Source organism: Nocardioides sp. (genome assembly GCF_029937575.1).
Classification (GTDB): Bacteria; Actinomycetota; Actinomycetes; order Propionibacteriales; family Nocardioidaceae; genus Nocardioides.
The window spans coordinates 87,725-141,605 of sequence record NZ_JAPYPS010000002.1 but is presented as its reverse complement, the minus strand read 5'-3'; the positions used below and the strand labels follow the sequence as shown (position 1 = coordinate 141,605).

Below are 53,881 nucleotides of genomic sequence, written 5' to 3'. Positions count from 1 at the left end.
GTCGAGGTGGCCGAGCCGCTGATCCGAGTCATCGCCAACAACACCGGCCGGCTCGGCGCCACTGTGGTGACCTCAAGCGACACCCCTGTCCCCGATGCTGTCTCGTTCCACTTAACCGGGGACGGCCGCCTGCACATCCAAGATCTCGGACTCGACCTCACCAGCGCCGGACTCACGACCGACGAGGCCGCCGCGACCGCAGCCATCGTCGCAGTCACCCGTGACGCTGCTCCAGTACCGCCGCCCAGCCAGCACTCTCAAGAGCCGGCATGGCGAGCAGCGACTGACCGCTCGGGGAACCTCGTGACAGCGTACGCCGACGCCCCGCCCGCAGCCCAGGAAGTCCTGCACACAGCTGACGACACCGCCGATGCCGCAGCTCAGCCCGACACCGTGGATGAGTCCTCCTACCCCGCGCAGCAGGAAGCGCCCGCGGTACTCGATGCGTTGCTCGACGAGGACGTCGCCACGTGGTTCGACGGTGACAGCCGGGTCCCCAAGCTGCACATACTCGGACCCGTGCGCGCCACTGCACACGGCAACCCAGCAGCAGTCGCTCGCCGCAAGCCTCACTACGTCGAGCTCCTCACCTACTTGGCCATGCACCCCGAAGGGGTCTCATCCCAGCAAGTCGCTGAGGCGTTCTCCATGAGCAAGGACCGGGTCCGCATCGACATCGGCGTGGTCCGCAAGTGGCTCGGCGACAACCCGCACACCGGCCGCCCCTACCTGCCGCCCGCAACACAAACACGAGCCGCCGGCGAAGCGGGAGTCTGGACCTATCAAGTCGACGACGTGCTCGTCGACGCTGACCTGTTCCGACGCCTTCGAGCTCGCGGCCAGGCCCGCGGAGACGAGGGCCAAGAAGACTTCGACACCGCTCTCCGGCTCGTCGACGGGCCACCGTTCTCCGACCTCCGCGAAACAGGTTGGAGCTGGTTACTCGACGCCGAGTCTCGCGATGACGAAATCTTGGCCTGCGCGATCGTCGACGTCTCGCACGATGTAGTAGCCGCCGCGGTTCAGGCGGGCGATCTGGACCGCGCAGCAAGGGTCGTGGAAGTCGCGACCAACGCCGCTCCCTTTGACGAGGTCGCCCGCGTCGATCATGCTGCCGTGCTCATGGCGCAAGGCCATGACACAGCAGCACGGAAGTACCTCGACGAGGCAGTCGTCGGCCGGTCTGACGACAAACTGGGCCCCATCGACCTGCCGGACCACACCGCAGAAGCGATCAAGCGGCTGAACCCAACTAGGAGGAACGGGGCCTGACGAAGTCTCAGGGACGCAATGCTCCGCTGAGAGCGGCGAGCGTGTCGCCGATGAGCCGGTAGTAAGCCCAGCGCCCACGTTGTTCTCGCTCGACAATGCCGGCATCGACCAGTTGCTTCATGTGATGCGAGACCGTCGGCTGCGAAAGCCCGACCGGCTCGACCAAGTCGCAAATGCAGGCCTCCTGACCAGGGGCCGCTGCAATCATCGACAGGAGCCGCACCCGCGTCGGGTCACCCAGCGCCTTGAACATCCGCGCCAAACGCTCAGCCTCCGCGACATCCAGAGCACCGCCAGTGACCGACGAGCAACACACGGTGGCCTCCTCGAGCAGCGGCAATGACTTAGGCATGAGCCCACTCTACTCAACGCATTGACAAACGTCGATGCATAGATCATTCTCGATGCATCGACGTTCATCAATGCGATTGGAGCGGTTCCATGTCGACCAGCAACGACGTACGAGAAGAGGTTCGCGCCCGCTATGCCCAAGCCGCGAACGCAGTGAACAGCGGCGTCTCCAACTCCGCACTCAACGACGGCCTGCAGGTCATCGAGGAGTCGTGTGGCGAGTCATCCTGTTGCTCCGGCACCACCGAAGTCGACGAGTCCTTCGGCGCGGCGCTCTACAGCAGCGGCGAGCAGTCCGAACTCCCCGCAGAAGCAGTGGCTGCAAGCTTGGGGTGCGGCAACCCGACCGCGGTGGCGGCACTCCAGCCCGGCGAATGTGTCCTGGACCTGGGATCCGGTGGTGGAATCGACGTACTCCTCTCCGCCCGTCGAGTCGGCGAGACCGGTTTCGCCTATGGCGTCGACATGACCGACGAAATGCTCGATCTGGCTCGCAGCAACGCCGCCAAGGCGAACGCGACCAACGTGGAGTTCCTCAAGGGCACCATCGAAGACATCCCCCTGCCCGATGCGACAGTCGACGTGGTGATCTCCAACTGCGTGATCAACCTGTCGACCGACAAAGCCAAGGTGATCGCCGAGATGCACCGTGTCCTGGCGCCCGGTGGTCGCATCGGGATCTCCGACGTCGTCGCCGAAGACCACCTCACTGCCACCGATCGGGCCGAACGCGGCTCGTACGTCGGGTGCATCGCCGGTGCGCTGTCCCGCGCCGAATACCTGACGGGGCTGGCCGAGGCCGGCTTCATCGACGCCGAAGTGGAGTTCACCCACGAAGCGGTCCCCGGCATGCACGGGGCCATCATCCGCGCCACCAAACCGGCCGCATGACCGCCAGCAACACCACACCGGCACCCGCGATCGGGAAACCGGCGCGGATGTCCACTCTCGACAAGTACCTCGCGGTGTGGATCGGGCTGGCCATGGTCACCGGCCTCCTGCTCGGCCGGTGGATACCCAGCATCGCCGACGCCCTCGACACCATCACCATCGGATCAGTGTCACTGCCGATCGCGATCGGGCTGCTGGTGATGATGTACCCGGTCCTGGCAAAAGTCCGCTACGACGAAGTCGGACACGTCGCCCGCGACACCCGCACCATGATCCTGTCGCTGGTGCTGAACTGGCTGATCGGCCCCGCACTCATGTTCACCCTGGCCTGGGTGTTCCTGGCCGACCTGCCGGAGTACCGCACCGGACTGATCATCGTCGGCCTCGCCCGGTGCATCGCCATGGTGATCATCTGGAACGACCTGGCCTGCGGCGACCGCGAAGCCGCCGCGGTCCTGGTCGCCATCAACTCCGTCTTCCAGGTCCTCGCCTTCGCGCTCCTCGGCTGGTTCTACCTCGACCTGCTCCCCGGCTGGCTCGGCCTGACCAGCACCGGACTCGACGTCTCCCCGTGGCAGATCGCCGGCAGCGTGCTGATCTTCCTCGGCATCCCCTTGGCAGCCGGCTACCTCACCCGCCGGCTCGGTGAAGCCCGACTGGGCCGCGAACGCTACGAAAGCCAGTTCCTCCCACGGATCGGACCGTGGGCGCTGTACGGGCTGCTGTTCACCGTCGTCATCCTGTTCGCCCTTCAGGGCGACGCCATCACCAACCAGCCCTTCGACGTCGCACGCATCGCCCTGCCCCTGGTCATCTACTTCACCCTGATGTGGGGCGGATCCATGCTGCTAGCGCACCGCGTCGGCCTGAGCTACGAACGCTCCACCAGCGTCGCGTTCACCGCCGCAGGCAACAACTTCGAGCTCGCCATCGCCGTGGCCATCGCCGTCTTCGGCGTCACCAGCGGCCAAGCACTCGCCGGCGTCGTCGGCCCCCTCATCGAGGTCCCCATCCTCGTCGGACTCGTCTACGTCAGCCTCTGGACCCGACGCTTCTTCCCGACATCCACCATCGACACATCGAGCACCGAGGCACGACCATGACCGAACCTCTCACCCCCCAGAGCCCGCGTCCCCAGGTCGTGTTCGCCTGCCGAGCCAACGGCGGTCGCTCGGTGGCCTCCCGGCTACTCGCCGAGCACTACGCCCAAGGCCGCATCGTCGCCCTGTCCGCCGGCACCGAACCCGGCGAAGACATCCACCCCGAAGTCGCCCGCGTCCTGGAGTCACTCGGTCTCGACACCAGCAACGAACACCCCACCCTCCTGACCGCCGACATGATCGCCGCCAGCGACCTGGCCATCACCCAGGGCTGCGGCGAGAACTGCCCCTACGTCCCCGGCGCCCACTACCGCGACTGGCCCCTCGACGACCCCAAAGGCCAAGACGACACCACCGTGCGCCGCATCATCACCGACATCGACACCCGAGTCCGCAACCTCATCCACGAACTCGTTCCCGACCACAACCTCCCACCCTCCCTGCTCGCCTGAGCGCCACCGCAAGCAACTTGGCCACTGGGCCGTTCAATTGGGGGTACGCCCGTTGACCTGCACAAACGCGTAGAGGTACGGGCGTACCCCCACCACTACCGGCGGGTAAGGGGTACGACGTCGGATACGGGTTCTGAGGATCGTCGAGCCCATGACCGACTCGACCCTCCACGCCACCAAGTCCCCACGCTGGTCTCCAGCGCTGGTGGCCGAACTGGAGCAGTCTGCGACACCCGCGGACGCTGCGACGGTGCTCGCCTGCGCGGGCATTCCGGTATTCCCGTGCGTTCCGCTTCAGAAGAACCCGCTCACCGAGCACGGGTTCCACGACGCCTCGACCGACACCTCCGTCGTGGCCGAATGGTGGCGCCGGTGGCCGGACGCGAACGTGGCCATGCCGACCGGATTCGCGTCAGGCGTCGATGTCGTGGACATCGACGTGCATGCCTCCGGCAGCGGCTTCGACGCGCTGCAGCAGGCTCGGTCAGCCGGCCTCCTTGGCGCGCCGGCGTGGGTCGTCTCGACCCCCTCGGGCGGCATGCACGCGTGCTTTCTACGGACGGGTTCGGTCGAGCAGCGGTCATGGCAAGTTCCCGGACGACACGTCGACTTCCGCGGCGACGGCGGGTACGTCGTACTGCCGCCATCCACCGTCATCCAGCCCGATGGCGAAGCTCGCACCTATCGAGTCGTCAACGTTGCCGCGCACCAACCCGATGCTGTCGACGCGAACACGCTCCGTCGATTCTTGGAACCGCCCCGCCCGACCTGTCCGCCAGCTGATCTGCCGACCCGCGGAGCTCGCCCGGATCGGCTCGCATCCTGGGTCGCCGCGCGGAGTGAGGGCGAAAGGAATCACGGCCTGTTCTGGGCATCGTGCCGCATGGCCGAGTCGGGCGAACGGTTCGACGTCACAGCCACTGTGCTGGGCGAGGCTGCCCAGTCGGCTGGTCTGACCGAGCGCGAGGCAATGACCACGATCCGCTCGGCCTACCGCATCGCCAACCGCCTGGGACCTCCGTCTGTGGCGGGTGAACGCCTGGGCCCTTCCCGAACGACTGAGGGGGTGCGCCTTTGACGCTCACCCCCGACCCGCCGACCCACCAAGACCTCACGAGGAACCTTCCATGAACGGACCTGACCCCTACGACCGACGACTCGACCGACTTCCTGATGAAGCCGCGCCTCACCCCAAGGCCACTCAGTCGGCTGAACCTCCATCGCTGGCGGTGCGGCGCGATCCCTCCCAACAGCCACTCATGCCGAGCCAGCAGAGCGCCCACGGCATCGCCTGGGTGCGCCCCACCGAACTCGCCATGCGTGTCGGCTCACCCGTTGCCGGTCGCGGCATCGACCTGCAAACAGCGTTGGCTACTCGAGCCCGGCGCGCCCCGTCCTCCGTGGCCAAGTCGGGGCACCGCACGAGTCGGTCGGCGATCGCCAGGCCAGCCACGCCCCCTGCACACGAAGGAGTGGAGCTGTGAAGACGCCATCGTTCACCACCGCGCAGGGCCTGCGGCTCCTGCTCGTGCGACTGCACTACTCACCGACCGGCACCTGGCAGCAAGACCCGGACGCGCACGAACTGATCCAGTTCGCGACCCAGAAGTACGCCGCCCTGGCACGCAAGTACGACCTGGCTCCCGAAGACGCTGCCTATGCCGCGTTCGAAGCGATGCGGACCCGCGCGGTCCGGACCGCCATCGACCCATGGGCGGTCGTCACCCGGGCCGTCCAAGTCACCTTGATCTACGAGGCCCGCGCCCAAGGACTGCTGTGCTCGAACCACCAGGCACGCCGTCCCGAAGTCGCGGCTCACCACGACGCGGAACGGATCGGTGAACGCGAGAACGACCTCACTGACTACCACCCGGCCTTCCACGTCACCGACGATCTCGGCGACGAGTACGACGACCACGCAGTTGAGGAACCAGACGCGGACGAGCCGACTAACGCGTGGGTCGCAGCCGAGCACGCCGCGTCGATCATGGTCGACAACGGATGGCCACAACCCACGGCCACGGGATGCGTCGAGTACGTCTGCAGCCAGTTGATCCGCTCGGGCAATCGCGCCACGGCGTACGCCCGCCTGACGCGTGATCACCACGCCGAGGCGTTGCTCGACCTGTCGCACGATCACTGGATCGCCGTTTTGCAGGCGCTTCTGGGCAACCAGCTCCCCACGCACGAACGCGCTCGCGAGGGCCGCGGGCTCCTGCAACTGCTGGCGCTCGGCTACCTGCCGGGCGAACTCAGCGGCGTGCCGTGTTTCGCCGACGTCTTCGAGACGACCGCACCCAGCCATGAGGGGGTCTCCCATGTCTGACGCGCACGGGCACATCGAGCTGGAGCGTCGTGTGGACTCCATCAAGGTCGGCGTACGGCACCGCTCCGACGCCGAGAGAGACCTCGCGCCCCTCATGAGGTCGATCGAACGCCTCGGACTCTTGCAGCCGGTCACCATCACTCCCGACGGCATGCTGGTGTGCGGACACCGCCGGCTAGCGGCCGTGAAGCAGCTGGGCTGGCCCACTCTGCGGGTCTGGGTCCGAACCGGGGTCTCGGACCACCTGACCCAACTGCTGGCCGAGCAGGACGAGAACACGATGCACCGGCCCCTCTCACCGCTGGATGCTGCACGGCTGTATCGGGAACTGAAAGAACTCCTAGCTGAGGATGCAGCCCGCCGTCAGCGGGCCACCCGGTTCGGTGCCGAAGACGGGGAGGAGGGCGCCGGTGGTCCCGATTCGGGACCACCGCAACTGGGTGCCGGCAAAGCTGCTCGCCAGGCAGCCCAGGCGATCACGAACTCTGCATCGCACACGCGACTCGAACAGATATGCACGATCGAAAGCATCGCCGCCGACGAGGCGACGCCCACCTCGGTGCGCAAGGTCGCCGAAGAAGAACTCGAGCGGATCCGCGAAGGAGGCGCAGTCGACCCCAGCTATCAGCGAGTCCGAGCCGCCATCGCCGCAGCCGAACAGGCACCAGACAACGATGAGTCGACCGAGGACCTGGAGGAACTGGCTGCTCGGGCGTTGGTCCAAGCCAAGGCAGATCGAGCACGGCGCATCCGGGAGAACCGGCTCAAGCGCGAGGCTGCCGCCGAGGCCGCCCGTCGTTCCGTGCACTCCTTCACACTGATGTGGGACGACCTGGCCGGGTGGGTCAATCGGTACGACCCGATCAAGGTCGGCCGTGAACTCACCGACGAACAGTGGGACTCCTTCCAGCAGACCCTCACCGAATCAGTGGCCTTCGCCGAAGCCGCGCGCGAGGCACGCGAGAACCAGCCGAGCGACGCGCTCGTGGACGCGTGAGGAGGAACCTGATCATGCTCCGCTCCCCCACCTACGATCCCGACCTTCGTCGGCGCCGTCTCATCGTCCTGGCGATCGTCACGACCCTTCTTCTCATCTCTGCAGTCACCTACGCGCTGCTGACCCGCGGGTCGACGAACACCGCTCAGCCCAGCACGCAGTCCATCTCCCACGCGCCTGACTCGGAGGCGGTTCCGTCCGGCACACCCGACGACGGCACCCTGCCGGAGTTGTTGCCCGTCACAGATCCGGAGCAGTTCGCCGAGTTAGTGGCTCACGCGATCTTCGATTGGGACACCTCATCGTTGGCACCGCGGGCGGCGTACCTGCAGCGCATCGCGACCGTGGCCGACCCGACCGGCGAGTCCTCACCCGGGCTGATCAGCGACGTCGACGCCTATCTACCGGCGGAGAAGATCTGGATCGACCTGCGTGAGTACGAGACGCGCCAGTGGATCGAGATCGAGACTGTCGAGATCCCTGCCAAGTGGGACACGGCCCTGGACCAGGCCGGTGGTGCCCTTGCGCCCGGGACGACCGCCTACACGATCACCGGAGTGCGACACCGCGACGGCCTGTGGGATGGCGAACCTGTCGCCAGCCAGCACGACGTGGCGTTCACCGTCTTTATGACCTGTGGGCCGACGTACGAACAATGCCGGCTGCTGCGACTCTCGCTGCTCGACGAGCCGCTGGAGTAGGTGGGGCCCATGCAGAAGGCCGTCATTGGCGGACTCGTCGCACTCATGGTGGGACCTGCAGCAATCCTGCTGTCACTCACCGCCATCCTCAATCCGGCAGCCGAAGCATCCTGCATGCCGCTGACATCGGTCAACTTCTTCGGCAAGAACGACAACGCGACGCCGGCGCCGGTCGGCGAGTCGTCACGGGTGGTGTTCCCGCTTCCGGCCGGCACCTGGGTCAAGACCAGCAACTATGGGATGCGTCTCCACCCCATCACCGGCATCTACAAGCTGCACTCGGGCGTTGATTTCGCCGCCCCATCGGGAACGCCGATCTTCGCTGCGGCAGACGGCCGGGTCGCCTCCGCAGGTCGGTCGGCGGGTTTCGGGAACCTGATCCTGATCGAGCACACCGCCGCCGGGCAGACCGTGGCCACCGGGTACGCGCATATGACCGAGGCCAGCATCATCGTCCGAGCTGGCGATCGCGTGACCGCCGGCCAACAGATCGCCTCCGTCGGCTCGACGGGATACGCCACCGGGCCACACCTGCATTTCGAACTGCGTCCGGGCGGCGCGAACGCCGCCAGCGCGGACCCAGTGCCCTGGCTCAACGCGCAAGGAGCCGTCGACCTGGCCGCCAGCACGCCGAGCGCCACCGGCGAATGCGGACCCGACGGAGACGCGACGACGTACAACGGAGTCAACCCCACCGGGATGGTCGATGACCCGACCACCACCGGCAAGATCACCCAACGGACCGCGCACATTCTGTCCCAAGTCCGTCAGCAGTTCCCCACCGCTGCCTGGTCGTGTTTCTCCCCTCGCCCGGGCCAACCCTCCGAGCACTCCCTGGGCCGCGCCTGCGACGGCACCTTCGGCAACTCCATCGGCGTGGCCGCCCAAGGACCGGCCCTCGACCTGGGCTGGAAAGTCACCAACTGGATGAAGGCCAACGCCGAAACGCTCGGCGTCCAGTACCTCATCTGGCAGGGGAAAATCTGGTCCGTCGCACGGTCAGCCGAAGGCTGGCGGCCCTACAACGGCGGAGGCATGCACGACCCCGCCAGCATCACCGGCGGCCACTACGATCACCTGCACTTCACTGCCATCCCCTGACTGCAAGGCAGCGATTGGGCCCGCTCGGCGCACCTGAGCAACATGGCCACCATCGAGATCATCCAGCGTGCTGTAGGACCCGACTTCGGTGCGGTTGGCGGGTCGGCGGACATGCGGTCTGTCATCGGCGCTCTGTTGACCTACGGGCTGATGTTCGCCTGTCTGATGCTCATCATCTCCGCCGCAGCTTGGGCGATCTCGTCGTCCAACGGCAGTTGGCAATCAGCTGCGAAGGCGAAGGCCGGCGTGTTCGTCGCCCTCGGCGGCGCCGCACTGACGGGTGGGGCGCTCGCGTGGGCGAACTGGCTACTCGACGTCGGCGCCGCTCTCTGACCGCGCCCGCTGACGCACCTGTGGGACAGACCGTCCTGCGACCTTCCTAGGAGGAATCATGCTTCAACTCGACCTGTTGCCCGCGATCGTTCAGCTCCTGCCGATGGACATCACCATCGACCCGAACTCCAACGGCCTGCCTGGGATCGGGCAGCTCCGCAAGATTGTCGGCGCATCCATGACCGTCGGTCTGATTCTGGCCGTCTTGGCCCTGATCATTTCGGCCGTCGTGTGGGCGATGGGCGCGAACTCGTCTAACCCGCACCTGGCTGGGCGCGGGAAATTCGGAGTCGTCATCGCGCTCGGTGCCGCGATCGTCACCGGCGCCTCGGTCGCGTTGGTCAACTTCTTCTGGAATGTCGGCCAAGCGGTCTGACTCGAACTCGAATCGAGAAGGAGCAGAACGATGGTCGACGTGTGCGACGTCCCCGTGATCTCCACGGTGTGCGACAAGGCTGGCGACGCCGCGGCCAGCTTGGTCACCGCCCCTTTCAACTGGCTCGCCGAGGGTATGGGCAACGCCGCGGAGTGGATGTTCAAGTCCGTGTGGAACGTCTTCGACTCCACCACGTCGGTCGACATCACCAGCGACGAGTACATGAAGGTCTACAACATCCTGTTCGGCGTCGCGGTCTTCGTGATGCTCGGCTTCTTCCTCCTCCAAGTCATCGGCGGCATGATCCGGCGAGAACCCGCAGCCCTGACCCGCGCACTCACCGGCCTTGCCAAATCAATCCTCGGGTCCTTCGTCGCGATCACCCTCCTCGCCCTCGCACTGGAAATCACCGACCAGCTCACCATCGGGATCGTCAACGCGGCCGGCACCAACATGAACGAGATGGGCGACCGCGTTGCCCTGCTCGCCGTCGGAATCGGCGGACTCAGCCTCAAAGCCCCCGGCGCGGCCGCAATCCTGACGATCTTCCTCGCCGGACTCGCCATCGGCGCCGCGGTCATCGTGTGGATCAGCCTCCTGGTCCGCAAGGCCCTGCTGCTCGTCGCGATCGTGTTCGCACCCATCGCCCTCGCCGGAGCTTCTTGGGACCAGACCCGCGGCTGGATCGGCAAGTGGGCGACCTTCGTGATCGCACTGATCTTGTCCAAGCTCGTGCTCGTGGTGATCTTTCTGCTCGCCACCGCCCAGGTCTCGGCTCCGATCGACGCCGACCTGCAGTCGGTCAGCGAACCGATCGCCGGCGTCGTGCTGATGCTGATGGCCGGGTTCGCGCCGTACATGACCTACAAGGCGATCAGCTTCATGGGCTTCGACATGTACCACGCGATGTCGGCTGAGCAGGAGACCAAGTCGTCGATGAACCGTCCCCTTCCGATCCGGACCGGCGGAGGATCGGGTGGCGTGGTCCCGAAGATCCTCGGTGGCGACGACGGAGGGTCTGGCAGTGGAGGGCGCGGCCCCGCGCCCGCTGCCGCCCCCAGCGGAGGCGGCGGAACCAGCGGCGCGGGCGGTGCTTCGTCGGGTGGGGCTGCGGCTGGCGGCGTCGGGGCCCCCGGTGCCGTGGCAGCCAAGGAGGCGGCAACCACCGGTCCGAAGATGGGCAACTACGTGGCCGCGCAGTCTTCTGGCCAGGCCGAGCAAGCAAGCGCACCCACCGGCGCCGCCGGGACAGTTCCGGCCCACACCGCCGATCCGACCCCTGCCATGACGGGCCGCCGCTCGGATGACTCGGGAGGCGGACGACGAGCGCCACGAACACCACCCGGTCGGGCGACTACGAGCTGCAGCCGGTGAAGTTCTCCCGACTGGCACGCCGCGGGGTCCTGTTCGGCCTGACCGCCTCCCAACTGGTGGTGGTCGGCATCGGAGTCGTGACGCTCGTGTTCTCCCTCTACGTCGGCGGTGGCACGAGCTTGGTCGTTGCCCTCCCGGTCATCGTCTGCTGCAGTGCCCTGGCCTGGGTCAGCGTCGGGGGCCGCAAACTCATCCAATGGCTGCCCATCGTCGGTGTCTGGCTGTGGCGCTCCACCGGAGGCCAACTGATCTACCGGCGTCGCGTCGTCGCCCCACGACCGGTCGGAACCCTCGCGCTTCCCGGGGATGCGGCCCGGTTGCGTCAGTGGCTCGACCCCGACACCGGCGCAGTCATGGTCCACGACCCGCACCGCTCGACGCTGACCGCCATCGTGGCGGTCTCCCATCCAGCGTTCATCCTGCTCGACCCGCTCGAACAAGAACGCCGCGTCACCGGCTGGGGCCGAGTCCTGGCCACCGCATGCCGATCGGGACGGCTCGCCTGCCTGCAGATCATGGAACGCACCCTGCCCGACTCCGGCAAAGGGCTGGCCGAATGGTGGCACCAGCACGGCTCCGGTGACGACAGCTTCACCGCCACAACGTACGGCGAACTCATCGACCGCGCCGGACCAGCCGGTGAACGCCACGCCTCGACCATCTCGTTGTCGCTGAACCTCAAGACCGCCAACCGAGCCATCCGCGCAGCCGGTGGAGGCAACCGCGGAGCCGCCGCCGTCCTACGCCACGAGATGTCGACCATCATCGCCGCGCTGCGCTCAGCCGACCTCGCCCCTTCTGACTGGCTCGACCCCGGCGAACTCGCCGTCATCCTGCGCGGTGCCTACGACCCCGATGTCGGCGCGGCGCTGGAGCGTCACGGAGATGTCGGCCGCGACCTCGCCACTGCTGGCCCAGTCGCCGTCACCGAGAGCTGGTCAATGCTGCGCTCGGACTCCGCACACCACTGCGTGCTGTGGATCAGCGAATGGCCACGATCCCTGGTCTTCCCCGGGTTCCTTGCACCCGTCCTGTTGTCCTCGGGCATCCGACGCACCTTCACGCTGCTCTACACGCCGCTGCGCACCGATCAAGCCGCCCGCGACATCCGCAAGAAGAAGACCGAGTACGTCTCCGACGCCGCCCAACGTCAACGCATCGGCCAGATCGAAGACGCCCAGCACAGCGCCGAATACCAGGACGTCCTCCAGCAGGAGGCTGACCTGACCGCCGGCCACGGCATCCTCCGCGTCACCGGCCTCATCGCCGTCAGCGCCAGCGACCCCGACGAACTCGAACGCGCCGTCGCTGACATCGAACAAGCCGCCATCCAAGCCTCGTGTGAGACCCGGCGTCTGTGGGGTCAGCAGGCCCAGGCGTTCACCGCCGCTGCACTGCCGCTGTGCCGCACAGTGTGACTCGTAGGCGCTTCAAAACGAGCGGTTCGACCTGCGAGATGGCGAAACGGAAGCTCATGCTTCCAACTCTCGTTCCTCGTCGAGGATCTCCGCTACATCCAGCACATCCGATTCCGACTCCGAATCCTCGTCGACCGCAGGACCTTCTCGAACCCAATCCTGCGGGTCAAGATCATATTTCTCGGAGAGGAATCGGACTCGGTACACATCCTCCGCCCTCTGATAGACGTGCCTCGTCATATTCGCGCTGAGCGCAGCGTTGATACCCACGCCGACGAACGGCACGGTCTGCGCAAGCTTTCGCTGAGTCAACTTGATACCCAGCACCTGATACACGCGCCCGATGACTCTGACAATGACCTGTTCATTGAGCTGCTTCCAGGTTGCCTGCCGCATCATCTGCTGCGTAAGTCGCGACAAGGCAGCGAGCGCCGTGTGCTTGGCTTCCAGCGTCCCCGCTATCCCCAAGGACAACACACCCATTGCGAAGAGCTCTTCGTCAGGAAGCCGGACGTCGTACCCGTATCTGACTGCGACTGATCCAACACTTCGACCCATCATCGCCAGCGACGCAACTGTGTCTGCAGCTACTGCTGCAACCACGGCGCCCGACGCAACGCCTCCGCTTACGGTCGTAGAAACCACGGTGCCAGTACGGCGAGGGATGTCGCGGTGCCCTGAACGGCGGACGTCGATACGTACAACCCTTTGCGACGCCTGAAGCGATCAAGGTCGCGAACGTCCAACTGCTTCAGATCGTCCAGACCAAGGAGTCCATCGTGCTTCTTCTGGTACCCACGGAGCGCCCCCTCGGCGCTCGCTGACCGAAGGGCGGGATTGAAGGTGAGCTCGAGAGTCCCATTCATGGTCTTCTCGACGATTCCCTTGACTGCGGCCGTCGGCAAGTGCGCATCAGCGAAATCGGAGGCCCGCTCCGTCGTGGTACTGGCGATCTCACGCACCTTCCTGGGCACGACTGCCTTGTGCGGCGGCTCGTGCAAGCGCGTCAGGCTCTTCTCCCACGCCCCACGCTCGTATGCGCTCATTCGATCCGCGCTTTGCTGCTCCGCCACCGACCCACCGTCCTCCGTTTGCTCTCCGCCTCCGGAGTCTATGACTGCCGTCCGACTGATTCCCTGGGCAAGAGCGCCTCACAGCCACTGGCTCATCAGCCGCGTGGCGAGCCCGTCGGCTCACCTGACTGGTGACGTTCGCCCTCCAGGAGGAATCAATGCCGACCTTCGACAACCCCGCTGCTGATGCTTCCGAGGCCGAGCAAGCCCTGCGTGGCCTCGCCCACGCCACCCGGCGGATCGACGATCCGACCCAGATCTACGGGGTGCTCGGATCGCTGTCCCGAGTGACCGCGTCGCTGAGTCAGGCGCTGCACCAGTTGGGGTCGTATCACGACAACCACGGGGCACGCGCTGAGGCGACGATCGTCGATCCGAAGCAGACGGGCGCTGCGTACCGAGTGTCTTGGGACCTGCACCGTGCCGGCGAGATGCTGGCCAGCATCCAGAAGTCGATCGACAGCGCACACCAGTCAGAAGCCACGATCGTCTACCCAGACCCGGTCTCCACATCCCGCCCTGCCGGTCGAAGTCACGACGGGTTGTCGCTGTGAACGACCACGACGCCTCCCGGCTGCACAGCGCCGTACTCGTATCACCGAAACGCGAACGACGGCGTGACCGCAAGGCCCGAAAACTCGCAGCACGGGACCTCCTCGCCCGCGACCGCGCCGAACAGAAGACCGTAGCCCGAGCCAAAGCCGACGCACTCACCGCCGAACGCAAGGCCACCGTGCTGCTGCCCAAGGCCGGCGAGCGCGGTACCGCGGCCTTGCGAACACCGGGCCGGCTACGACTCCCCCGCCACCAAGACACCTCCGCCACCCTGGCTGGTGCCTATCCGTTCCTCGCCGAAGGTGGGCTCGGTAGCGACGGCGTGTTCGTCGGCCAGGACCTCTACTCCGGCAGTTCCTTCGTCTACGACCCCTGGGTCCTCTATGCCCGCGGCCTGATCACTGCCCCGAACGTCGTACTCGCCGGGATCGTCGGCTCCGGGAAATCCTCTCTGGCCAAGAGCCTGTACACCCGCTCCATCCCGTTCGGGCGCCGCGTCTACATCCCCGGCGACCCGAAAGGTGAGCACACGGGAGTGGCTGAGGCGGTCGGCGGCAAGGCGATCGCTCTCGGCCACGGCATGTCTGCCCGGCTCAACCCTCTCGACGAGGGCCACCGCCCCAGCGGTCTCGACGACGTGCAGTGGGCGGCCCAGGTCAGCGCACGCCGTCGCGACCTGCTCGGCGCCTTGGCCGAGACCGTGCTCGACCGCCGACTCTCCCCGCTGGAACACACCGCTATCGACATCGCCCTGGCTGAGGTCGTCCGCACCGCCGAGGTACCGGTGCTTCCACTGGTGGTCGACCGGCTCCTAGAACCCGACCCGTCCGTCGATCCCACCGGTCGCCTGACCGAGGACGGCCGGCTGCCCGGCCACGCGCTGCGCCGCCTCGTCGCGGGTGACCTCGCCGGACTCTTCGACGGCCCCTCGACTGTCCGGTTCGATCCCACGCTGCCGATGATCTCCCTCGACCTGTCACGGGTCACCGAGAACGCCACCCTGGTCTCGGTGCTGATGACGTGCGCGTCGGCTTGGATGGAATCCGCGCTCCTCGACCCCAACGGCGGACAACGCTGGGTCGTGTACGACGAAGCGTGGCGACTGATGTCCCACCCAGCTCTGCTGCGGCGCATGGACGCCCACTGGCGCCTCGCCCGGCACTACGGAATCGCCAACATGCTGATCTTCCACAAACTCTCCGACCTCGACAACGTCGGCGACTCCGGCTCAGCCATGCGCGCACTCGCGGCATCGCTGCTGGCGAACGCAGAGACCCGCGTCGTCTACCGCCAAGAGTCCGACCAGCTCGGGAGCACCGCCACTGCCCTCGGGCTGACCGGCACCGAACAATCTCTGCTGCCGACGTTGGGAACCGGACAGGGCCTTTGGCGGATCAAGCACCGCTCGTTCGTTGTGCAACATCAGCTTCATCCCGCCGAGCTGGAGTTGTTCGACACCACGGGCCGCATGACAGCAGATTAGAACTTCGGGGTGAGATTGTTGGCAACTGGCACCGAGGTTGACCTTCGAGTGGGTTGAGGCCCGACGATGTTCAGGTGGCAAACACGGAGATGATGTCGATCGGCGCATTCGCCAAGCTCGCCGGACTGACTGCGAGCGCGTTGCGGTTCTATGACGACGCCTGCTTGCTTCGTCCCGATTGGGTGGACCCGGTGAGCGGGTATCGGTTCTACCGCGAGTCGCAACTGGTGCTTGCCTTGCAGTTACGTCAGTTGCGAGAGATCGGGATGTCTCTGCCGACGATCGGCGAGTTCTTCACCGCCACCGGCGAGGACGCCGCCCTGCTCATCGACGAGCAGGTGGCCAGGGTCGCTGCGGAGTCCGCCGGGATTCAGCAAACCGCAGCATCACTCAAGGCATCTCTCGGCGAGGGCGCACGCCTCACCCTGTGCGCTCTGCCGGGTCCAGTCCTCGCGGCAGCAGTCGACCAAGTCCTGTCCACCACAACTCAGGACCCCGAGGTCCCGGCCTTGGGAGGCGTACGTCTGGAAGCAGCTCCCGACGCAATCTCGCTAACTGCCACCGATCGCTACCGCCTCGCCACGCGGACGCTGGTCCCCAGCCGCCCTTACGCCGCTTCTTGGGCGGGAACGCTGGCCGGAGAGGACCTCCAGGCCGCCGCATCGCGGCTCCGGCGGAGCCCCACCGTGACGCTGGAAGCGGGCGAGCTGACGCTGGACCTCCGCATGGCCGACGATGCCGTGGCCCACTGTCGCGTGCTCAGCGAGGTCTTTCCCGACTACAGGCTCATGATGGCGTCACTCCCCGCGGTGACGCATCGAGTCACGGTCGAGACGCGGCAGATCCTCAAGGCGCTAGAACGAGCGCCCGCGACCGTCGAGCTGCGCGTCGCTGCCGGCAAGCCGAGTCTCCTGCTGCCCGACGCCGTGGTGGATCTGTGCGGCACCGCCACCGGGCCTGATCTAACGCTCTGGTTCGAGTTGACCACGTTGTATCCCGCGCTGAGCCACGCGCTAGGCACCGACTTGATGCTCGATCTTCGTGGACCTGACCAGCCAGCGACTGTCCGATCAGCCGACAACGGGGACCTGACCACGCTCGTAATGCCCTGCCGACCCCACCGGTCCTGACGAACGACCCCGCACTGAGCGATTGCTCGATGGCCCCTCCCATCCAAGACGACAAGGACTGACCCATCTCATGACTGAAGCCACCGCCACTCCCGATCCGATGATGGAGGCAATCGGCAACGCCGTGATCCTCGGACGCGCGGGCAACCCCGAAGCAGCTCGGCGAAACCTGCTCGCGATCTGGGAGCAGATCGGGAGTGCAGGCGACCCGTTCCACCGCTGTACGCTCGCTCACTACCTAGCCGATCTCCATGAGGAACCCGCCGAGGCTCTTGTCTGGGACGTCCGCGCTCTCGATGCCGCCGACGCCCTCACTGATGAACGGGTCGAACAACACCATGTCAACCTTCAAGTGGCCGGGTTCTACCCGAGTCTCCACCTCAACATCGCCGACAACCTCCGCCGCTTGGGAGCGTTCAAAGCCGCTCGCGAGCACATTGAACAGGCAAGGCTCCACAGCTCGGCCCTTTCCGATGACGCCTACGGCAACACCATCCGGACGGCCATTAGCGAGGTTCGCCGGGCCATCGTTAACCGCGACACAGCCCGCCGAACATCCGCGCCGGGTGCAACCCCGTGATCGACAAGAATCTGCCGCTGCCCGTCGAGCGCTTCTGACGGCGATAGCTCTCGTGTCGGAACCTCACGAAACGTCATGCTCGCAACGCCCTGTCGAGCTGGGCCACCAATTGCGCGATCTGATTCTTGCCGCCAACGGCCCCGGGGTAACGGCCGAGTACGTCGATAACAACCGGGGTGGCGCGTTGTCGTGCCTCGTTGATCGCCTGGTCACCGACTGCTAGATCGCCTCCAGACCGAAGTTCCGCGAGGAGCGCAGCGATCGCCGCGGCTCGGAGGATGTGCCCTACCTGGGTGGCTCTCGCAATCGGATGCAGGTGAGCCGCACCCGCAGCGTCACCGACGCAGCTGGCAGCCAGCCGGGCCTCATCTGTCGACGCTTCGCTCGCCGCCCGGTGCGCATCTAGCGCGGTGACCCGCTGGAGGCGGATTCGAGCCCCGCCATCCGCGACACCCAAGCCGCCTATATCGCCGAGCGTGGCCGTGCGCCGTCGGGATCGGCGCTCTCGAACAACGCCAAAACTCCTTGGGCCAACTCGGCCGCATCCCGCGCCACCGCTCGCAACTCCTCCATGCTCAACACGAAGTCGCCCGACGCAGCCACCATCCATCGATCGGCCCACGACCAGACGGCCGCTCCGATCGTGCAGTCCGTGTGTCCTGGATCAGGGCACTAACTCGACCTCGACTCCCACCTGCGACAGCAACGACGCACCTGATGGACGAAACGTCGTCCAGGAGGTGAGGTCGGGATGCGGCACCAGACACCCGAAGCGCAGCAGGCCCGCGAGGCCAAGCTCGACGCGCTGCACACCAAACTGACCGAGTCAGTCAGCACGCTGGTCAGCGGCGATGACTGGCGCCGCGCACTCGAGTTCTCCGCGAGGTTCCGCAGCCGATCAACTGGCAGGAGGGGCGTATTCGAAGTCCGTGAATGGTCAGCGCTTTGACCGGTCGCGGCACGTAGCGGCGCCCGGCGGGACGTCCGCTCCATTCCTCCATCCACCGCGACGAATGACCGTTCAGCCGCGGCTGTACTATTCAGTGCATGCTGACCAATGCCTCTCGTTTGGACGTGCTGAATCGTTTGGGTCGAGCTATGGCTGATCCGACTCGTTCACGACTTGTCATGATCTTGTTGGAGCGGCCTGCGTACCCGGCTGAACTTGCTCGCGAGCTGGGTCTGACGCGATCGAATGTGTCTAACCACTTGGCGTGTCTACGCGACTGCGGGATCGTCGCGCCCGAACCTGAAGGCCGGCAGACGCTTTATGCCATCGCTGACCCACACCTGACTCGGGCGCTCAATGCGCTGCTCGAGGTCGCTTTGGCGGTCGATGAACACGCTCCCTGCATCGATTCGGCCTGCACCGTGGCTGAGTGCAGCAGCGGAGTGCCGGCATGATCTTGACCTCTGCGTTGCAGGCGATCGGCCTGTTCATCGCCACCAACATCGACGACGTCATTGTGCTTTCGCTGTTTTTCGCGCGGGGGGCTGGAAAACGCGGGACGACGACGCGGATCTTGGCTGGCCAGTACGTCGGGTTTGCGGGCATCCTGGCCGCAGCCGTACTCGTGTCGCTGGGTGCTGGGGCCTTTCTGCCCGAGGACGCCATCCCCTACTTTGGTCTGATCCCGCTGCTGCTGGGCCTGTGGGCTGGATGGCAAGCCTGGCGTGCTGACGGCGATGATGATGAAGGCAAGGTCGGCGGCAAGGCGGTGGCCGTTTGGACGGTTGCTGCGGTTACCTTCGCGAACGGCGGCGACAACATCGGGGTCTACGTTCCGGTCTTCCTCAGCGTCGGTACCGCTGCCACCGTGGCCTATTGCGTAGTCTTCTTGCTGCTGGTCGGAGCACTGGTCATGCTGGCCAAGTTCGTCGCCACCCGTCCCGGCATCGACGAGATCCTCGAACGCTGGGAACACGTACTCTTCCCACTCGTCCTGATCGGGCTCGGCCTCGTCATCCTCTATACCGGGGGAGCTTTTGGTCTCTGATCGAGCGACGCGACGCGCCCGTCGGTGGTGAGCTGGACCGAGCGAGGACGCTCGAGCACACCTGAGCGTTATGAACACGTTGTCGCACGTCGTTCGATCAGCCTTGGCGGTCGGCGGCGTAGGTCGCCCATTGGCCTTTCGCGGTGGTGGTGTGGCGGTTGATGGACCCGATTGTGAGACCGAGAACGCCAGCGAGCATGGCTGGCGGGATCTCTCGGACGAGTTGCTCGGCCGCTGCAATGCGGTGGCGGCGGGGCTGGATGCCGATGGCACGCATTCGAACAGCAAGCGCGTTGACCGAGAGTGGCTTGTCAGCATGGCCTCCGGTGAACAGCCAGCGAGTGGGCAGCTGCTCGACGGTACTGGCGCGTCTTCGGTGGGGCAGTTGCTGAATGGTCGCGGCGAACGGTTCGGGCAGTTCGAGGGCGTCATCGCCGAGTTTGAGACGCGTGCCGGCTGGGGTAACAATCACGTCCTCGGTCGTCAGCGTGACGATGCGCGCGAGTGGTTGGGCGTAGAGCACGATCAGTGCGCCGGCGATGCGATCGACGGGGTCGAGTTCATCGTCGCGGACCAGACGTTGGGCGATCTGCCAGCGCTCGTCGGCTTCGGCCGGTGCTTCGGGAGTTCCCTTGTAGGCCGGAGGCAGGCTGATGCTTCGAGGCAGATGCCCGCGGCGGCGAGCCCAGGTCAGGAACGGTCCGACCGACCAGCGAGCGGCGCCGGGGCCTGCGAACCACATGTCGATGTCGTGCTGAGTGCAGTCGGGCAAGACGCGGCCATCATCCTCAAGGCCAGCGAGGAAATTGGCGGTTTGTCCGATCTTGCGGCGCGAGTTGATCACCGCTGTAGCGAGTCGTCTGTCGTCATTCAGCGCTCGCAAGCGCGGCAATACGGCCCAAGTTGCCCACCTGCTGGCCAGTCTGCGGTGCTCAGGCGCGAGTGGGGCGAGCAGGTCGGGGATCGCGTTCTCCAAGTGCCGCAGCGCACGCCCCGGGTCGGGCCCGAGGATGTCCGCGGCGATCAACAAGGAGCGCAGGTGCTCGATGGCCTTGCGTTGGGGCAGGTCGTCGAGGCTCTCGTGAGTCAGCGGTATGCGTCCGGTGTCGAGGTCGCGCAGCAGTTCTTCGGACCGGTTCAGCCACCGCCTCGCCGTCAATGGTTCGGCACGCACGATGACGTCCCGCAACAGATGCAACGGCCCGAATCGATCGGCAGGCAAGATGTGGTCGAGGCGGCGTCGCAGCGCACAACGATCACAGACCCGGACACCATTGATGCTGACCAGCGCGGTCCCGGTGGCTTCACAATCCGGGCAGCGGCTACGGGCCTTGTCACGACACCAACGGCAACGACGGTGAGCATCGAGCAGCCGATCGGTTTTGCCGCATTCACGGCAGTGGCCGCGTTCACGGCCGACGCCTTTGCTGCAACGCGAGCAGAGTCCGCGCCCCGACATCGGCGGGCGCTCACACAGCTCGCACGAAGGGGGCGTCACTTCTTGGGAGTAATCTCGGCGCGCCGCGGGGTGCGCGCCTTTGACGTCGCTGAGACCTTCGCCGGCTTGGCCCCGTTCGTGCCGGTCGCACGGGTCGCGGCGGTCTCGGCGACGGGCTCGATCAGGTCGTTGGGAGTAACGGCGAGGATGTCACACAACGCCACCAACATGCGTAGGCTCAACCGCTCCGGGGTGCCGGTCACCATCCGGTATATCTGGGCCTCTGATAGCTCGATGCCACGTTCGGTCAGCAGCGGACGCAGCTCAGTGGTGGCGTACATTCCTCGCTCGGCCATCAGCCTTCGCAGATGCCACGCGTATCCCAGTCGTGGTCTTGACGTTCGGGGCATCGTGATCCTCCTGGCGATCTCAGTCGACGTCTGGCTGAAAAGCTCGGTCCAGGGCGCGGCGCAGCGCCTTGTTCTTGTAGTCCGTACCGACGCTGGTGTAGATCGCGGTCGTCGACCCCCACGAGTGACCGAGCTGTTGCTGAACGAACAGGTGGTCGAAGCCATCTTCCAACAAATGCGAGGCATAGGAATGCCGCAGACAATGCGGACCCAGACTCCGGTCCAGGCCGATCGCATCGCGATATTCAGCGAACCGGTGCGAAAGCGCGTCCACGCTGACCCGAGCGCGCCGCTCGGTCGGCCACATAGCGGTGCCCGTGGCCGCGTAGAGCGGCCGGAGCTCCTCGACCCATTCGGCCACGGACTCAGCGGCCCAACCCATCGTGGTCAGCACCGTCCGACGCCGAGGTGGTCCGCCCTTGAGCGCTTTGCCGTAGCGGACCGACAGTGCCCCATAGCGGCCGAACTCGCCGGCAGCGGCGTTGGCCGACCAGTCCACGACCTCCAACATCGACGCCTCCCGGCGGCGCAGCCCCCATGCGTAAATGACCTTGAATACCGTCGCGTCGCGGAACGCCGCCAACCAGCCTTTACGCCCCGAGGCGCCTACTTGACTGACGCGAGCGTCGCAATAGTCGAAGAACGCCTGCAACTCGTCTCGCGACAACGGACGATTGCCCGGTCGACCCTCATACTCACCTCGGTGAACAACGGTGTTCCACTCGTGGAAGACCTGCACCGGATATTCACCAAAGTACCGGTCGCAGACCTCGTGCCACCGGTACCGGGCATCAGCGAGATACCCACAGAACAGCGAGGTCGCCATTTGATAGTTCCGGATCGTCGAATGCGCGATCCCCGTGCCCACCAAGCTCGCGGTCCACTCCTCGACATCAGCCGGTCCCCATCGCCACGGATAGTCGTTCGTGAACTCCACGAACCGTCGCACGATCTGCGACCGACGCTCGATCGTTCGGCCTGCGAGCATTCTGGAGCGCTGCTGCGTCTCCCAACCCGACAGCATCGCTTCCATCACCGTCTCCTCCGGAGCCAGCAACACCACGCCAGCGCCCAGCAGCCGCTCTGCCGAACCCCCAACCGCGGGCCCCGACGGCCACTTCTGCCCGACTTCCCCGAACCGACTCGACGACACCAGAAGACGATATCATTCATCAGATGCAAGACGCGTGCGGCGGTGCCGGTCTGTCTGTGCGTCAGAGCGCCAGGGAACTGCGCTCAAGCGCCGATCGCAGTGGTTCCGCGATGCCAAGGGGCGGGCTGGTTACGAGCCCCTGAATCGTGCATCGGATGCCATTCAGCATCCTTGTTCAACAACACGATGCTGATCTACCTGCAGCACTACGCAGCCTTCCAGTCCGGACGCGTCCCATCGTCGACCCCGACGTACGTCGCCGGGTTCAAGCAGTGGCAGACCTTGGGCCGACAGGTGATGAAGGGACAGTCCGGCTACGGGATCCTCGCTCCCGTCACCGCTCGGTTCGCCTCCCGCACCCCCAACAGTGCCGAGTCATGGCGGCGCCTGGGCCGCGGCGAACGACCCCAACCCGGCGAGACAACCCGCACCAAGCTGGTCGGGCTGCGGCCGGCGTACGTGTGGGACGTGACCCAGACCGACGGTGACCCGGTCCCCGAACCACCGGCACCCACCTTGCTGTCCGGGCAAGCACCATTGGGGCTCTGGGAGGGACTCGCCGCCCAAGTCGAAGCCCACGGGTTCACCCTCAAGCAGGTTCCCGACGCCGACGCGATCGGTGGCGCGAACGGCATCACCGACTTCTCCACCCACGAGGTCTGCGTCCGCAGCGACATGGACGAAGCAGCCCAGGTCAAGACACTCGCCCACGAACTCGGCCACGTCATGCTCCACTCCCCCGAAGCTCGCAGCGGCGACGAAACCGCCACTCGAGACGCGGTGCTGCACCGCGGCATCGCCGAAGTCGAAGCCGAGTCCGTAGCCCTGATGATCGGTGCTGCCCACGGCCTCGACACCAGCGCCTACACAATCCCGTATGTGTCGAGCTGGGCCAGCAGCGTTCCCGGCAGCGAACCGGTCGAGGTCATCCAGTCCACCGCCGAACGGGTCCGCACCACCGCCGTCCGCGTCCTCGACCAACTCGACACCGCACAGGTCGGCAATGGCGATCCCCCGGGGCTCGACCGCACCGCTACCGCTAGCCGAGCTGCGCCCGAGCGCCACCAGCAGCAGGTTGCCGAACCGCAGGTGGTCGGACTATGAGTCTCCTGAACCCGGCCACCGCCTACCGCCGCTCCACGTCGCGGCCACGGATCCCCGTCGTCCTGCCGCTGGTCCGTGTCACTGTTGACGACACCGGATCCTTGAGCGTCACCATCGATGACGAACCGCTCTCCGATGAAACCTCGGCGTTCACGCGCGGCGAACTCCGGCCACTCCTGGACCGCATCGCCAACGAACGCGGATCAGCGCTACGCGTCGAAATCCACGAACCCGACGGCAAGGTCTTCACCGACTTCCACACCCCGTCGCCGACCGCTGCGCCGAAGCCCACGTCGGAGCCGGTCAGCCACAAACGCAGTGCCCGCGACGAAAGGCCGATAGTGAGCGTGCGGGCAGGCGCTCTGACCGGAGGAGGCTTCCAACCCGGCGAGGAAGTCGTGGTCGCGATCGTGGTTCACCGTGCCACCAGCAACTCCGACGGCACGCTCGACCTGCACCTTCCAGTGGCGCTACTCGACCGGACCGCCGGAGACGTCGTGCTCGTCGGCGAACAGTCCGGGGCCACCAGACCGAACCAGGACGATGCCCAGACATCGGGACGTGAGGCCTCGTGAACACCGCTGGACGTCCGGTCGACGACACCCTCGTCAACCTCGCACTCATCGCCATCGGAGTCGCCAGCGCGGTTGCAGCGCTCCTGCGCGGCGCCGCAGCACTCACCGCTTGGGCGAGCCGAACTGAACAGCCCACCGCCGGCTGGGCTGCAGGTTTCCGAGTGCTCGGCGACCCCGCCGACCCAGGCAGCGTTCTCGGAGCCAACATCTCACCCTGGGTCTACTGGCCCGTCCTCTCCGTACTCGTCGCCGCTCTGCTCACGACCGGGTTCGTGGTCTGGCGAAAGGTCGACTCGCTACACCACAAGACCCAGCACGACCCGCGTCGACTGGTAGGTGTCGCGACCCGCACAGACGTCGCCACCGTGGCATCCAAGAAGGCGCTACTCGCACGGAGCAAGACCCTGCGACCCAGCCTCACCAACGCCCGAGCCAGCGACGTCGGCTACCTGCTCGGACGATCCCGCGGCATGGAGGTCTGGGCCTCGGTCGAGGACTCGATCCTGCTCCTCGGACCACCGCGCTCAGGCAAGGGCCTGCACGTCGTCATCAACGCCATCCTCGACGCCCCTGGCGCAGTCGTGACCACCGCAACCCGACCCGACAACATCGCCGCAACCATCACCGCCCGCCAGAAGGTCGGGCCCGTCGCAGTGTTCGACCCGCAACGGCTCGCCGCAGGACTTCCCTCCGGGCTGCGCTGGTCCCCCGTACGGGGATGCGAAGACCCACTAACCGCGATGATCCGCGCCACCGGCCTCGCCTCCGCCACCGGGCTGTCGGCCGGTGGCGTCGAATCCGGCGGCTTCTGGGAAGGCAAGACCCGCACTGCCCTGCAATCTCTGCTCCATGCTGCGGCGCTCGACCACCGCACCCCGGCCGAACTATTCGCCTGGACCCTGTCCCCATCATCGGCCAGCGACGCCGTCGCGATCCTCGCCTCCCACCCAAGCGCGGCGGCCGGCTGGGGCGAATCACTCGAATCGATGATCCACTCAGACGCCCGAACGCGGGACTCCATCTGGATGGGTGTCTCCCTCGCCCTGTCCTGCCTCGCCGATCCCCGCGTCCTCGACGCGGTCACCCCACGCCTCGGCGAGCATTTCGACCCCGTCGAGTTCCTCACCGGCAACGGCACCCTCTACCTACTCGCAACCGGAGCTGGCGCTGGCGCCTCCTGGTCCCTGGTTGTGGCATTCATCGAAGACCTCGTCGAAACCGCCCGCCGTCTCGCAGCCGCATCTGCCGGAGCCCGCCTCGACCCGCCCCTGCTGCTGGCGCTCGATGAGATCGGCAACCTGTCCCCGCTTCCGTCTCTGCCTGTTCTCATGGCCGAAGGTGGTGGCACCGGCATCACCACCATGCCCGTCCTCCAGTCCCTCTCCCAAGCACGCGACAAGTGGGGCGACCACGCAGCCGGAGCCATCTGGGACGCCTCCATCGCCAAGATCATTCTCGGCGGCACCTCCTCCGCCCGCGACCTTCAAGACCTCTCCGCCCTCATCGGCGAACGCGACGAGAAGACCGACACCATCTCCGTCGGCGACTATGGCTCCCGCTCCCTGCAACGCTCCACCCGCCGCGTAGCGGTTCTGCCACCCGAAGCGATCAGGACACTCCCGTTTGGTACTGCGCTGGTCCTCCTGAGAAGCTCGTCACCACTGGTGACCGATCTCCGGCCCTGGACCGATCGCAGTGATGCTTCACAGATGCGAGCGGATCGTGCGGCGACTGAGAGCGCGCTTGGTCAATGAATCGAGCGGGACGACAAGAACAATCCGACGGAGATCCCTCCAAAAGGCGCGAACCTCAATGGCGTTAGAACAGGACCAGTCGAGGCCGGAACTGGCAACCCCAGCGTGCTGGTGATTCCCTGCCGCGGAACGTTCACACAAAGAAGGTTGGCATCGAATCCTCGATGGTCGTAGTCAGGGCATCGACGACTGTCGTGGGCCAGCCGAAGTAGGACGTCGTGTAGGTCAGGGCGTTGTAAAACGCAGCGAGTGCTGCCCTCGCTTCGTTTTCGGCGGAGCCCAGATCGACCCGAAGATGGGCCACAGGGTGACCAGTCGCTGGGTCTGAAGTCCACTCCCGTCGCTGCCGTGCGGGGTAGAGAGTCGGATGAGTCATGTTGGACAGATACCCGTAGATGCCAGTCGCCGTTCGGCCGTCGATCGTTCCGCCGTAGATCTTGGTCAGTTCATACATCCACTCCACGGCAGCCTCCAGGTTGGGTAGGGACTGCCCGATCAACGTCCGAGGTGAGCCACCCAGGCTCGCAGGCGTCGTGCCGGGAAAGCGTTCGAGAATCTCCGCCTTGAGGGCTTTGTAGTACCTGTTGGCTGAGACGTAACTCGGGTGTGCCTTGTCGCGCATCCGGCCGGCATTCTTCTTCGCTTCTTCCGCGCTCACTAGTTCTTCCAGATAGGCGCGGGCAAGGCGGTTCTCGGGCGAGTCGTCAGTGTCTTCGCCCAGGACCCACACCGCATGTGCGCAGTTCTCAATCGTTGAGCGGATGAGCGCTGGTGCTGAGAAGATGACCTCCCCACTCCCGTAGAGGCTCGCGAGTCCCCCGAGATGACCGCTTGCAGTAAGAAGGTAGGTCTGAACGACCTCAGCGACAAGCCGGTGCCCAGTCTCTCCTCGTGGCGTGGAGACTGCGAGGTCAGGTGATGGGAGCTCGGCCGCCGACTGTGCTGCTGGGGACTCCGGGGCAGGGTTCCAGTGAAAGCGGTCTGCCGAATCAAAGAAGGCATTGCGGCTGGCGACGAACAGGTCCGCGATCTCGCCCAGCCGATCGGCGAGGCCTTCGGGAGTGTGTTGCCAGTACGCCATGCAGGTCAGGTTAAGGGGCAGGGCTGGACGAAACAGGCGAGAGCTCCTCATGGTGAGGTCACCGGCTATGACGGTGGCCCGGACATCGCCTCCTACTGGTATGTGGGGGCCTTGTCGACTAGGAACCACTTTTCCTGCTTCGCCACCGCGAGCAGGGCATTCGATCGCGGCGCGCTCGCAGGAGCGGACGGACCGCGAGCAGGCCGACCTCCCGGCGCCGGCCAGCGTGCCGATCGGCGCGGTGATTGCGGGTCATCGGGATCCGGGGCTCCAACCGTGCCATCACGGGCATCGAGCAGCGCGCGCGCATCCTCGGACCTGGGCGTCGTCCGAACCCTCCGCGGCGCGAGGAACCCCCACGTGCCGAGTCGGAGCGCAGCCGACTGAACGACGGATCGGCGGACGGGAGGTAACGCATCCAGCATGGCTTCCCATTCGGTGAAGATGTTGCTGAGTACCTCGCCCGATGCCATCGCCCACAGGGCGAGCGTCCACTCCGCCTTCGAGAGGTCATCGGTGGTCTGGTTGAGTTGCTGTCGCCACCACTCAGTTGACTTCGCGTTGGCGCGACCTTGCGCAAGCATCGTTGCGGGGTGGCTGTTCGTGCCGAAGGCAGTCGGGCCGGATGTAGTGGTGTGGCCGGATCGGTGTGGTGCCGCGCCGCCGATGATCGCGATCTCCGAGGCTAGCCAGCAGCGTCCGGCCTCGTTGAACAGGAGCGTCGCGGCATTGGCCCAGGGGTAGGTGGTGCCCCGTTCGCCCGCCTTGAAGCGGCGTGCTGCAGCTGCTTTCGCGAACGGCGATCCGCTTCTGCGGAGTGCGGCGATGGCATCCGTCCGTCGACGGTTAGCTGTCTCCTCCTGGCCTGCAAAGCCGACGTGAGAGGTTGTCCTAAAGGCAGAGGGGGAGAAAGCCGCGGCGATCTGTGCTGGCTGCGACCGGATCGAGGTGACGCACGGGCACTCGCCGTCGAGAACTGCTTGCAGAAGAGCCTTCTCTAGAGCGCTGCCTTCCGGTGGGGCGACGCCGGTGTTGAGTAGCAGTTCAGCGCCGCCGTGGGTGAGATCGATGCTCGGGAAATCAAGAGTCAGGCCGGCCGCCACCTCGCATGCCGCACCGAGTTCGAGCCAGGAGCGTTCCGTCGCCGTCCCGACAGCCGTGGTGAGCTGCCCGGCCCACCACTTCCCGAAGGGAGTGCGCAGGGACATCAACTCGCGCAGCACACGCACCCGCTGGCGGTTCTCGGGGTCACCCGGCCTCGCCGCGATCGCCGCGGTCAGCCTCGCCCAGGTCGGGTTGCGATCGAACGACGAAGGTAGGTCTGGCAGTGGACGAATCTCCTTGCGCTCCAGAGCGCTGAGAAGGTGGTCGATGCCCGGATCGCTCAGCAGCAGGTCGATGATCGCGGTGGCTTCGCTCGGGCGACTTGTGAAGACTCCGTCAGTGAGCAGCGTCCAGATGGCGACATGGACATGCTTGCTGGGGTTCTCAGCGAGTTCCTCACGGATACCCGCGGTCAGGGCGTAAATCTCCTTACCGTGGGCGTTGCCGCTGTAAAACCGGGCGGTGTTCAGCCAGTACGGGCGACGCAACAGTTCGCGAAACACGATCGCACTATCGAAGTCGCGGTCGCCCTCTCCAGCGAACTTGTATAGGAACCGAGCGGCGAAGTACTCCCGAAGCGAGACCACTTCGAACTCGTAGACCCCTTCTTCCTTACTTGTGAGCGCCCAAAGGCGGTCGGTGGTTGCCTCAAAGAGCTCGTCGACAACAGACTCTGGCTTCTCGTAGGTTCGCTGGAAGTGGCGCATCGCCGCGTCCAGTTCCTGGCTCGTCATCCGACCGCCGAGCCCCCGCTCTTCGCTGCGAGACTGTAGGTACCAGCCGAGGAAGGGGATGATTTCCATCAAGTCGGTGCGATGCTTCTTCACCGACTGGGGATGCTTGTTGGCCTCACGAGCCAGCAACAGACTCATGTACGAGTCATAGAGTTCAGTGCGCTGCGTCGGCGTCGCCATACCCTGCTGGTGCAGCAGTTCGAGCAGGATCGTCAACTGCATCGGATTGCTGGACAACTCCCCGATGTACGGCTCGGCGCTCTTCTGCTTGAACGTCTTCCGGAGGGTTCGGCCATCTGCGGCCCGGATGCCATGCACCAGACACCACTTGTTGAGGTACTCGTTCCGCTGGCCGGTATCGAGAGGGGCCAGCATCAGCACCTCGAACCGGTCGGGCGACGGTTCCGGGAGCTCACCGGCGCTTGGCCGGGTGGTCACCACGATCTTTGGCGGCACGTGATACGACCGAGCTCGGCTCGTAAAGCTGTCGATGGCCCGAACCACCTTGGCCCGGATCGTCGGGCTGCCGACCTCATCGAGACCGTCGAGCACGATGAGGGAGGGCACGCGCTGAAGCAACGTCTGGACGTCCTCCGCAGTAACAGGCAAGCCACCGCTCGCGTGGCTCAACAGGTCCGCCAAGAAGCACTCGATCGTGCTTTGGGCGGCTGATCGGCTCTTGGTCCGTCTCGGGGTGGTCTCTGACGTCTCGAAGACATCGACACCTCTCGTCCAGACCGCGTAGTCGCTGAGATCGAAACGGATGGGGAATCGAGGTGTCTTGACGCGCGGGAGCGCCTCCTTCCGGTCAGTGCCCTGGACGAACGCAGCCCGATGGGCCTGGCACACGTACTGGCTCAACGTCGACTTTCCTTGCCCCGGTGCTCCCCGGATCAAGGTGAACGGTGTCTTGTCGCGCAGAAGGTAGGCGGCCGCGCCGCCGACGAACGGCTCAACCTGGTGATCGTTCTTGCTGGCAAGCGGGCCGCGGATACGCTCAGCGGTCACGTCAACGAACAGATCCGCGACGCGCTCCCTCTCAATGTCGACTTGGCTAAATTTGACGGTGTCGTCTTCATCCCACTGAGTAGCAGCGACCTTATGTAACAGCTCGCGGAGCCCACTGTCCCGATCGGCCTTGAACCGGCGGTCGATGAGGTAGCTGATCAGATCCCAACCGGCCAGCATGTCAGCGTGCGACCACTTGACCGCGTCGTCGGCATTGTCGACGAGCGAGTCAACTGTCTCCCTCCACATGCACTGCATCTCAACGCCATAGGTTTTGCTCAGGGCCTGAAGCTCCCGATCGAGCGCATCGAACGAGCCTCGTTTGCCGCCCGTGCTTGCAACATTGGTGACCAGGACGTACTGCTTCGCCCCTTCGGCGACGAGCGCCTTGATGTTCTTGTCTTCTGTCTTGATGGCGTTCGTTAACCATGAGACGGACTTTTTCTCGCTGCCGCTGACCGACCACTTGACTTGGTAGATCAAGCTTTCGTCATCCGACCTACGTATGCCGTCGCGTCCTCGGTCCGACTGGCGAACAGGTAGTGGTCGGTAGTCAGGAAATTGCGCGATAAGAAGTGCGTTGACCAAGAGCTGGAAGCCCTGGTCGCCCAGGCGCTCATAGAGATACTTGTGGCGACTCTCGGGCACCGAACTCCTCCTTGTCTGGGCGTCGACCGGGGGTCGCGCCGACCAGAACGCGCTGCGACTCCAAGAAGAGCATGCCTGAGAGTGCCGACAGTTCTGTCCAGCAGGCTCGTGTTTCCTTCTGGCCCGGAAGACATCCGAGCGCATCTGCTGGAACCGTTGAGCGCGTTTCTCGCGTGGGGACTGCACGCGCACCTGACTCCTGAGAGCGATCGCCGATCACGGCGTCGCGTGAGGTCAGGAGTCGATGATGACGATCCCCACCCAGGTGAGCCTGCACGGCTTCATCGCCACCGCACCGGAGCTGACGTACGGCAAGAGCGACGTCGCCAGGTTCCGCGCCCGGGTCGGTGTCGAGCAGTGGCGCAAGGAGCCCGACGGTTCGTTCACCAAGCTCCACCCGCAGTTCTGCGAGATGGTGATGTTCAAGGCTGCGGCCGAGCGCGCCTACGCCCGGTTCCGTGCCGGTGACCAGTTCGTGGCGTCGGGCTACGTCCACGAGTACGAGTTCGACCGCGAGGGCGAAACCGTCCAGCGTGAGGAGTTCGTGGCCCGCCGAATCGGACACGACACCGCCCGCACCCGCTACAGCGTCGAACGCCCCGCTGCTGAACGCGCCGCCAGGCCGGAGTCTGGCAGGGACGCCCAGCGCACGGTCGAGCCGTCCTCGACCGCTGTCGGGATCTGATCATGACCGACGAGACTCCCGAACGGACCGGCGCGGAACCGTCGGTCCTCGATGTGGAACGGCATCCGGTCTTCGACACTTGGCAGAACTTCGGAGCGAACGACACTGCCGACAACGGGACCGAGAAGGAGTGGCCGGGATCGTTCGAGTCGGCGTCGCTGGCTGAGCCCCTGGGGCCGATCAACTGGAACACCCTGACCGCTGATGAGGCCGAGACCGAGTGGCTCGACCTCAACGCGTGGGTGCATTGGCTGCGCGGCACCTACGGCCTCGCGCCGAACGAGGTCCCGCCGATGTGGCACCGCCACGACGAACTCGTCTGGGAACTGTCCGCCCTGCACCTGCACTGGCTGAACTCCTACAGCTCCGACGCCTCCCCCTCGTCACCGCTGGCATGGCATCGCGACTTCGCCGAAACCCGGCACCGGCTGCGGGACTGGGTCGCCGCCTGCGGCACCCGACTGGACCGCGACCGACCCACCCGCCAGACCACCTGGCCCGGCGAACCCGCCGCACTTCCCACTGCCGAAGCCTCGGTCACCGACCGGGACGCCGACTTCGTGCAGTTCGTGATGGAAGACGTCACCGCACGCCGCCAGATCGAAGCCGACCTCGAACGCCACGCCTCCTGACCCTGATCACTCGGTCTGTGGACAACCAGCCGCTGTCCACAGCCCAGCGAAGCAGCCCGTCCCGGAGTCAGTCCTCGGGCCGACGGTGGCGTTGCGCGCACCTGATCTTCAACGAAGGGACACCCTCATGCTTCTCGCTCACGCGGTCACTCTGGCCGAGGCCCGCTCCTACATCGCAGCCCTGGCCGATGAGGCAGCCACGTTCGACGGCTCGGTCGAGTACGAACACGCACTTCTCTACCTCGACCTGATCCACGGCGACGACGTCCCCGCCCTCGACACCCACGGGCTCACCGACGACCGAGCCATCCTGCACGCCGTCGCCGTCAGCGCCGTCAAAGAACTCGCCGACCACGGCGTCGACAAACTCCAGGTCGAACTGCTCCTCGACATGCTCGACGTCGCCCGCGACCGCGACAACCCGAACCCCGAGGCCAGTGGGTTCTGATGTACGGCGACAACACGGCGGCACTGCGCGGTGAACTCGCCACGCTCCTGCAGCTCACCCGTAACAAGCAAGGTCTCGACACGCTCACACCCGAAGATGTCGTCCTGATCGCGTCCTTTCGAACCAGCCTCACCCTGTGGTGCCAGCAAGCCGTCCGAGCGTCGAACCCTGATGGTGACTTCGGCGGAGCGACCCCTCGCAGCCGTGGCCCGGCCGAGGAACTCCGGCACCGACTCGACCAGGCCCGCACCGCATACACCGCTCCCCTCCCGGGCCTGGATCAGCTCACCACGCCACACCCCAATCACGTCGTGGACCTGTGGCGGCGGGCGGCGAAAGCAGCCGCTCTCGGCGAGCACGACTTCCCTGCCGGGCTGGACTACGGCAACCTCACCGAGCACCAGGCCATGACCGTTCTGAAGGACGCCTCCGAGGTCGCCCGCGCACTCACCGGACTCGACCGCCACTACACCGCTGCAGTCCCTGGCTGGGAACCGATCACCGAGGCAGACGGTCTGGGCCGGGCAGCCGTAGTATGCGCCGCCCACGCCGGCTACGACAAACCCGACTACAGCGTCGACCAGCGCGGCTGGCGTCCCCCGGTCCAACTTGTCGACGGACCCGCACTCCCCGGACTCGATGGTGTGCTGCAGGCGCAGAACAACCTGCTCGTCCATCTGCGCCACCAACCCGACGCCTACAGCCTTCGACTCATCTTCGACTCCCAACGAATCGTCAGCCGGGGTGCCGTGGAGCTCTGCTACCAGAGCCCGAACCGCGAGCAGATCGCAGCGAAGTGGGACCACCGACACGAGACCTATCGCCAACTCATCGATCAGTCCCGGAACCTCCGCGGGCTGGTCGGCAACGGCTTCGCAGCAGCCGACGGCGCTCTCGCCGCTGCCCGCATGAACAACCTCTCTCCGGCCGACACCGTCAGCGGCAACCAACTCCGCCAGCTTGATGCGTTGTTCACGCACATCGACCGACGCATCGCTGCGATCACCCGTGCTGGCGCGAACGACCGCAGCTACCTCCTGCGCGTCACCATCCCGCGCATCGACAAGTCCGCCCCGGGCGCGGTCAAGGAACAGCGTGCACGACACGTACCCCTCGACGTCCCCACCAAGGCGCGCCTCCTGGTGACCGTCGACCGGCGACTTCGCGCACCGGAGCCACGCAGGCCTGTATTTCCCACTTCAGCCACAGAACGGGCGGCGTTCGTGCGCTCGGTCAATGGACCCACGCAGGAAGGATCGATCCACCATGAGCGAAGCCTCTGACCACAGCCACGAAGGCATGCACCTCCCCGTCAGCGACAGGTTGATGACCGTCGAGGAGGTCGCAGACTTCCTCGGCGTCCCCGTCGCAACGCTCTATCAGTGGCGCCACAAGGGCACCGGCCCCGTTGCCTTCCGAGTAGGCCGGTTCCTGCGATACGACCCCGGCGACGTCCGGGTCTGGCTTGAAGCCCATGCAGGAGTGAGTCATGGCGTGGGTTGAGCGGCGAGCGCGGACGGGAGCCAAGGGCAAGCGGGTCGTCAATTACCGGGTGCGCTGGCGTGATCCCGATGGTCGAGCACGCGCGAAGACGTTCCCCCGCAAGGTCGATGCCGATCGGTTTGCGGCCGAGATCTCGGCGGACATCGTCCGTGGCCATTACTACGATCCCGACGCCGGCAAGATCAGCTTCAAGGAGTACGCCGTCGGGTGGCTCGCTGCGCAGACGTTCGACGAAGGAACCCACGAGGCCGTCGAACTTCGGCTGCGCTTGCATGCCTATCCGACGCTGGGCCCGAAGTTGCTGGCTGAGGTCAAGCCGTCCACGATCCAGAACTGGCTTCGCGGTCTGTCCGAGCTTGCGCCGACGTATCGCAAGGTGCTCTACGCCAATGTGTCCACGGTGTTCACCGCGGCGGTCGACGACAACCTGATTCAGAAGAACCCGTGCAAGGCTCCATCGGTCCGACGCCCCAAGACCGAACCGCGCAAGATGGTGCCCTGGACGGTCGAGCAGGTCGACGACGTGCGCGAAGCGCTCACCGAGAAGTATCGGCTGGTGGCGCATCTCGGAGCAGGACTCGGACTGCGGCAAGGAGAGATCTTCGGCCTCTCCCCTGACGACATCGACATCGAGAACGCCGAGGTGCGTGTGGTCCGCCAGGTCAAGATCCGCTCCGGCAACAAGCTCCTCTTCGGACTCCCCAAGGGGCGCAAGACCCGCACTGTCCCGCTCCCCGACTCTGTTCTCGAAGCCATCAACGTGCACATGACCAAGTTCCCTCCGCGGGACGTCACCATGGCGTGGGACCGGCTCGACGGCGCCGAGCGTACAGTCTCCCTGCTGCTCACCACCCGCGAACGCGGCGCACTGAATCGCAACTACTTCAACACCCGGATTTGGCGACCCGCGCTGGAGAAGGCGGGCATCGAGTCAAAGCGTGAGAACGGATGCCATGCACTGCGGCACTTCTACGCGAGCACGCTCCTCGACGGCGGGGAATCGATCAAGGCGCTCAGCGAGCACTTGGGCCACAGCGACCCGGGCTTCACCCTGCGCACTTACACCCACCTGCTGCCGACCTCGAACGAGCGGACCCGCAAGACGATCGACGCAGTCTTCGGGCACGACAGCGACGACACTGCGGCAGAGAGCGAAGCGAACGATGACTAGATCGTCCGTCGGCTCCGGGTTGCCACTACAGCATTTGTTCCCCGAAGTGGGTACAATCGATGTCGTGAGTGATTCGACGGTGTCCCGGCTCGGTATCCTGGCCGAACGTCGCTGGGGCATGTTCACCACCGCCCAGGCCGAGGCGGTCGGGGTGTCACGCAAGCAGCTGGTGCGAATGACCGCGAGCGGGGTGCTCGAACGCCTGGCCCAGGGCGTCTACCGGATGGCCGGCACTCCCCCGCAGGATCACGAGAGCGTCTACGCGACTTGGCTGGCGCTGGGCGGCGCGACCTCCCAGCCGACCGAGACCGGCGCACCCGCCCTGGCCGCGGCCGGGGTCACGGCCGCCGTGGTGCACGAGATCGGAGACTTCTTCCTCGACGGCATCGACTTCATCGTCGGCTCCCGCAAGACCACGCGCCTGTCCGACGTACGCCTGCGCATCCGCCCGCTCACTCCCGCCGACACCATCTCCGTCAACGGGCTGCCCACGCTCACGGTCGAACGCACCATCACCGACCTGCTCGACCTCGGCACAGACACCTCTCTGGTCGACGACGCCCTGCGCGAGGCCACCCGGTTCGGCAAGATCACCGATCCGCGGCAGCTGCGGGCCGACCTGGCTGCAGCCCCGGCCCGCCTCCGGGACGATGCAGGCGTCCTGCTCGACTCGCTGAACGAAATCCTGGCTCCCAACGCAGAGGCGGCTCTCCATGGGTGACGCTCAGGGGTATGGCGACTGGCGCGCCGTGGAGCTGGCGATCAAGGACGCCGCGAAGAAGGCCGCGCGCGAAGCCGGTGCCGGCGTCAGCGCGGCCACCGTGGACGCGCAGATCCGCCAAGCCCGCTACGACCGGTTCCTGTCCCGCGTTTTCGCCGAGGGCGAGGCCACCGAGTGGATGCTCAAGGGCGGCCTGAGCATGCTGGCCCGGGTCCCGCGCTCGCGGACCACCAAGGACGTTGATCTCGCAGCACGCGGAGCGGCTGACCTCGACGAGGCCGAACGGCAGCTGTCCGCGCTGGTTGCCGTCGAGCTGAGCGATCACCTGACGTTCCGTCTGACGCGGTCGCTGCCGACCGGCGCAGGTGAGAACCAACCCGGTCTGGCCACGCGCCGTTTCATCTATGCCTGCCTCGACGTCGACACCGGCGCGCAGATCGACACGGTCACCGTGGACGTCGTCGTGGGTCCGGCGCCCATCGGCACACCCGAGTACGTCGAACCGGCCAACCGTATGCACCTCAAGCGTCAGCTCGTCACCCACCCCTACCGGCTGTTCCCGGTCGTGGATCAGATCGCTGACAAGGTCTGCGCGACCATGAGAACCGACTATCCGGGCGGGCGACGCAGCAGCCGGGTCAAGGACCTGGTCGACCTCGTCGTGCTCGCTCAGACCCAGTCGGTAGACCTGGGCGAACTGCGGGTCGCGATCGCTACCAAGCAGGCGCTCAGCGGCATGGCCCCGTTCGCCGCGTTCACCATCCCCGACACCTGGCACCGCACCTACCCGAACACCGCGAAGGGCGTTCCGTCTGCCCAGACCTACACGGCCACGGCGGCTGCAGACCTGGCCGCCCGGTTCGTCGATCCCGCCCTCGCCACCGCGGGTGATTCCGCGATCTGGGACCCCGAGCAGCTCGCTTGGAGCGCGACGGCGAGCGTACCCAAAGCGTACCCAGCGCCCTGACCGACAGCGTTTGCGCAGGTCAGGCCGGGTCAGTCGGTCACTACTACGACATCTAGAGGACACACCCCCGCTGACCTGCGACGGAGCCATCAGGCACCCCCCGCAGTCCGCAGATAGTCCGCACGAGCCGTCATCGCGCTGTCGATGGCGGCTCGTGTGCTGTCGTCAGAGTCCGGCCACAGGTGCCCGTAGGTGTCGAGCGTCGTCTTGGCGCTCGCGTGCCTGAGCCTTGCCTGCACGACCTTGACGTCGGCGCCGCTGGCGATCAGGAACGACGCGAACCAGTGCCGCAGGTCGTGGTAGCGGAAGTCCGGCGACAGACCGGGCACCTTGGCCCTGGCCGTGCGCATGGCGCGCTCGAGGGTCCACGGGGCGAGCTGGTTGCCCCAGGTGTCGACCAGCACGGTGCCGCCGTCGGCCGACCATTCGGCGACGTGGGCCGACAACTCCAGCGCGAGGGCCTGACCGATCGGGATGGCCGTCTGCGACGTCTCCGACTTCAACGGCTCGGCCGGATACTGCACCGCCGGTGTCACGACACCGCGCATGAAGTCGACGTCGGCGACACGCAGCCCGCACGCCTCGGCGAGCCGCAGCCCGGAGAAGGCACCCAGCAGGATCGCCGCTCGCAGATGCTCGGGCATCGCGTCGTGGAGCGCCCAGACCTGGTCCGTGGTCGCGACGTAGGCGCGTTGCTTGCCCATTGGCGGCGAGGTCCGGCTAGAGCACGGCGACTTGGCCACGAGCCCGTCATGTACGGCATCGGAGTAGACCTGCGAGAGCCGAGCGTGCAGCGCGTAGATGTAGGAGTCCGCGAGCCCCTCGGCGGCGAGCTGAGCGCACCACGTCTTGACGTGCGAGGGGCGCACGCCGTCGAGCCGCAGGTGCCCGAACGTCACCTTGATGCGCGCTAGGTGGACCTCGGCCTGACGCACGGTCGATGAGCGATTGCCGCCGTAGCCCTCGAGCCACGTCTCGCACCACTCCCCCACGGTCGTCTTCGCCGTCCTCGGCGCGACGTGGCTGCCCGTGACCAACTTCGCCGTCTGCTGGTCGAGCCACGCCTGCCCGTCGACCTTGCGATCGAAGTGACGGGCGTGCTCCTTGCCGGCCGTGTCCCGGTAACGGGCGCGCCACTTGCCGTCGGGGCGCTTCTTGACGCTAGCCATCCTTGGCCTCCTCGTCGTCCGTGAGCGAAAGCAGGATCGAAATCATCTCGCCTGTCTCAGGGTCGCGAGGAGTCCCGTTCTCGTCGTACACCGCCGACTCCATCCGTTCCAACCATGCCGCCTGCTTGTCGACCGCAATGTCGAGAAGATCCAGAAAGTCCATAGCCAGGGGCACGAGGAACGGCTTCTCGGACCAAGTGCCCTGCAACGTTGGGCGGTCAGGCCGCGCCATGAGTTTGGCTTGTCGCTGTCGAACCACGTACTCGAATGAGTCTTCGTCAGTTTCTAGCAAGGCCAGTTCGAGATCGAAGAGCCGCTCGATCACCACATTCAGGTCAACGTAGGCCGATACCAGCTCACCCACGAGAGCCTGCGCCCGCCGCTGGTCACGAAGTTCGGGCGGCATCAGCAGGTCTTCGATCGGGAGGTCCCAAACCTTGGACAGGGCGATCAGTTCGTCGACTGCGACCTTTCGTGGCGGGTCTCCCTTCTCAATGCGGTAAAGCGCGGACCCCTGAATCGGGCAGCCCGCTTCCGACATGAGGCGCGCGAGCACTTCGTAGCTCTGGCCACGCTCGGAGCGCTCGACGGCCATGCGGCTCGCCAGATTCGTCTCGGACCTGATGGTCCGGGGTGGATTCGCCTTCGGCACCTGGGCCTCCTCGTTTCATCCTGCAACGGACTGTAGTTGCTATGACACGTCACGGCAAGCACCGTTGAACCACAGTCACCAACGAGGAGAGACGGTCACCATGGATGAGCTTCTGCGGATGGACGAGGTCGCGGCGCGGACCGGCGTTCCGATCAACACACTTCGCTACTGGCGCCAGAACAAGATCGGACCGCGGGCAGGCAAGCTCGGCCGCCGCGTCGTCTACCGCGAGGCCGACGTGCAGGCGTGGATCGACGCCCAGTTCGAGAGCGCGAGCTGATGGCGCGCAAGTTCAACCAGAGCGATCCCACCGCCAACAAGGCGATCGCCAACGCTGACAAGGCGCGCAAGGCGTCGCCCAAGCGCCGACTGGCCGACGAGTTCCCCGAGATCTTCGACGACCTCAGCGACTACGGTCAGCGCTTCGTTGCCATGCGGGCATGGGGATTCGCCGGTGAGAACGTCTGGGCCATCACGCTTGACCACCTCCAGAAGGCCCGAGCGGAGTACGGGGCCAAGCTGTGAGCCGCCGTCCCACGATCACGGTCGTGCTGGACGGCTACTCGAGCCTGGTGCGCGGCTACGGCAGCCGCGACATGGTGCAGGCCGTCACGGGACGCCCGCCGACGTATTCGAGCGTCCGCAAGGGATGGAGTTGCCAAGAGGACACCGCCAGGGACGTCATCGCGGTCGCCGAGGCGAGGAACTGCGACATCGTCATCACCGGCGGTAGGTCACCCCGACCGGAACCCGATCAACGACCGCCGCACCAACCCGAGCAGCCCGACCCTGGTCGTGGTCTCTGGTGAGCATCCGAGGAGAGGTCTACATCGACCTGCGGACCGAGCCGTCGGCCGAGGAGTTGACCCGGGACCGCAAGGCCCTGTCGATCCTCGACCACCCCGACGGCGTGCGAATCGTCGTCGACATCGGCAAACGGACGTACCTGAATCAGGACACCGCCTGGTGGATCAACCGACACGCCGATCGGCTGGAGCTGACCATCCGAGGCGCCGAGGTCGACGCCGTGGCTCGCTTCGTTCTCGGCGCCCGTGCCGGCGACACCGGGGCGGTGGCATGAGTGGACCGAAGCGTGACATCGACAAGTGGCGAAACGCTGTCCTCAAGCACCCGCACATCTCGGATGGGTGCCGGGTCCTCCTCCTCGTGCTGGCCGACAACATGACGACCGACCTCAAGGTGTCGGTCTCCCATGACCAGTTGGCCCGCAAGCTCAACAGGTCAGAGCGTCGCATCGGCGGACGCTTCCGCGAGGCCGTGGGCGAGAAGCCTGAGCCTGATCCCGAGAAGGCGCGCCGCAACTACGAGACGCGGCTCCTCGACCGGATCTCGCGCGGGCAGAAGAACGCCCGCTCGGTCTACCAGGGACTCATGCCCGATCCGGTCAGCCGGACACACGGGTGTCCTGATGACAATGAGTTTCAACCGGACGGATTACAGCCTGTTGAGAATGACCAGAAGTGTCCGGTTGAGAAATTCGGAAACCGCGTGGCTGCGCCATCTCTGGATTCTCAGTCGGACACACGGGTGTCCGACCTACTAGGGAACCCACCGTCTGGCGGACCCAACCGCCGTGAGAACAGGCGGGCATCATGACGACCATCGTGCTCAGCAGCACCGTCACGGTGCGCGCCCAGATGCGCGTCCAATCCGAGAACGTCGACCTCGAGCACTGGCACCGTCTCGGCTGCCTGGCCTGGGTCCACGCCGACCAGCACGGCCACGCCCGCATGGCCACCGGACAGGCCGGCCGTGAGCTGTGCCTGTCGGTCAACCAAGTCACCGACGCCATCGCTGTGGCACGTCGCCGTGGCTGGCTCGACCCAGCATCAACAGCCCGGTGCCTCGTGCTGCCCGGCTGTGCCAACAACCCATGCGAGGAGCAGCACCGATGAGAGCCGTTCACCAGCTCGCCCCCGACTGCGGCCACACGCAGACACTCGGCTCGACCACCTTCGTCTGCATCGCCCCGCCACACCACCGCCCCGGCCACCACTACTACGTCAACCAGGACCGCCGATGACCAGCGAGTGGTCAGGTCGACGGGTCACCCAAGCCCGAGCCCTCGTCGCCACCTGGCTGCCTGCACCTTGCGCTCGGTGCGGGGTCACCGTGGATGGCAGCAAGGAGTGGGTCGTGGGGCACAAGGTCGCTCGCTCGCTGCGGCCCGACCTCACCTGGGTCATCAGCAACTGGCAAGTCGAGTGCCGGCCGTGCTCGGACGCCTCCTCGATGGCGGCCGTGATCGACAAGGCACGCGCCGAGGGGGCCGCTTCTTCCCACGCCGCGGGCTCGCGGGAGGCCTCCGGCCTGCCGTCCTCTCTCCCCGGGGCTCCTGGGGCGGCTCAGGGCGTCCTGGTCGAGGCTCGTGACGGCCTGTCGTGGCAGCCCGAGACCATGCGCGCCTGTGCGTGGCTGGCTGAGTTCGCCGCCGTCCCGGACGACGCGAACCCGCCGTTGTGGATGAGTCCTCCGCACCCCGAGGCGGTCGACTCCTACGGCGCTGCGGCGGTGGCGTGGATCGAGAAGGTTGAACGGAAGTCGTTGCGCTGGTGGCAGCGTCTGGCGATCGTCCGTCAGCTCGAGCACCGGGCCGACGGTTCGCTCTGCTGGCCGATCGTCCTTGAGTCCGCGTCTCGCCGCTCGGGCAAGTCGGTGCGCATCCGTGGCGTGGCCCTGTGGCGTATGGCTACGGGTCCAACCCTGTTCGGTGAGAAACAGGAGATCGTCCACACCGGCTCCGACATCGCGGTCTGTCGCAAAGCGCAGAAGGAGGCGTGGCGGTGGTGCCTGGCCCAGGACTGGACCGTCACCAAGGGCAACGGCAAGGAGGCCATCGAGACGCCCGAGGGTGATGGTTGGTACGTCCGCGCCCAGGACGCCACCTACGGGTGGGACACGACCCTGGGTCTGGTCGATGAGGCGTGGGACGTGAAGCCGAGCACGATCGACGACGGCCTCGAGCCTTCTCTTCTGGAGCGCTCTTCGCCCCAGCTCCACATGACGTCGACCGCGCACCGGCGCGCCCGCTCGACGATGCGCTCACGGATCATCGACGCGCTGACCCGTGACGACGGGGAGACCCTGATTCTGATCTGGGCTGCTCCTCCTGGTGCCGATGTCTCCCAGCCCGAGGTGTGGCGCGCGGCGTCACCGCACTGGACCCCGGCGCGGCTCAAGATGATCGCCGCCAAGTACGAGAAGGCGGTGGCCGGCGAGGTCGACCCCGAGGCGGATGACCCCAATCCGATGGCCGGCTTCTGTGCCCAGTACCTGAACCAGTGGCCGCTGCGCGCACGACCGGTCGTGCGCGGCGAGGAGCTGGTCTCGGCCGAGGACTGGTCGGCGCTCGCGGTCCTGCCCGACGTAGAGGCGGTCCCGGTCGCGGCTGCGATCGAGTCGTGGTTTGGGCGCGGCACGTCGCTGGCGCTGGTCTACCGCGAGGGCGATCGGGTGGTCGTGTCCGTCTCCGGTCACCCCGACATGGCCGGCGCGGTCGAGGCGCTCAAGGCGTCGGGCTTCCGAGGTCGCACGACGATCGGCAAGTCGTTGATGGGCGACCCGGCCGTGCGCAAGGTCAACCGTCAGGCATCGGCCCAGCGCACCGCGGGCGCGGTGGGGGACCTCGCCCGCTTCCTGGCTGAGGGCGCGTTCCATCACGACGGCGGTGAGCACCTGGGCACCCAGATCCTCGAGGTCCGAACCCAGCCAGGTCCCGACGGTGCGCGGGTGGTGTCGTCGTCTCGCGCGGACGCCGTTAAGGCCGCGGTCTGGGCGCTCACCTCGGCGCGTTCGGGGCACCGCCGACTGACCGAGATCGTGCTCCCGACGGGGGTCGCGGCCTCCTAGTACGGGTGGGAGACGGACTCACTCCGTCTCCCACCCGGAGGTTCCAGCACGCTTCGCGCGAGGGCTCCAACCTGAGGTGGTGACGGGTTTCTGGCGCTCTGTGTTCAACGGCCGACCCGACCCCATCATCACCGCCGCCATCGCCACGACCGAGGCGCCTACCGCCTTCGCTGTCGACGCCGACTCAGTGCCGCCCGAGGTGTTCGGGCTGACGTCCTACGCATCGACGACCGCGCCGGTTGCTCGTGTCTCGCGCCGCGAGGCCGCGCAGGTTCCGGCGGTGAAGCGCTCGCGCGACCTGATCGCGGGATCGCTGGGCACGCTGCCGCTGGTCACCGTCAAGCCTGATCTGTCGGTCGACCGCACGTCGTGGCTGACGCAGCCTGAGCGCGACATCCCGCGTTCGGTGACGATGACGCGCCTGGTCGAGGACTTGCTCTACGAGGGTGTCGCCTGGTGGAAGATCACCTCCTTCGCCTGGGACGGCTACCCGGCCAACGTGGTGCGCCTCGACCCGCGCTCGGTCGACGTCCTCAAGGACGGCCGCATCCACGTCACCGGCGACGGTCACCGCGGCATGGCCGACGAGTGGCCGACCGACGCCGAGCTGATCCGCTTCGACTCCCCGAACGACGCCCTCCTCGTGGCCGGCGCTCGCGCCATCCGTCAGTGCCTGATCCTCGACGCCGCCGCGCAGCGCTACGCCGAGGGCGCCCCGCCGCTGGACTACTTCACCCCCGCTGACGACGGCCTCGAGCTCAACACCGACGAGGTCACCGGCATCCTCGACAACTGGAACGCCGCCCGCCATGCACGCGCGACCGGGTACGTGCCCGCCGCGCTCAAGTACAACCTGGGCGGCTGGAACCCCGAGCAGCTCCAGCTTGCCGCTCAGCGCGACCACGCCGTGTTGGAGATCGCCCGCGTAGCCGGGGTCGACGCCGAGGAGCTGTCGGTCTCGACCACGAGCCGCACCTACGCCAACGTCTATGACCGCCGCCGCCAGTTCCTCGACTTCACCCTCGGCGGCTACCGCGCCGCGATCGAGGACCGCCTGTCGATGGGCGACGTGACCCCGAACGGCACGACGACCCGCTTCGACCTCGACGCCTTCCTCCGCACCGACGCCCTGTCGCGCTGGTCCGCAGCCAAGGTCGGGATCGAGGTCGGCGCCATCACCCCCGAGGAGGTCCGCGAGGGCGAGGGGCGACCCGCGCTCGACGCGCCCCCCGAAACCACGACGTCTCCGACGGAGGAGCCCATGCCCGAGCCGAACCCGATCGAGGTCACCGCATGAGCGAGACCATGGACGCCACCGCGATCCCCGGCGGCAGCGTCTTCTCCGTCGACATGGAGAAGCGCACCATCCGCGGCATGGCCGTGCCCTACGGCGTGGTCGGCGTCAAGGCCGGCAAGCGGTTCCAGTTCTCCAAGGACACCGTCCACCCCCGCGAGGGGATGAAGGTCAAGGGCTGGGCACTGCACGACCAGGCCCACGCCTACGGCGTCGTGACCGAGTGGGACGACACCGACGCCGGACTGATGGTCGCCGTCAAGGCCGCACCGACCCCCGAGGGTGACCGCGCCTTGCAGCAGGCCGACAGCGGCGTGTGGGACGGGATGTCCATCGGCCCCAGCGAGGGCGCCAAGTACGTCCTGCGCGACGGCGTCTACCACTCCGTGGAGATCCCCATCCACGAAATCAGCCTCACGCCTGCCCCGGTCTTCGGTGGGGCGCGAGTCAGCAGCGTCACGTTCGACACCATCACAGAGGAGCACGACATGACCACCTCCGCCACCGAGGCTCCCACCGAGCCCACGAACATGGCCGAAGGCGCCTACCAGGTCAGCGGCGTGCTGACTGGCGAGGTGTCCGCGGTCCCCACCGAGGGCGAGCCCGCAGCCGCACTCAGCCAGTCCTCGTCCGATGCTGGCTTCTCGCACCCGGTGCGCCAGATCGTGTCTGCCGGCCACTCGCCCGCGCAGGTCACCGAGGAGCTGCCCTACCGCTTCGACGGTGTCGCGGGTCCGCACTCGCTCGTCGAGGACATGCGCTCGGCACAGCAGGGTGACGCCACGGCCCGCCAGCGGTTCGAGACGTTCGTGGCCGAGGCGTTCGCGGTCACCACGACCAACACCGGCAGCCTCAACCCGACGCCGAGTCGGCCTGAGCTGTACGTGCCCAACCTGCAGTACTCGACGCCGCTGTGGGACTCGGTCTCCAACGGCACCATCGAGGACCGCACCCCGTTCACGGTCCCGAAGTTCTCAAGCGCCTCGAGCCTGGTCGGCGCGCACGTCGAGGGCACCGAGCCCACGCCGGGCGCGTTCGCCGCGACATCGCAGACGGTCACTCCGACCGCACTGTCGGGCAAGATCGAGATCAACCGTGAGGTCCTCGACCAGGGCGGCTCCCCGCAGGCCGACGGGATCATCTGGGGCGAGATGCTCAACGCCTGGTTCGAGGCCCGTGAGGCCCGGATCGCTACCGTCCTCAACGCCGTCGGCACCGCTGAGCTGAACCTGGCCGGCGCGGTCGACGCCGCACTCGTGGACGCCCTGACGGCCTACTTCGCTGGTCTCCAGTTCGTCCGAGGCGGCAACCGCTTCACCCGGTTCGTCTCCGACGGTCAGCTCTTCCCCGCGCTCGTGGGCGCCAAGGACACCGCCGGTCGCCCGCTACTGCCGATCGTGGGGCCGATGAACTCTCAGGGCTCCACCGAGGGCGGTTTCGACCGGGTGCAGCTCGGCAACCAGACCATCCAGGCCGCCTGGGCGTTGGGCGCCACGACCGCCTCCAAGTCGTTCTCCTTCGTGCCCTCGAGCGTGTGGGCCTGGGCCTCGGCGCCGAAGAAGTTCACGTTCGAGTACCAGGTCAAGTCCGTCGACATGGCCATCTGGGGCTACGCCGCCGGTGCGGTCCTGCGCGACTCCGACGTGAAGCCGATCGACTACACCACCTCGGACTCCTGATGTCCGGCGCGAGCGAGCGCCGGCAGGACCGGCAGGGCAAGCGGGGCCACGACGAGCACGGCAACGTGCGCCCCGCTGACGACCGCTACGAGCTGCATGACCCCGAGCAGGAGTCGGCGGTCGTGCGGACCCCGCAGAGCGCCGAGGACAAGCCGACCGCACGGAAGGCCAAGCGATGACCGGCAAGGCCAACCACAAGCTGGGCGACGTCATCGCGGTCAAGCCCGCCGGGGTCGTGACCCGACCCGACGGCACGACCCACATCGTCATCCGTGGCGCGTTCTACCTTGACCAGGTCGGCACGTTCATCGTCGACGGCACCAAGGTCACAGTCGAGTGAGTGAGGTGCCGGTGCCCACCGTCGAGGAGGTGGCCAACGAGATCGGGAAGATTGCCTCGGTCATCGGGTCTGCCTACCTCGCCGAGGTCACCGACCAGGCCTCACGGTGCCGGGTGGAGCCCTACACCGACGCCTTGGCCGCTGCGCTGTGCCGCCGGGTCCTGCGCGCGGTGAACATGGCGAACCTTCCCCTGGGCCTGTTGCAGGACGAGACCGGCGCGACCCGCGTCGGCTCGACCGACCCCGAGGTCCGCAGGCTCGAGGGTCCCTACCGTCGGGTGGTGATCGGATGAGTACCCGCGAGGACATCGCCGCAGCCGCGGGCGAGGTCGGCGGCATCACCGCTCACGAGCACGTCGTGGGCGACACGACACCGGGCACCGTCTACCCGCGACTGGACCGCATCGAGTACCCCAACACCTTCGGGGGCGTGGCGCACTGGAACGTCGTCCTGGTCCTGCCCCAGGACATCGCCGACGCAGAGCGCTACCTCGCAGACACGATCAACCCGCTACGCGAGGCACTGGCCCCGCACCTGGTCGTCACCTCGGTGACCCCGCAGCGGCTACAGCTCGACGGCGTCGGCCTCCTGCCGGTCGCCTTCTTCAACGGACACAGGGAGGCGGACGAATGACCGCGCTCGGAACACGCATGCTCACTCTCACCATCGGCGGCGACGAGTACACCGCCCAGGTCTCCGACTGCCGCATCACCGCGGGCGACTCCGACGGCGGATTCCTCTCCTTCGCTGCCGCCGCCGGTGGTGGCTCTCGTGACTACAATCTTGCGTTCACCGCTGTGCAGGACCCGGCAGCGGACACGATCTGGGACCTGGTCTGGACTCAGGCCGGCTCCACGGTCGCGGCTGTCATCAAGCCCAACGGCGGCGACACCACCGCCACCCCGACCCAGCCGCACTTCACCGGCAACGTGGTCATCTCAGAGCCCGACGGCGACCTCCTCGGCGGCGAGGCCAACACCTCGGCCACCGCACGGTTCACCTTCGCCGCTCAGTGGACATACACCGCCAAGCCCATCCGCGTCACCTCCTGACCCCGGGCGACCTGAGATGCACCTGGGGACCCGGTCGCTAACGCTGAGCGTGGACGGCGTCTCGCGTACAAGCGACGTCTCCGACTGCCGCATCGTCAGCACGACCGCCAATCGCCCGCGCCTTCTCTACCAGCTCCCACCACGCGAGTACCGCCTCACCGCCACAGCCGCCCAGGACGTCACCGAGGACTCGCTATGGAGCCTCATCTGGAACCGCGCGGGCGAGTTCGTCGAGGTCGACCTACGCCCGGCCGGCGGCGAGATGCCCACCGAGGACCAGCCCTGGTTCACCGGCACCGTGCTCATCACCGAGACCGACGGCGACCTCCTCGGAGGAGCAGCCGAGGCATCGCCCACCACCCGGTTCACCTTCGACATCGACTGGGCATTCACCGCCAAGCCGACACGGGTCACGCTCTGATGGCCACCTCAACGGTCACCGGAGCTGACGACGTCGCCCGCGCCCTCGACGACCTCTCAGCCGCACTCGCCGACCTCGGCGGCGCCCTGGCAACTACCGCCCGAGCCCGCGCCGCCTTCTACGCCCCATCGCGCGCTCGCCTCGACGGCACCGTGGTCAGTGGCTCGAGCACCGCCCTGTCCTACCTCGGCGTCATCAGCCCCGCCGGGTTCGCCAAGGCCATCGACACCGACATCACCCGCTACGCCGCCCAGGACCTCGAGCACGAGGTCAACAACGCCATCCAGAGAGCAGGACTCACATGACCGCCACCAAGGCCCAGGCGACCCCCACAGAGGTCGACAAGCCCACCCCCAACGACCTGTTCGAGTCGATGACCGGCTTCGACGAGATCGCCGTCGCCCGCAGCTTCGGCGCCGAGATCACCACCATGCGCGAGCAGCCGTTCACGTTCATGCGCGCTCTGCTGTTCGTCCAGGCCCGCCGCGACGGGATGAGCGACGCCAAGGCCCGAGAGCACGCCCTGGGGCTGACCGTGCGCGAGGTCAACGACTCGTTCAGCGAGGACGTGGACGACGAGGGAAAAGCGCAGTAGCCCGGTCGATGGCCCGCTGGTGCATCAGCACCGGACAGAGTCCCGAGACCTGGCGCACCCTCACCCGCCTCGAGCGCGAGGCATTCACCGACACCGTGAAGGAGGCACGACGTGGCTGACTCGATCAAGATCGCACTCCTAGCCGACACCCGCTCGGCAAGTCGTGGTCTGGACACGTTCTCCTCCGACACCACCAAGGCCGCCGCCGCAGCCAAGAAGGCTGCTGCCAACATCGACGCCTCGTTCGAGAAGGTCGCCGACTCCTCCGACAACATCGCCTCCAAGGGCTCTCAGGCCGCTGGGGCGCTCTCCGGGCTCGGTGGCGTCGCCGAGTCCGCCGGTGGCCCGTTCGCGGCCCTGGGCGGGGCCATGATCGCCGCCGGTGGCGCATCCCAGGCGCTCGCGGACGCCGGTGACCTCCTCAACGTCGTCACCGAAACGCAGATCGGCAAGAACATCGCGTTGAAGGCCCAGACGATCGGCACCACGATCGCCCAGAAGGGTGCCGCCGCAGCCTCCAAGGCCTGGGCCGTGGCCCAGCTCGCGCTCAACGCCGTCATGTCGGCCAACCCGATAGCCCTCGTGGTCATCGCCATCGCCGCACTGGTGGCCGCGTTCGTGATCGCCTACAAGAAGTCCGACACGTTTCGACGGATCGTCGACAAGGCCTTCGCGGTCGTCAAGAACGCCGCCGCAGCCGTCGCCACCTTCTTCACCACCAAGGTGCCCGCCGCCTTCGACAAGGTCATCGGTGCAGCACAATCGGCCCTCGGCTGGGTGAAGAAGAACTGGCCCACCATCCTCGCTGTCCTCACCGGACCGTTCGGCCTGGCCGTGCTGGCCATCGCCAAGAACTGGGACAAGATCAAAGCCGGCGCCGGCAAGGTCGTGGACTTCGTCAAGGACAAGTTCAACGGCGTCGTCGACTTCTTCCGCGGCATGCCCTCTCGCATCGCCAGCGCCGTGTCGGGACTCTGGAACGGACTCTCATCAGGCTTCCGCGGCGTCATCAACGACATCATCGGGTGGTGGAACAACCTCTCGTTCTCGCTCGACATCCCCGACGTGATCCCCGGCCTACCCGACTCGTTCAGCATCAGCACCCCGAACATCCCCTACCTCGCCGACGGCGGCATCGTCACCCGACCAACCCTCGCCGTCATCGGTGAAGCCGGACCCGAGGCCGTCATCCCGCTCAACGGTCGATACAGCACTGGGATGGACGACCGGGCACTCCTCGCCGAGCTCCAAGCACTCCGAGGCACGGTCGAGACCATCGGAAGGCGGCTCGGTGACTACGAGCGGAACAAGGACCGTCGTGCCAACCAGCAGGCCGAGGCCACTGGGAGCGCATTAGGGCAGGCGCTCAACGGGGCCGTAGCCCGTGCCCGCCGAGAGAGCAGGAACTGATGATCACCGCCGAGCCTGAGGAGTAGACCGAGATGAGCATCGTCGCCGAGACCGCCACACTGGCGCACGGCTACACGATGGCGCACATCGAGAACATCGCGTGGAAGGCTGCCCACCGAGAGAGGTGGCTTGACCCGGAGGAGGCGCACGACGCCGCCTGGCACGCGATCGTGATGCGTCTCTACGACGGCGACGAAGCCCCGCCAACCAGCCTCGAGCTCTACACGACCGGGCTGCGCGCAACACAGATCGCCGTGCGCCAGCACAACCGTGCTCACGGGTACGGCGAGGAACTCGGCGGACAGCGCCCCTCCTTTGGGAAGTACTGGCTGCCGGTCTCCGGTCCCAAGAGCGACTTCACCGACTCGCTCTGTGAACGCATGGCACTCCCTCAGGTCCTCTCGGTACTCACCCCCACCGAGTACGAGGCGATCGCCACGCTTGCCGTGCACGAGACCCCAGCAGCAGCAGCCGCCGCGTTGCGCATCAGCACCAACACCTTCTACGAGCGAGTTCGTCGGGCAAGGCTCGCCGCTCGCGCCGCCTGGTTCGATCTCGAGTCGCCCCCGGATCGGTCGATCAAGCGCACAGACGGAACCGAGCAGTGCCGCTCGGGACACCCCCGCTCGAAGTACGGCGAGAAGCTCGAGAACGGCCACTGGAAGTGCTGCGAGTGCGGCCGGATTTCGGGTCGGAAGAAGGCGCGCAAGCGGGCCGCAGAGCTGGGCCGGTCGGATTGATCTTGACATGGCATATTGCCTTGCAGATTTGCCTCAACTCGGTCGCCGAACAAGTCGACAGCAACACCGAGCGACTTGACCGCATTGAGGCATACCTCCGTCGAAGCTGAGAGATGATGTCGCCATGACTCAATACCTGATCAATGAGGCCAGCGGCCCGATGGGCGAGATGCCCAACACTAACGTCAAGGTCGATGCCGAGGATTACGAGGAGCGCGGGAGCTTCACGGTCTTCGTCGACGCTGAGGGCGTTGACGTTCTCTCAATGAAGACCGACAAAGTCAAGACGATCCGGCGCACCTGACACACAGAACGCCCCCGACTCGATACCTGCGAGTCGGGGGCGTTCGTGGGTGTTGATCTAGAGGCCGTCCTCGCCGTCGATCTGCTCGAGCTTGTGACGCTCGAATCTGTCGAGTACCTCGCTGGCCGTCCGTCCTTGGTGTCCAGCGATCACCGTCAGAGCAGAGGCGTACTGCCTAGTGAGTGCGACAACCAGACCTTGCACTCCCTCTTCGCCGTGACGCTTCGCCAGGTCGACGGCTACCGCCACGATCGCTGCCGACCGTGGCTCGCCCTCATCTTCCTCGAGCGCCAGTCGGGCGGCATTGATTGCGGCGAACTCGGCGTCGTCGTAGAACGTCATGAGTACATCCTCTCCCGCAGCCGCGCCTCGCCCGCGTCGTAGCCCAGCTCGAAGGCGTTGCGTGTCCGCTTCCGCATCGTCGAGCGGCGCACGATGGGCCAGTCGACCTCGGTGAGCCAGGCCCGCAGCGCGCTCACTGGTTCGCCCTCGCGAGGATGGATGCCACGACGCGGCGGCACGCCTTGCACGTCTCGGGCCGCATGTCCCCAAGCGCGTGGACTTTGGCGATAACGGTGCCTGTCGGATAGATCCAACGACCGCACCGTGCCTTGTACTGGACTCCCATCTCCTGCGCGAGGGTCAAGGAGTTGCCAGGCGCGATGTGCACGACCTTGGCCCGCTTCGGTTTGGCGGGCGACGTCAGCCGCTCAGCGTCACTCTGGACATGGGTCGCGCTCATGCCTGAGCCGCCATCCGGTAGCGCCGTGCGACGTCAGCCGCCCGCACGATCGCCATGCCCAACTCGTGTGCCTCGGCGTCGGTCATCGTGTGAGCGGTGTCCATCGTGTCGGAGTCGACAGCGACACCGGGTGCGCTCATCCCCGTGTCCTCGTGCTCGATCTGCACCAGCATCACGGCGAGACCGCCGATGATGGGGTACTCGGCGGGCGAGTGGTCGCGCACCTTCTTGCCGGTGTCGGTCAGGGTCTCCCAGCCCTGGTATCCGCCCTCGTGGCCCGCGCACCAGGGCGGGCAGATGGCCTCAGTGGGCCGGGTGGTCGTGGTGGTCATGCTCATGGTTGTGCTCCTTCAAAAGTGTTCGAGTGGTTGGGGCTTGCAGTCCGCAGACAGTCCGCAAGATGTTCACCAACGGCCACCGACGGCCGTTGACCGAAACAGGCGTTATGCCTGGTCAGAGGCGGGAGGGCCTCGACAGCCACCAACGACCACCACCGTGGGGCGAGTTCGAGCTGTATTACGACATCTAAAACCGGCCCCTGAGAACGCCCCCGCACCCCCGCTCACCTGCGGTGGAGCGGGGGCGTTCTAGCGTTCTGACCTGGGCGTATACCGCGCTTAGCGTCCGCCAGATAGGTCTGACCAGCCTTGATGCGAACTCGGCCTCGTTGGTCACGCGTGGGTCATAGGACGGCATCCATCGGCCCACGGCGAACGCCCCGACATGCCGAGTTGCGGACGTGGCCAAGCTGGGGCGCTCCGCGAGACGCACCCCCCCTCCTCCCCCCTCCCCAAGGCATCGGGTCGTGTGCCTCACCACGGCGCATGGACCGTCCTCAGGCACACGACCCTGGTGGGGTGGCCCAGCCGGGTGGCGCCCGAACCGGATCGGGGCGAGTCGTGTGCCCCAGCCCGGTCCATGGACCGGGCTCAGACACACGACCCTGGCGGGCGACGTTCGCTCATGCCGCTCTGAGGGCTCACTGTCTGCACCCGCGGTGCGGGGGTGTCGTCGCCGCCGAGCCAGAACCGCGCCTCGATCTGGCCAAGAGCAACGCCCAGCAGTACGGCATTCGGCTCTGGGACGACGTGTTCAAGCGCGTGGCGGTCGACTACCCCGACATCGAGACCGAGAGCGTGCTCGTCGACGCCATGGTCGCCAAGTTCGTCCTGCGTCCCGAGGACCTCGACGTCGTGGTCGCCTCCAAACCCAGTCCGGTCCATCGCTGGGGCTGTAGATCGGCGAAAGCCTCAGCGCGGCAGATTCGATGGAGACATGTCCGAGACAGCGTCGCCTGCCCGGAAGCCGCTCAGCGGCCCTATCGCTCAACGTGTGGCCGCCCGAAGTGGCGAGCTGCTCGAGGTGCTGCGCCGCCACGGTGTAACGAACCCGGAGATCTTCGGTAGCGCCGCTCGGGGCGACGACCACGAAGACAGCGACGTCGACCTGCACCGAACCCGACTCCGCTGCCGGCGTTGATGAGCACGACGACGGCTTTCCCCTTGGATGGGATCATCGTGGCGAGCGATTCGTAACCCGGGCTCGTTCCGGAGTGCCAGACGGTCCCGTTGCCTGCCGAACCATGGCGTGTGCCCGGTCGCCATGGAGCGATGGACCTCGCCGTCGGCGACGAGGCTGTTCCTCATGCCCATCGGTTCGAGGATGTGTTCTGCGTCGGTGCCGCCGACATTGTCGGTGTGGGACACGTTTCCTTGCCCGGTGGAGTAGCCACTTGTGTGGCTGAGGAACTGACGGACGGTGATGGCGCCGGCCGCCCGGTTCGAGAACGCATCGAGATGCTGCGACACCTCGTCGTCCAGGTCGATCTTGCCTGCCTCGACCAGCTGCGTGACGGCAAGCGCCGTGAAGCTCGTGGAGATCGAACCGGTGAGGAACGGGGTATACGGCGTGACGCTTTCGCCGCCCCGCCTGACGACACCTCGCGCACCGCCGACGTGATCTCCCCGTCGACGACCACGGCGTAGGTCAGGCCGGGTGCGCCCGACGCAGGCACCCCCTGTCGATGAGATCGTCGATCGAGCCGCAGGGCACGCCCATTTGTCAATGCACTACTCAGGCCGAGCACGACCATCAGCACCGAGCCTTCACCACGATCATCGGGTCTCAGGCCAGCTCCCTGACTGAGTCGGTCGTCCACTCGAGGGCACCCGGTGCTGCTCGCCAACCCACCCAGCAGGTGGTGGTAGCGAACCCCGGACGTGCGTCCTGCCCGGCGGCGCTGTTCAGGAGTGGGTGGCGAGGAGGTGGTGCGACGCCCGCCTTCTTGTGCTGGGCTCAACGGCTGTGTCCACCGCCGACGCGACCACTCTCATAGGCCCAGATCACGACTTCGACCCGGTTGCGTGCCCCGAGCTTGGCCATGAGTGCACTGATGTGGCTCTTCACGGTGCTCAGGGACAGGCGGAGCTCCCCTGTGATCTCGGTGACTGGTGCAGCCGGCTAGGACCGACCAACTCCCCCAGGGGGACTCGCTCGCCGGGCAGTACCCGTGCTGCCGGTGTAGGCGACCGCCAGCCTGAATACGGCCCAGAGGACACCGGTCACTGCTGTGGCGACAAGCGCGATACCGAGGTCGGGCTGGAACAGTCTGATGTTGGCCAAGGGCGTGCCGAACAGGTTCGGCACCAGGCGCAGGATGACCCACGCTGCGCCAAGCGTGGTGAGCAGCGGGAACCACAGGCTGAACCGGCCGAAGGTGCCCGACTTGGCGCGAATGGCCATCCGGTGCCGCCACGCCCAGATCATGCTGAGCGCGTACAGGAACGGCAGGAGTACCAGGGCGACGAACAGGGTCTTCTGGGAGAGGCGCGACCCTTCGCCGTCGTACTCGAGGCCCAACGCCTGGGCGGTGATTGCGTTGCGGAGCTGGGTCGTCTCACCGAACCCGACTCCGCTGCCGGCGTTGACGAGCACGACGACGGCCTTCTTCTCGGTGGGCACCATCG

Annotated in this window: 68 protein-coding genes and 1 pseudogene (2 of these 69 cut by a window edge); 52 read left to right on the top strand and 17 right to left on the bottom strand. The window is 66.5% G+C overall.

Translation table 11 applies throughout. The features are described from left to right. Positions 1-1,272: the end of a LysM peptidoglycan-binding domain-containing protein gene (locus Q1K33_RS01640; RefSeq protein ID WP_300399935.1), read on the top strand. Its footprint begins 1,785 nt before the window's first position; 1,272 of the gene's 3,057 nt are visible here — the last part of the coding sequence; the start codon falls outside the window, past its left edge; its stop codon occupies positions 1,270-1,272. A gap of 7 nt (positions 1,273-1,279) precedes the next feature. Here the strand turns inward: Q1K33_RS01640 and Q1K33_RS01635 are convergent, their stop codons facing one another. Then, positions 1,280-1,624 carry a metalloregulator ArsR/SmtB family transcription factor gene (locus Q1K33_RS01635; protein WP_300399934.1) on the bottom strand — a complete coding sequence of 115 codons (345 nt, stop codon included), beginning with the start codon at positions 1,622-1,624 and terminating at the stop codon, positions 1,280-1,282. 89 nt (positions 1,625-1,713) lie between these two features. Between Q1K33_RS01635 and arsM the strand changes: the two genes are divergently transcribed. The 12 genes from arsM (at position 1,714) to Q1K33_RS01575 (ending at position 12,692) form a co-directional block, all read left to right on the top strand. Continuing rightward, complete coding sequence (arsM, locus tag Q1K33_RS01630) at positions 1,714-2,514, top strand: arsenite methyltransferase (protein WP_300399933.1); 801 nt, start codon at positions 1,714-1,716, stop codon at positions 2,512-2,514. After that, positions 2,511-3,617 carry an ACR3 family arsenite efflux transporter gene (gene arsB / locus Q1K33_RS01625; protein WP_300399932.1) on the top strand — a complete coding sequence of 369 codons (1,107 nt, stop codon included), beginning with the start codon at positions 2,511-2,513 and terminating at the stop codon, positions 3,615-3,617. The genes arsM and arsB overlap by 4 nt, the downstream gene beginning before the upstream one ends. Next, positions 3,614-4,066: a heat-shock protein HtpX gene (locus Q1K33_RS01620; RefSeq protein ID WP_300399931.1), complete on the top strand. Its 453-nt coding sequence runs from the start codon at positions 3,614-3,616 to the stop codon at positions 4,064-4,066. Before arsB ends, Q1K33_RS01620 begins: the two co-directional genes overlap by 4 nt. A gap of 151 nt (positions 4,067-4,217) precedes the next feature. Next, positions 4,218-5,144, top strand: a complete 927-nt coding sequence (locus Q1K33_RS01615; RefSeq protein WP_300399930.1) for a bifunctional DNA primase/polymerase — start codon at positions 4,218-4,220, stop codon at positions 5,142-5,144. 402 nt (positions 5,145-5,546) lie between these two features. Beyond that, a complete protein-coding gene (locus Q1K33_RS01610) occupies positions 5,547-6,392 on the top strand; it encodes a serine/arginine repetitive matrix protein 2 (protein ID WP_300399929.1) in 846 nt (281 codons plus the stop codon). Next, a complete protein-coding gene (locus Q1K33_RS01605) occupies positions 6,385-7,389 on the top strand; it encodes a ParB N-terminal domain-containing protein (RefSeq protein WP_300399928.1) in 1,005 nt (334 codons plus the stop codon). Before Q1K33_RS01610 ends, Q1K33_RS01605 begins: the two co-directional genes overlap by 8 nt. Positions 7,390-7,403: 14 nt before the next feature. After that, positions 7,404-8,090: a cell wall protein gene (locus Q1K33_RS01600; RefSeq protein ID WP_300399927.1), complete on the top strand. Its 687-nt coding sequence runs from the start codon at positions 7,404-7,406 to the stop codon at positions 8,088-8,090. Positions 8,091-8,099: 9 nt separating this feature from the next. Beyond that, positions 8,100-9,191, top strand: coding sequence for a M23 family metallopeptidase (locus Q1K33_RS01595; RefSeq protein WP_300399926.1), 1,092 nt, complete (start codon positions 8,100-8,102; stop codon positions 9,189-9,191). 42 nt (positions 9,192-9,233) lie between these two features. After that, the gene (locus Q1K33_RS01590; protein ID WP_300399925.1) at positions 9,234-9,524 is read left to right on the top strand and encodes a DUF6112 family protein; all 291 of its coding nucleotides are present in this window, start codon (positions 9,234-9,236) and stop codon (positions 9,522-9,524) included. Between the two features lie 58 nt (positions 9,525-9,582). Then, positions 9,583-9,900, top strand: a complete 318-nt coding sequence (locus Q1K33_RS01585) for a DUF6112 family protein (protein ID WP_300399924.1) — start codon at positions 9,583-9,585, stop codon at positions 9,898-9,900. A 30-nt stretch (positions 9,901-9,930) separates the two neighbouring features. Then, entirely contained in the window at positions 9,931-11,274 is a 1,344-nt protein-coding gene (locus tag Q1K33_RS01580; RefSeq protein WP_300399923.1) for a conjugal transfer protein TrbL, read from the top strand. Then, complete coding sequence (locus Q1K33_RS01575) at positions 11,262-12,692, top strand: PrgI family protein (RefSeq protein WP_300399956.1); 1,431 nt, start codon at positions 11,262-11,264, stop codon at positions 12,690-12,692. The genes Q1K33_RS01580 and Q1K33_RS01575 overlap by 13 nt, the downstream gene beginning before the upstream one ends. Positions 12,693-12,746: 54 nt before the next feature. Here Q1K33_RS01575 and Q1K33_RS01570 read toward each other — a convergent pair whose 3' ends face one another. Together Q1K33_RS01570 and Q1K33_RS01565 are read right to left on the bottom strand one after the other, a co-directional pair. Further along, the gene (locus Q1K33_RS01570; protein WP_300399922.1) at positions 12,747-13,337 is read right to left on the bottom strand and encodes an EcsC family protein; all 591 of its coding nucleotides are present in this window, start codon (positions 13,335-13,337) and stop codon (positions 12,747-12,749) included. After that, a complete protein-coding gene (locus tag Q1K33_RS01565; RefSeq protein ID WP_300399921.1) occupies positions 13,319-13,738 on the bottom strand; it encodes a hypothetical protein in 420 nt (139 codons plus the stop codon). Before Q1K33_RS01565 ends, Q1K33_RS01570 begins: the two co-directional genes overlap by 19 nt. Positions 13,739-13,923: 185 nt before the next feature. Between Q1K33_RS01565 and Q1K33_RS01560 the strand changes: the two genes are divergently transcribed. The 7 genes from Q1K33_RS01560 (at position 13,924) to Q1K33_RS01530 (ending at position 19,510) form a co-directional block, all read left to right on the top strand. Next, the gene (locus Q1K33_RS01560; protein WP_300399920.1) at positions 13,924-14,319 is read left to right on the top strand and encodes a hypothetical protein; all 396 of its coding nucleotides are present in this window, start codon (positions 13,924-13,926) and stop codon (positions 14,317-14,319) included. Then, positions 14,316-15,803: an ATP-binding protein gene (locus Q1K33_RS01555; protein ID WP_300399919.1), complete on the top strand. Its 1,488-nt coding sequence runs from the start codon at positions 14,316-14,318 to the stop codon at positions 15,801-15,803. The genes Q1K33_RS01560 and Q1K33_RS01555 overlap by 4 nt, the downstream gene beginning before the upstream one ends. 74 nt (positions 15,804-15,877) lie before the next feature. Then, on the top strand, positions 15,878-16,933 hold the full coding sequence (locus Q1K33_RS01550; protein ID WP_300399918.1) for a MerR family transcriptional regulator: 1,056 nt from the start codon (positions 15,878-15,880) through the stop codon (positions 16,931-16,933). A gap of 70 nt (positions 16,934-17,003) precedes the next feature. Then, positions 17,004-17,513 (top strand): hypothetical protein, encoded by a 510-nt coding sequence (locus Q1K33_RS01545; protein ID WP_300399917.1) that lies wholly within the window; start codon positions 17,004-17,006, stop codon positions 17,511-17,513. 751 nt (positions 17,514-18,264) lie between these two features. Then, complete coding sequence (locus tag Q1K33_RS01540; RefSeq protein ID WP_300399916.1) at positions 18,265-18,462, top strand: hypothetical protein; 198 nt, start codon at positions 18,265-18,267, stop codon at positions 18,460-18,462. A gap of 98 nt (positions 18,463-18,560) precedes the next feature. Beyond that, the gene (locus tag Q1K33_RS01535; protein ID WP_300399915.1) at positions 18,561-18,917 is read left to right on the top strand and encodes a metalloregulator ArsR/SmtB family transcription factor; all 357 of its coding nucleotides are present in this window, start codon (positions 18,561-18,563) and stop codon (positions 18,915-18,917) included. Continuing rightward, the gene (locus Q1K33_RS01530; RefSeq protein ID WP_023646699.1) at positions 18,914-19,510 is read left to right on the top strand and encodes a cadmium resistance transporter; all 597 of its coding nucleotides are present in this window, start codon (positions 18,914-18,916) and stop codon (positions 19,508-19,510) included. Before Q1K33_RS01535 ends, Q1K33_RS01530 begins: the two co-directional genes overlap by 4 nt. A 97-nt stretch (positions 19,511-19,607) precedes the next feature. Here the strand turns inward: Q1K33_RS01530 and Q1K33_RS01525 are convergent, their stop codons facing one another. The 3 genes from Q1K33_RS01525 to Q1K33_RS01515 are packed head-to-tail and all read right to left on the bottom strand — an operon-like array spanning position 19,608 to position 22,391. Continuing rightward, entirely contained in the window at positions 19,608-20,969 is a 1,362-nt protein-coding gene (locus Q1K33_RS01525; protein WP_300399914.1) for a hypothetical protein, read from the bottom strand. A gap of 35 nt (positions 20,970-21,004) precedes the next feature. Next, complete coding sequence (locus tag Q1K33_RS01520; protein ID WP_023646701.1) at positions 21,005-21,358, bottom strand: helix-turn-helix transcriptional regulator; 354 nt, start codon at positions 21,356-21,358, stop codon at positions 21,005-21,007. Between the two features lie 19 nt (positions 21,359-21,377). Continuing rightward, positions 21,378-22,391 (bottom strand): tyrosine-type recombinase/integrase, encoded by a 1,014-nt coding sequence (locus Q1K33_RS01515; RefSeq protein ID WP_081692714.1) that lies wholly within the window; start codon positions 22,389-22,391, stop codon positions 21,378-21,380. Between the two features lie 588 nt (positions 22,392-22,979). Between Q1K33_RS01515 and Q1K33_RS01510 the strand changes: the two genes are divergently transcribed. The 3 genes from Q1K33_RS01510 to Q1K33_RS01500 are packed head-to-tail and all read left to right on the top strand — an operon-like array spanning position 22,980 to position 25,944. Further along, positions 22,980-23,615, top strand: a complete 636-nt coding sequence (locus Q1K33_RS01510; protein WP_300399913.1) for an ImmA/IrrE family metallo-endopeptidase — start codon at positions 22,980-22,982, stop codon at positions 23,613-23,615. Next, entirely contained in the window at positions 23,612-24,190 is a 579-nt protein-coding gene (locus Q1K33_RS01505) for a hypothetical protein (RefSeq protein ID WP_300399912.1), read from the top strand. The genes Q1K33_RS01510 and Q1K33_RS01505 overlap by 4 nt, the downstream gene beginning before the upstream one ends. Then, positions 24,187-25,944 carry a TraM recognition domain-containing protein gene (locus Q1K33_RS01500; RefSeq protein WP_300399911.1) on the top strand — a complete coding sequence of 586 codons (1,758 nt, stop codon included), beginning with the start codon at positions 24,187-24,189 and terminating at the stop codon, positions 25,942-25,944. Before Q1K33_RS01505 ends, Q1K33_RS01500 begins: the two co-directional genes overlap by 4 nt. 133 nt (positions 25,945-26,077) lie before the next feature. On the opposite strand, the gene Q1K33_RS01495 is transcribed toward Q1K33_RS01500, so the two are convergent. Continuing rightward, on the bottom strand, positions 26,078-27,025 hold the full coding sequence (locus tag Q1K33_RS01495) for a hypothetical protein (protein WP_300399910.1): 948 nt from the start codon (positions 27,023-27,025) through the stop codon (positions 26,078-26,080). A gap of 92 nt (positions 27,026-27,117) precedes the next feature. Continuing rightward, positions 27,118-30,519, bottom strand: a complete 3,402-nt coding sequence (locus tag Q1K33_RS01490) for a hypothetical protein (RefSeq protein WP_300399909.1) — start codon at positions 30,517-30,519, stop codon at positions 27,118-27,120. A gap of 247 nt (positions 30,520-30,766) precedes the next feature. On the opposite strand from Q1K33_RS01490, the gene Q1K33_RS01485 reads away from it, so the two are divergent. The 8 genes from Q1K33_RS01485 (at position 30,767) to Q1K33_RS01450 (ending at position 36,646) form a co-directional block, all read left to right on the top strand. After that, positions 30,767-31,204: a single-stranded DNA-binding protein gene (locus Q1K33_RS01485; RefSeq protein WP_300399908.1), complete on the top strand. Its 438-nt coding sequence runs from the start codon at positions 30,767-30,769 to the stop codon at positions 31,202-31,204. 2 nt (positions 31,205-31,206) lie between these two features. Then, on the top strand, positions 31,207-31,836 hold the full coding sequence (locus Q1K33_RS01480) for a hypothetical protein (protein ID WP_300399907.1): 630 nt from the start codon (positions 31,207-31,209) through the stop codon (positions 31,834-31,836). A 127-nt stretch (positions 31,837-31,963) separates the two neighbouring features. Beyond that, positions 31,964-32,284 carry a hypothetical protein gene (locus Q1K33_RS01475; protein ID WP_300399906.1) on the top strand — a complete coding sequence of 107 codons (321 nt, stop codon included), beginning with the start codon at positions 31,964-31,966 and terminating at the stop codon, positions 32,282-32,284. Then, a complete protein-coding gene (locus Q1K33_RS01470; protein ID WP_300399905.1) occupies positions 32,284-33,567 on the top strand; it encodes a hypothetical protein in 1,284 nt (427 codons plus the stop codon). The genes Q1K33_RS01475 and Q1K33_RS01470 overlap by 1 nt, the downstream gene beginning before the upstream one ends. Next, the gene (locus tag Q1K33_RS01465) at positions 33,551-33,787 is read left to right on the top strand and encodes a helix-turn-helix domain-containing protein (RefSeq protein ID WP_300399904.1); all 237 of its coding nucleotides are present in this window, start codon (positions 33,551-33,553) and stop codon (positions 33,785-33,787) included. Before Q1K33_RS01470 ends, Q1K33_RS01465 begins: the two co-directional genes overlap by 17 nt. Next, the gene (locus Q1K33_RS01460) at positions 33,774-34,958 is read left to right on the top strand and encodes a site-specific integrase (RefSeq protein ID WP_300399903.1); all 1,185 of its coding nucleotides are present in this window, start codon (positions 33,774-33,776) and stop codon (positions 34,956-34,958) included. The genes Q1K33_RS01465 and Q1K33_RS01460 overlap by 14 nt, the downstream gene beginning before the upstream one ends. Before the next feature lie 64 nt (positions 34,959-35,022). Then, the gene (locus tag Q1K33_RS01455) at positions 35,023-35,679 is read left to right on the top strand and encodes a type IV toxin-antitoxin system AbiEi family antitoxin domain-containing protein (protein WP_300399902.1); all 657 of its coding nucleotides are present in this window, start codon (positions 35,023-35,025) and stop codon (positions 35,677-35,679) included. Next, a complete protein-coding gene (locus Q1K33_RS01450) occupies positions 35,672-36,646 on the top strand; it encodes a nucleotidyl transferase AbiEii/AbiGii toxin family protein (protein WP_300399901.1) in 975 nt (324 codons plus the stop codon). The genes Q1K33_RS01455 and Q1K33_RS01450 overlap by 8 nt, the downstream gene beginning before the upstream one ends. A gap of 89 nt (positions 36,647-36,735) precedes the next feature. Here the strand turns inward: Q1K33_RS01450 and Q1K33_RS01445 are convergent, their stop codons facing one another. Next, positions 36,736-37,815, bottom strand: a complete 1,080-nt coding sequence (locus Q1K33_RS01445; RefSeq protein WP_300399900.1) for a site-specific integrase — start codon at positions 37,813-37,815, stop codon at positions 36,736-36,738. Beyond that, positions 37,808-38,467, bottom strand: a complete 660-nt coding sequence (locus Q1K33_RS01440) for a hypothetical protein (RefSeq protein WP_300399899.1) — start codon at positions 38,465-38,467, stop codon at positions 37,808-37,810. The genes Q1K33_RS01445 and Q1K33_RS01440 overlap by 8 nt, the downstream gene beginning before the upstream one ends. A gap of 100 nt (positions 38,468-38,567) precedes the next feature. Between Q1K33_RS01440 and Q1K33_RS01435 the strand changes: the two genes are divergently transcribed. From Q1K33_RS01435 to Q1K33_RS01340, 20 genes are all read left to right on the top strand, one after another. Next, positions 38,568-38,747, top strand: coding sequence for a helix-turn-helix domain-containing protein (locus Q1K33_RS01435; protein ID WP_300399898.1), 180 nt, complete (start codon positions 38,568-38,570; stop codon positions 38,745-38,747). Next, positions 38,747-38,992, top strand: a complete 246-nt coding sequence (locus Q1K33_RS01430; RefSeq protein ID WP_300399897.1) for a hypothetical protein — start codon at positions 38,747-38,749, stop codon at positions 38,990-38,992. Before Q1K33_RS01435 ends, Q1K33_RS01430 begins: the two co-directional genes overlap by 1 nt. 280 nt (positions 38,993-39,272) lie before the next feature. After that, on the top strand, positions 39,273-39,548 hold the full coding sequence (locus Q1K33_RS01425; protein ID WP_300399896.1) for a hypothetical protein: 276 nt from the start codon (positions 39,273-39,275) through the stop codon (positions 39,546-39,548). Next, positions 39,545-40,084, top strand: coding sequence for a hypothetical protein (locus Q1K33_RS01420; protein WP_300399895.1), 540 nt, complete (start codon positions 39,545-39,547; stop codon positions 40,082-40,084). Before Q1K33_RS01425 ends, Q1K33_RS01420 begins: the two co-directional genes overlap by 4 nt. Next, positions 40,081-40,383 (top strand): hypothetical protein, encoded by a 303-nt coding sequence (locus Q1K33_RS01415; RefSeq protein WP_300399894.1) that lies wholly within the window; start codon positions 40,081-40,083, stop codon positions 40,381-40,383. The genes Q1K33_RS01420 and Q1K33_RS01415 overlap by 4 nt, the downstream gene beginning before the upstream one ends. After that, positions 40,380-40,511 (top strand): hypothetical protein, encoded by a 132-nt coding sequence (locus Q1K33_RS01410; RefSeq protein ID WP_300399893.1) that lies wholly within the window; start codon positions 40,380-40,382, stop codon positions 40,509-40,511. Before Q1K33_RS01415 ends, Q1K33_RS01410 begins: the two co-directional genes overlap by 4 nt. Positions 40,512-40,624: 113 nt before the next feature. Beyond that, positions 40,625-42,337: an HNH endonuclease gene (locus Q1K33_RS01405; protein ID WP_300399892.1), complete on the top strand. Its 1,713-nt coding sequence runs from the start codon at positions 40,625-40,627 to the stop codon at positions 42,335-42,337. A gap of 79 nt (positions 42,338-42,416) precedes the next feature. Continuing rightward, positions 42,417-43,634, top strand: coding sequence for a phage portal protein (locus tag Q1K33_RS01400; RefSeq protein WP_300399891.1), 1,218 nt, complete (start codon positions 42,417-42,419; stop codon positions 43,632-43,634). Beyond that, positions 43,631-45,310: a hypothetical protein gene (locus Q1K33_RS01395; RefSeq protein WP_300399890.1), complete on the top strand. Its 1,680-nt coding sequence runs from the start codon at positions 43,631-43,633 to the stop codon at positions 45,308-45,310. The genes Q1K33_RS01400 and Q1K33_RS01395 overlap by 4 nt, the downstream gene beginning before the upstream one ends. Beyond that, positions 45,310-45,489: a hypothetical protein gene (locus tag Q1K33_RS01390; protein WP_300399889.1), complete on the top strand. Its 180-nt coding sequence runs from the start codon at positions 45,310-45,312 to the stop codon at positions 45,487-45,489. Before Q1K33_RS01395 ends, Q1K33_RS01390 begins: the two co-directional genes overlap by 1 nt. Further along, the gene (locus tag Q1K33_RS01385) at positions 45,486-45,650 is read left to right on the top strand and encodes a hypothetical protein (protein WP_300399888.1); all 165 of its coding nucleotides are present in this window, start codon (positions 45,486-45,488) and stop codon (positions 45,648-45,650) included. Before Q1K33_RS01390 ends, Q1K33_RS01385 begins: the two co-directional genes overlap by 4 nt. Beyond that, on the top strand, positions 45,647-45,943 hold the full coding sequence (locus Q1K33_RS01380) for a hypothetical protein (RefSeq protein ID WP_300399887.1): 297 nt from the start codon (positions 45,647-45,649) through the stop codon (positions 45,941-45,943). The genes Q1K33_RS01385 and Q1K33_RS01380 overlap by 4 nt, the downstream gene beginning before the upstream one ends. Next, entirely contained in the window at positions 45,940-46,284 is a 345-nt protein-coding gene (locus Q1K33_RS01375) for a hypothetical protein (RefSeq protein WP_300399886.1), read from the top strand. Before Q1K33_RS01380 ends, Q1K33_RS01375 begins: the two co-directional genes overlap by 4 nt. Positions 46,285-46,301: 17 nt before the next feature. After that, on the top strand, positions 46,302-46,703 hold the full coding sequence (locus Q1K33_RS01370; RefSeq protein WP_300399885.1) for a hypothetical protein: 402 nt from the start codon (positions 46,302-46,304) through the stop codon (positions 46,701-46,703). A 49-nt stretch (positions 46,704-46,752) separates the two neighbouring features. Continuing rightward, a complete protein-coding gene (locus tag Q1K33_RS01365; RefSeq protein ID WP_300399884.1) occupies positions 46,753-47,124 on the top strand; it encodes a hypothetical protein in 372 nt (123 codons plus the stop codon). Next, positions 47,124-47,429, top strand: a complete 306-nt coding sequence (locus tag Q1K33_RS01360; protein ID WP_300399883.1) for a hypothetical protein — start codon at positions 47,124-47,126, stop codon at positions 47,427-47,429. The genes Q1K33_RS01365 and Q1K33_RS01360 overlap by 1 nt, the downstream gene beginning before the upstream one ends. Further along, on the top strand, positions 47,426-47,719 hold the full coding sequence (locus Q1K33_RS01355) for a hypothetical protein (protein WP_300399882.1): 294 nt from the start codon (positions 47,426-47,428) through the stop codon (positions 47,717-47,719). The genes Q1K33_RS01360 and Q1K33_RS01355 overlap by 4 nt, the downstream gene beginning before the upstream one ends. Before the next feature lie 111 nt (positions 47,720-47,830). Continuing rightward, a complete protein-coding gene (locus Q1K33_RS01350) occupies positions 47,831-49,129 on the top strand; it encodes a hypothetical protein (protein ID WP_300399881.1) in 1,299 nt (432 codons plus the stop codon). Positions 49,130-49,161: 32 nt separating this feature from the next. Further along, positions 49,162-49,869, top strand: a complete 708-nt coding sequence (locus Q1K33_RS01345) for a hypothetical protein (protein WP_300399880.1) — start codon at positions 49,162-49,164, stop codon at positions 49,867-49,869. A gap of 124 nt (positions 49,870-49,993) precedes the next feature. Further along, entirely contained in the window at positions 49,994-50,173 is a 180-nt protein-coding gene (locus tag Q1K33_RS01340) for a hypothetical protein (protein WP_300399879.1), read from the top strand. A 57-nt stretch (positions 50,174-50,230) separates the two neighbouring features. On the opposite strand, the gene Q1K33_RS01335 is transcribed toward Q1K33_RS01340, so the two are convergent. The 4 genes from Q1K33_RS01335 to Q1K33_RS01320 all read right to left on the bottom strand — a co-directional run bounded on the left by Q1K33_RS01335 (position 50,231) and on the right by Q1K33_RS01320 (position 52,138). Further along, a complete protein-coding gene (locus Q1K33_RS01335) occupies positions 50,231-50,515 on the bottom strand; it encodes a hypothetical protein (RefSeq protein ID WP_300399878.1) in 285 nt (94 codons plus the stop codon). Further along, positions 50,512-50,652 carry a hypothetical protein gene (locus Q1K33_RS01330; RefSeq protein ID WP_300399877.1) on the bottom strand — a complete coding sequence of 47 codons (141 nt, stop codon included), beginning with the start codon at positions 50,650-50,652 and terminating at the stop codon, positions 50,512-50,514. Before Q1K33_RS01330 ends, Q1K33_RS01335 begins: the two co-directional genes overlap by 4 nt. A 259-nt stretch (positions 50,653-50,911) precedes the next feature. Beyond that, positions 50,912-51,253 (bottom strand): hypothetical protein, encoded by a 342-nt coding sequence (locus tag Q1K33_RS01325; protein WP_300399876.1) that lies wholly within the window; start codon positions 51,251-51,253, stop codon positions 50,912-50,914. Positions 51,254-51,844: 591 nt separating this feature from the next. Beyond that, positions 51,845-52,138, bottom strand: coding sequence for a hypothetical protein (locus tag Q1K33_RS01320; protein WP_300399875.1), 294 nt, complete (start codon positions 52,136-52,138; stop codon positions 51,845-51,847). A gap of 52 nt (positions 52,139-52,190) precedes the next feature. Here Q1K33_RS01320 and Q1K33_RS20720 point away from each other — a divergent pair, with 52 nt between their 5' ends. Continuing rightward, positions 52,191-52,394: a nucleotidyltransferase domain-containing protein gene (locus Q1K33_RS20720; RefSeq protein ID WP_363319613.1), complete on the top strand. Its 204-nt coding sequence runs from the start codon at positions 52,191-52,193 to the stop codon at positions 52,392-52,394. A 278-nt stretch (positions 52,395-52,672) separates the two neighbouring features. Here Q1K33_RS20720 and Q1K33_RS20715 read toward each other — a convergent pair. The 3 genes and pseudogenes from Q1K33_RS20715 to Q1K33_RS01305 form a co-directional block, all read right to left on the bottom strand. After that, a pseudogene (locus Q1K33_RS20715) lies at positions 52,673-52,945 on the bottom strand (serine hydrolase domain-containing protein); the annotation flags it as partial. 265 nt (positions 52,946-53,210) lie between these two features. Continuing rightward, complete coding sequence (locus tag Q1K33_RS01310; protein ID WP_300399954.1) at positions 53,211-53,354, bottom strand: LuxR C-terminal-related transcriptional regulator; 144 nt, start codon at positions 53,352-53,354, stop codon at positions 53,211-53,213. Between the two features lie 21 nt (positions 53,355-53,375). Then, on the bottom strand, positions 53,376-53,881 hold the 3' portion of the coding sequence (locus Q1K33_RS01305) for a serine hydrolase domain-containing protein (RefSeq protein WP_300399874.1). It continues 952 nt past the right edge of the window; the window shows 506 of its 1,458 coding nt (coding positions 953-1,458); its start codon lies beyond the right edge, outside the window; it ends in the stop codon at positions 53,376-53,378.

What these genes read in the sequence shown, in the direction of transcription:
- Q1K33_RS01590 (WP_300399925.1), top strand. Translation starts at nt 9,234, where the DNA reads ATGGCCACCATCGAGATCATCCAGCGTGCTGTAGGACCCGACTTCGGT.
- Q1K33_RS01370 (WP_300399885.1), top strand. Translation starts at nt 46,302, where the DNA reads ATGCTCACTCTCACCATCGGCGGCGACGAGTACACCGCCCAGGTCTCC.
- Q1K33_RS01470 (WP_300399905.1), top strand. Translation starts at nt 32,284, where the DNA reads ATGTACGGCGACAACACGGCGGCACTGCGCGGTGAACTCGCCACGCTC.
- Q1K33_RS01390 (WP_300399889.1), top strand. Translation starts at nt 45,310, where the DNA reads ATGTCCGGCGCGAGCGAGCGCCGGCAGGACCGGCAGGGCAAGCGGGGC.
- Q1K33_RS01360 (WP_300399883.1), top strand. Translation starts at nt 47,124, where the DNA reads ATGGCCACCTCAACGGTCACCGGAGCTGACGACGTCGCCCGCGCCCTC.
- Q1K33_RS01420 (WP_300399895.1), top strand. Translation starts at nt 39,545, where the DNA reads ATGAGTGGACCGAAGCGTGACATCGACAAGTGGCGAAACGCTGTCCTC.
- Q1K33_RS01445 (WP_300399900.1), bottom strand. Translation starts at nt 37,815, where the DNA reads ATGGCTAGCGTCAAGAAGCGCCCCGACGGCAAGTGGCGCGCCCGTTAC.
- Q1K33_RS01530 (WP_023646699.1), top strand. Translation starts at nt 18,914, where the DNA reads ATGATCTTGACCTCTGCGTTGCAGGCGATCGGCCTGTTCATCGCCACC.
- Q1K33_RS01385 (WP_300399888.1), top strand. Translation starts at nt 45,486, where the DNA reads ATGACCGGCAAGGCCAACCACAAGCTGGGCGACGTCATCGCGGTCAAG.
- Q1K33_RS01335 (WP_300399878.1), bottom strand. Translation starts at nt 50,515, where the DNA reads ATGACGTTCTACGACGACGCCGAGTTCGCCGCAATCAATGCCGCCCGA.
- Q1K33_RS01520 (WP_023646701.1), bottom strand. Translation starts at nt 21,358, where the DNA reads ATGCCCCGAACGTCAAGACCACGACTGGGATACGCGTGGCATCTGCGA.
- Q1K33_RS01615 (WP_300399930.1), top strand. Translation starts at nt 4,218, where the DNA reads ATGACCGACTCGACCCTCCACGCCACCAAGTCCCCACGCTGGTCTCCA.
- Q1K33_RS01395 (WP_300399890.1), top strand. Translation starts at nt 43,631, where the DNA reads ATGAGCGAGACCATGGACGCCACCGCGATCCCCGGCGGCAGCGTCTTC.
- Q1K33_RS01415 (WP_300399894.1), top strand. Translation starts at nt 40,081, where the DNA reads ATGACGACCATCGTGCTCAGCAGCACCGTCACGGTGCGCGCCCAGATG.
- Q1K33_RS01595 (WP_300399926.1), top strand. Translation starts at nt 8,100, where the DNA reads ATGCAGAAGGCCGTCATTGGCGGACTCGTCGCACTCATGGTGGGACCT.
- Q1K33_RS01325 (WP_300399876.1), bottom strand. Translation starts at nt 51,253, where the DNA reads ATGAGCATGACCACCACGACCACCCGGCCCACTGAGGCCATCTGCCCG.
- Q1K33_RS01450 (WP_300399901.1), top strand. Translation starts at nt 35,672, where the DNA reads ATGGGTGACGCTCAGGGGTATGGCGACTGGCGCGCCGTGGAGCTGGCG.
- Q1K33_RS01605 (WP_300399928.1), top strand. Translation starts at nt 6,385, where the DNA reads ATGTCTGACGCGCACGGGCACATCGAGCTGGAGCGTCGTGTGGACTCC.
- arsB (WP_300399932.1), top strand. Translation starts at nt 2,511, where the DNA reads ATGACCGCCAGCAACACCACACCGGCACCCGCGATCGGGAAACCGGCG.
- Q1K33_RS01480 (WP_300399907.1), top strand. Translation starts at nt 31,207, where the DNA reads ATGACCGACGAGACTCCCGAACGGACCGGCGCGGAACCGTCGGTCCTC.
- Q1K33_RS01495 (WP_300399910.1), bottom strand. Translation starts at nt 27,025, where the DNA reads ATGGCGTACTGGCAACACACTCCCGAAGGCCTCGCCGATCGGCTGGGC.
- Q1K33_RS01565 (WP_300399921.1), bottom strand. Translation starts at nt 13,738, where the DNA reads ATGAGCGCATACGAGCGTGGGGCGTGGGAGAAGAGCCTGACGCGCTTG.
- Q1K33_RS01430 (WP_300399897.1), top strand. Translation starts at nt 38,747, where the DNA reads ATGGCGCGCAAGTTCAACCAGAGCGATCCCACCGCCAACAAGGCGATC.
- Q1K33_RS01320 (WP_300399875.1), bottom strand. Translation starts at nt 52,138, where the DNA reads ATGGACCGGACTGGGTTTGGAGGCGACCACGACGTCGAGGTCCTCGGG.
- Q1K33_RS01620 (WP_300399931.1), top strand. Translation starts at nt 3,614, where the DNA reads ATGACCGAACCTCTCACCCCCCAGAGCCCGCGTCCCCAGGTCGTGTTC.
- arsM (WP_300399933.1), top strand. Translation starts at nt 1,714, where the DNA reads ATGTCGACCAGCAACGACGTACGAGAAGAGGTTCGCGCCCGCTATGCC.
- Q1K33_RS01435 (WP_300399898.1), top strand. Translation starts at nt 38,568, where the DNA reads ATGGATGAGCTTCTGCGGATGGACGAGGTCGCGGCGCGGACCGGCGTT.
- Q1K33_RS01525 (WP_300399914.1), bottom strand. Translation starts at nt 20,969, where the DNA reads ATGTCGGGGCGCGGACTCTGCTCGCGTTGCAGCAAAGGCGTCGGCCGT.
- Q1K33_RS01410 (WP_300399893.1), top strand. Translation starts at nt 40,380, where the DNA reads ATGAGAGCCGTTCACCAGCTCGCCCCCGACTGCGGCCACACGCAGACA.
- Q1K33_RS01600 (WP_300399927.1), top strand. Translation starts at nt 7,404, where the DNA reads ATGCTCCGCTCCCCCACCTACGATCCCGACCTTCGTCGGCGCCGTCTC.
- Q1K33_RS01340 (WP_300399879.1), top strand. Translation starts at nt 49,994, where the DNA reads ATGACTCAATACCTGATCAATGAGGCCAGCGGCCCGATGGGCGAGATG.
- Q1K33_RS01545 (WP_300399917.1), top strand. Translation starts at nt 17,004, where the DNA reads ATGACTGAAGCCACCGCCACTCCCGATCCGATGATGGAGGCAATCGGC.
- Q1K33_RS01580 (WP_300399923.1), top strand. Translation starts at nt 9,931, where the DNA reads ATGGTCGACGTGTGCGACGTCCCCGTGATCTCCACGGTGTGCGACAAG.
- Q1K33_RS01465 (WP_300399904.1), top strand. Translation starts at nt 33,551, where the DNA reads ATGAGCGAAGCCTCTGACCACAGCCACGAAGGCATGCACCTCCCCGTC.
- Q1K33_RS01515 (WP_081692714.1), bottom strand. Translation starts at nt 22,391, where the DNA reads ATGGAAGCGATGCTGTCGGGTTGGGAGACGCAGCAGCGCTCCAGAATG.
- Q1K33_RS20720 (WP_363319613.1), top strand. Translation starts at nt 52,191, where the DNA reads ATGTCCGAGACAGCGTCGCCTGCCCGGAAGCCGCTCAGCGGCCCTATC.
- Q1K33_RS01485 (WP_300399908.1), top strand. Translation starts at nt 30,767, where the DNA reads ATGACGATCCCCACCCAGGTGAGCCTGCACGGCTTCATCGCCACCGCA.
- Q1K33_RS01355 (WP_300399882.1), top strand. Translation starts at nt 47,426, where the DNA reads ATGACCGCCACCAAGGCCCAGGCGACCCCCACAGAGGTCGACAAGCCC.
- Q1K33_RS01535 (WP_300399915.1), top strand. Translation starts at nt 18,561, where the DNA reads ATGCTGACCAATGCCTCTCGTTTGGACGTGCTGAATCGTTTGGGTCGA.
- Q1K33_RS01505 (WP_300399912.1), top strand. Translation starts at nt 23,612, where the DNA reads ATGAGTCTCCTGAACCCGGCCACCGCCTACCGCCGCTCCACGTCGCGG.
- Q1K33_RS01585 (WP_300399924.1), top strand. Translation starts at nt 9,583, where the DNA reads ATGCTTCAACTCGACCTGTTGCCCGCGATCGTTCAGCTCCTGCCGATG.
- Q1K33_RS01460 (WP_300399903.1), top strand. Translation starts at nt 33,774, where the DNA reads ATGGCGTGGGTTGAGCGGCGAGCGCGGACGGGAGCCAAGGGCAAGCGG.
- Q1K33_RS01375 (WP_300399886.1), top strand. Translation starts at nt 45,940, where the DNA reads ATGAGTACCCGCGAGGACATCGCCGCAGCCGCGGGCGAGGTCGGCGGC.
- Q1K33_RS01475 (WP_300399906.1), top strand. Translation starts at nt 31,964, where the DNA reads ATGCTTCTCGCTCACGCGGTCACTCTGGCCGAGGCCCGCTCCTACATC.
- Q1K33_RS01560 (WP_300399920.1), top strand. Translation starts at nt 13,924, where the DNA reads ATGCCGACCTTCGACAACCCCGCTGCTGATGCTTCCGAGGCCGAGCAA.
- Q1K33_RS01345 (WP_300399880.1), top strand. Translation starts at nt 49,162, where the DNA reads ATGAGCATCGTCGCCGAGACCGCCACACTGGCGCACGGCTACACGATG.
- Q1K33_RS01540 (WP_300399916.1), top strand. Translation starts at nt 18,265, where the DNA reads ATGCGGCACCAGACACCCGAAGCGCAGCAGGCCCGCGAGGCCAAGCTC.
- Q1K33_RS01635 (WP_300399934.1), bottom strand. Translation starts at nt 1,624, where the DNA reads ATGCCTAAGTCATTGCCGCTGCTCGAGGAGGCCACCGTGTGTTGCTCG.